The following is a 51,283-nucleotide window of genomic DNA, read 5'->3' as shown; positions in this document are numbered from 1 at the left end:
ACCGGTGATCATGTTTTTCACGTAGTCGGCGTGCCCTGGGCAGTCAACGTGCGCGTAGTGACGAGTCGGGGTGTCATACTCAACGTGAGAGGTGTTGATGGTGATACCACGAGCTTTTTCTTCTGGCGCGTTATCGATCTGATCGAAAGCACGTGCAGAACCGCCGTAGGTTTTAGCCAGAACGGTGGTGATCGCTGCAGTCAGGGTAGTTTTACCGTGGTCAACGTGGCCGATAGTACCAACGTTAACGTGCGGTTTTGTACGTTCAAATTTTTCTTTAGACACGGCTATATTCCTTACTATAGCGCTCTCCCCTTCTGGAGAGAGCACGGGACTTTGGTTTTAACCCTGCGGCTTATTTGCCACGGGCTTCGATTACGGCCTGAGCGACGTTGTTCGGTGCATCATCATACTTCAGGAATTCCATGGTGTATGATGCGCGACCTTTAGTCAGAGAACGCAGCTGAGTTGCGTAGCCGAACATTTCGGACAACGGTACTTCAGCGTGGATCTTAACGCCAGTCACTTCAGATTCCTGACCGCGCAGCATGCCGCGACGACGGCTCAAGTCACCGATAACGTCACCGGTGTTCTCTTCTGGAGTCTCAACTTCAACCTTCATGATAGGCTCAAGCAGAACTGGTTTCGCTTTCTTAAAGCCTTCTTTAAAGGCGATAGACGCGGCCAGTTTAAACGCCAGTTCAGAGGAGTCAACGTCGTGGTAAGAACCGAAGTGCAGACGAATACCCATGTCTACTACCGGGTAACCAGCCAACGGACCAGACTTCAGCTGCTCCTGGATGCCTTTATCAACGGCAGGGATGTATTCGCCAGGAATTACACCACCTTTGATGTCGTTGATGAACTCGTAACCTTTCGGGTTAGAGCCCGGCTCCAGTGGGTACATGTCGATCACAACGTGACCGTACTGACCGCGACCACCAGACTGCTTGGCGTGCTTACCTTCAACATCGGTAATCTTCGCGCGAATCGCTTCGCGGTAAGCTACCTGAGGTTTGCCCACGTTAGCTTCAACGTTGAATTCACGCTTCATGCGGTCAACGATGATGTCGAGGTGCAGTTCACCCATACCGGCGATGATGGTCTGGTTAGACTCTTCGTCAGTCCATACGCGGAATGACGGGTCTTCTTTAGCCAGACGGCCCAGAGCCAGACCCATTTTTTCCTGGTCAGCTTTGGTTTTCGGTTCAACGGCGATAGAGATTACCGGCTCAGGGAATTCCATACGCTCCAGGATGATTGGAGAGTCTGGGTCACACAGGGTGTCCCCGGTGGTCACGTCTTTCAGACCGATCGCAGCGGCGATGTCGCCTGCGCGAACTTCTTTGATCTCTTCACGCTTGTTAGCGTGCATCTGAACGATACGGCCGAAACGCTCGCGCGCAGACTTAACGGAGTTCAGCACGGTGTCGCCGGAGTTAACAACGCCGGAGTACACGCGGAAGAAGGTCAAGTTACCTACGAACGGGTCGGTAGCGATTTTGAACGCCAGAGCAGAGAACGGCTCGTCATCACTTGCGTGACGCTCAGCCGGAGTGTCTTTACCGTCGTCCAGGATACCGTTGATCGCAGGAACGTCAGTTGGTGCCGGCAGGTATTCGATTACCGCATCCAGCATCGCCTGCACGCCCTTGTTCTTGAACGCAGAACCACAGGTAACCAGGATGATTTCGTTGTTCAGTACGCGCTGACGCAGAGCGGATTTGATTTCTTCCTCGGTCAGCTCTTCGCCGCCCAGGTATTTTTCCATCAGCTCTTCGGAAGCTTCCGCAGCGGACTCGATCAGGTTCTGGCGCCATTCTTCAGCCAGATCCATCATGTCAGCCGGCACGTCTTCGTATTCGAAGGTTACGCCTGCGTCTTCTTCGTTCCAGTTGATCGCCTTCATCTTCACCAGGTCGATAACGCCGGTGAATTTGTCTTCTGCGCCGATAGCCAGCTGCAGAGGAACAGGGTTAGCGCCCAGACGAGATTTGATCTGGCCAACAACTTTCAGGAAGTTAGCACCCATACGGTCCATTTTGTTAACGAACGCGATACGTGGCACTTTGTACTTGTTAGCCTGACGCCATACGGTTTCAGACTGTGGCTGAACACCACCAACAGCACAGTAAACCATTACCGCGCCATCCAGCACACGCATGGAACGTTCTACTTCGATGGTGAAGTCAACGTGCCCTGGGGTGTCGATGATGTTTACGCGATGCGGTTCGAACTGCTTGGCCATACCAGACCAGAAAGCAGTAGTCGCTGCAGAAGTGATGGTAATACCACGCTCCTGCTCCTGTTCCATCCAGTCCATGGTGGCAGCGCCGTCATGAACTTCACCGATTTTGTGGTTTACACCGGTGTAGAACAGAATACGTTCGGTAGTGGTGGTTTTACCGGCGTCGATGTGAGCACTGATACCGATGTTGCGGTAGCGTGCAATGGGTGTTGTACGAGCCATTTGATTCCTCTATTCCTAGGGCGTTCAAGTTCAGTTAACCCAAGCGGGCCGATTTGACGCGCCCGCTTGGTTAGCATGACTACAGCCGGGTGATTACCAGCGGTAGTGGGCGAACGCCTTGTTGGCTTCGGCCATACGGTGAACGTCTTCACGCTTCTTAACAGCAGAACCTTTGTTCTCTGCTGCGTCAGACAGCTCGTTCGCCAGGCGCAGAGCCATGGATTTATCACCGCGTTTACGTGCAGCATCAACGATCCAACGCATTGCCAGAGCATTACGACGAACCGGGCGGACTTCAACTGGTACCTGATAAGTAGAACCGCCAACGCGACGCGACTTAACTTCTACAGTCGGGCGAACGTTGTCGAGAGCGACTTCGAAAGCTTCCAGGTGATCTTTACCAGAACGCTGAGCCAGGGTCTCCAGCGCGGTATAGACGATTGCTTCTGCAGTAGATTTTTTACCGTCTACCATCAGGATATTTACAAATTTGGCCAGCAGCTCAGATCCGAACTTAGGATCTGGCAGGATTTTACGTTGGCCGATTACGCGACGACGTGGCATGGAAATACTCCGTTGTTAATTCAGGATTGTCCAAAACTCTACGAGTTTATTTTGACATTAAAGTTAAAACGTTTGGCCTTACTTAACGGAGAACCATTAAGCCTTTGGCTTCTTCACGCCGTACTTGGAACGAGCTTGCTTACGGTCTTTAACACCGGAGCAGTCAAGTGCACCACGGACGGTGTGGTAACGCACACCTGGCAGGTCTTTTACACGACCGCCACGGATCAGGATTACGGAGTGTTCCTGCAGGTTGTGGCCTTCGCCACCGATGTAGGAAGTTACTTCGAAACCGTTGGTCAAACGCACACGGCAAACTTTACGCAGTGCGGAGTTTGGTTTTTTCGGGGTAGTGGTATATACGCGGGTGCATACGCCACGTTTCTGCGGGCAGGCTTCCAGCGCTGGAACGTTGCTTTTAGCAGCCTTCACAGAGCGTGGTTTGCGAACCAGCTGGTTAATTGTTGCCATTAAAAAAGCTCCTGGTTTTTGCTTCGTACTAGCTTCGTAAACATGTGATAAATCCCCTCGTATGCACTATTGGCAAAGTACGAGGACGCAGAATTTTAGGGCTGACCAGTATGGGTGTCAAGAAATATACAACATCACTCTCATCACCAGGCCATTTGGCTGCGGTGTTGTTCGGTTAATTCAACGAAGTGATTATAGCCGACGACAGTGATTTTGTGCGAAAAATGACCAACCAATCCCCGGGCTTCCAGGTCGTCCTGCAGCGCGTAAAGGGATATGGGGGCGGCGAGCAGCAATTCAAGATGGGCGCTGCCGGCAAGGCCGGCAAGCACGCCGTCCTGCAGCAGCAGCAGCGCGTCACCCTCGGCCGTCAGGCGCAGCAGCGCAGGTAAGTCACATTGGTTTGGCGAATGGCTCAGGGTATACAGCATCAAAGGATCCTAAAACGTCATCACGGCGTCGTAGCCGGCCAGTTCGCGGCGCAGTTCGTCCGGCGCCAGCACTTCGGCGTTCAGCACCCAATCGGTCACCTGGCTCAGCCCACGCTCCTGCAGCGAAACCTGGCACAGATAGCAGCGCTCCACGTCATACAGCGGCAGCACGCCGAAGGTGGCGATGTAATTGCGCGCCAAAATCTTTTCCGGTTGCTGGCCCGGCAACAGCTGCAATACGCCGTCGCCGACAAAAAACACCCCCAAATCTTCACTGAGCGCCGACGTGGCGAGCAGCGCATCCAGCCCTTCCCTGCCGCCGGCGCCGCCGTGCGGCCCGTGGGTGAAAACAAAAGCGACTCGTTTCATCATATCCTCAGAACTGCACCAGACGGTCGCAACTCAGCGACGCTTCGGCCAGGGAACCCAGCCCGCTCAGGGTAAAGCCAGGCTGCAGGTTGGCGCTTGCCAGCCCCTGTTGCGCCGCCTCCTGCTCGTCGGTGACCCCACGGCGCAACGCGGCGGCTACGCAGACGTTGAGCGCTACGCCGTGTTGCTGCGCCAGTTGCGTCCAACCGCGCACCAGGTCGAACTCGTCGCTGGCGGGCGCGGTCAGTTGGTTGGCGTTCAGCACGCCCTCACGGTAGAAAAAGACGCTGGAAAGCCGGTGCCCTTTCGCCAACAAAGCCTGAGCGAACTGATAGGCGCTGCTGGCCTGCTGCGTGCCGTAAGCCGGGCCGGTGACCAACAGGCAATAATCGAGCATCAACGGTCGCTTCCCAACAGATCGCCGCTCTTGAACTGGCGGATGTACAGATACACGGTGTGTTTGGAGATGTTCAGGCGATCCGCCACCTGGTTGATCGCATCCTTGATGTCGAAGATGCCTTTCTCATAGAGGTTGAGCACCACCTGGCGGTTCTTGGCGTTATTGGACACCGAGCGGTCGGCGTTCACCTCTTCGATGGTGAACTCCAGCGTCTGCGCCACCAGATCGTCGACGGAAGACGCAAAATTCACCGACGACGGCACGTCCTGCGTGGCTGGCGGCATAAAGGTCTGCATGATCTGCGAAAACGGTACGTCGAGGTTCATGTTGATGCACAGCAAGCCGATCACCCGCTGCTCGCGATTGCGAATGGCGATGGTCACCGACTTCATCAACACGCCGCTCTTGGCGCGGGTAAAGTAGGCTTTCGACACGCTGCTGTCGTCGCCGGCCATGTCGTGCAGCATGCGCAGCGCCAGATCGGTGATCGGCGAGCCGATTTTACGCCCGGTATGTTCACCGTTGGCGATGCGTACCGCTGAGCTGTTCAGGTCTTCCAGCGCGTGCAGTACGATCTCGCAGTGGCCGCCGATCAACATCGCCAGCCCGTCGACCACCGCTTCATAGGATTTCAGGATTTCATGATCCGTTTGAGTAAACGGACGTTCATTCAGCAAATCAAGTTCGCTGGCTTCGCTGGATAAAAGCGAATTCGACATCGAAGATACCACCCTCATAGATCGCCTGTGCCAGGGGGCGCAGCTAAAACCGCTCGAACCGGATCGCTGCCGTCATCGGCACGCCGCAGCGCGGCCGGCTGAGAGCGCCATCAAACGGCACGATGACATCCGCGGGCGAGGCGGCCGGGAACAATTTTAGATACACGCCCTAAGGGGCAGACGCATGACTGATAAATCAGAATTATTAGTCTAGCAAAGCGGCCGGAGCAAAGTCCTTGCGTTTGCGCGTGGTATTGACGTTAAGCCCGATGCCCGGCAGGCGTCAAGCGTTCAATGGAGAGAGAAGCGGCGGCTGCCGAAATGAAAACCGCCGCGGAGGGCATCCGCGGCGGTGGCAAACAAAGCGGCGATGTTATTTCGCTTTGGCGTCTGCTTTCGCGTCCGCCGGTTTTTCGGCTTTAGCGTCGGCTTTCGGCGCCGCTTTCACGTCCAGCAGCTCAACGTCGAAGACCAGCGTGGAGTTAGCCGGGATGCCCGGAACGCCGGTTTTGCCGTAGGCCAGCGCCGGTGGGATCACCAGCTTGATTTTGCCGCCTTTCTTGATGTGCTTCAGGCCTTCGGTCCAGCCTGGGATCACGCCGTCCAGACGGAACGACAGCGGCTCGCCGCGGGTGTAGGAGTTATCGAACTCGGTACCGTCGGTCAGGGTGCCTTTGTAGTTCACCACCACGGTGTCGCTGTCTTTCGGCGCTTCACCCGCGCCCGGCTTCTCTACCTGGTACAGCAGGCCGGATTCGGTTTTCTTCACGCCTTTTTCTTTAGCGAAGCTATCGCGGTACTTGGCGCCTTTGGTTTCGTTGTCCTTGGCGTCCTGCTCCATCTTCGCCTGAGCGGAAGCCTTCACGCGCGCTTCGAAGCCCTGCAGGGTCTTCTCGATGTCGGCGTCGTTCAGTTTGCTCTTGTTGGCGAACGCGTCCTGAACGCCGGCAATCAGCTGATCTTTGTCCAGCTTGATGCCCAGCTTCTCTTGCTCTTTCAGAGAGTTGTCCATGTAACGGCCGAGAGAGGCGCCCAATGCGTAGGCCGCTTGCTCGTCGTCGTTTTTGAACTTGCCGGTGCTCGGTGCTGCTGCCGCGTCCGCTGGTTTAGCGGCTTCTGCCGGCTTGGCGGCATCGGCTGCCATGACCTGGGTCGCATTCAGAGCAAAAGCCATGGTGGTTGCCAGAAGCGTGACTTTAAACAAAGATTTCATCCATTTCTCCAGTGTCTGAAGCAATGCCCCAAACAATCATTAGGTAAGATAACCGGGCTACTATAGCTGCCTGAAACAAAACAAAACAGTCGCACAGGTAACCAATCGAGTCAAAGTGTGACTCCCGCTTTGCCAAGAAGTTTCCCCCTGCGTGCTACTCCCATGATAAATCAGATTTTTCTTGCGGAATATTCGGCCAGGCTCGCAAAAAACGGCAGATCGAGCGTGCAACTTTTCAGCACTTTACACTGCCGATCGCAACGTTGCGCGCCGTCTGGAGAAATAGCGCGAGCAAACCCGGCGCCAGCTGTTACCATAGCGCCGAATCAGGATTTTATCGCGTCAGAGGTAGCCTCATGCACAACGCCGACATTCAACGCCTGCTACAGCGGCTTGAAGAACTGGAGAGCCGTCAGGCCTTCCAAGAGCTCACCATCGAAGAGCTCAACCAGACCGTCATCCAGCATCAAATGGAAATGCTGAAGATGCGCGAACACCTGCGCATGTTGACCGACAAGCTGCGCTCGACCCAAACCTCAATGATCGCCTCGCAGTCGGAAGAAACGCCTCCGCCGCACTATTGAGGGCCCGCCATGCGGTTATTTCAGGCGTGCCAGCCCTGCGACGGCACGCTCGAGATACCGGCGCGGGCACCCCAGGTTGATGCGGATAAAACCGCGCCCCTGCGGGCCGAAACCGCTGCCCATCGACGGCGCCAGCTTCGCCACCGCCACCAGCGCCTGCTGCAAGTCAGCATCGTTCAAACCCAGCGAGCGGCAATCCAGCCAGGCGAGATAGGTCCCTTCAGCCTGGGTCATCGCGCACCAGGGCGCGGCGGCCGCCAGCGCCTGCTTAAACCAACGCCGGTTCTCCGCCAGGTAGTCGAGCAGCTCATCAAGCCAGGCAGCGCCCCGTTGATAGGCCGCGGTCGCCGCCGTCATCGACAGCGCGTTGAATACATCCAGCCCGTGGGCGTTCAGCCGATCGACAAACGCCTGCCGAAGCCGGGCGTTGGGGATCAGGAAATTCGAAATGCGCAGCGAGGAGAGGCCGAACGTTTTGCTGGCGGACGTCGCCGCAATCACCCGATCGCGATATTCCTCGCCCAGATGCAACACCGACGTAAACGTCTCGCCGGGCAGCAGCAGATCGGCCCAAATTTCATCGGAGATCACCGTGACGTCGTGGGCGTGGCAGAGCGCCATGAGCCGCTCCAGTTCATCGCGGCGCCAGCAACGGCCGGTTGGATTGTGCGGGTTGCACAGCAACAACAGCGGCGGTTTACGCTGCGCCAGACAGGCGGCCAGCTGGTCGAAATCGATCCGGTATCCCTGCGGGGTTTCCCGCAGCGGGTTTTCAATCACCTCTCTGCCGTTCATGGTGACTATCTTGGCGAACGAGCCATAATACGGCCCCTGCACCACCACCCCGTCCCCCGGCTTGCTGAGCAGTTGGATCAGCATCGCCAGCCCCGGCACCACCCCTTCAATCGACGTGAACCACTCGCGCCGCAGCGGCAAGCCGTGCCGCTTGGCAAACCAGTCGATCGCCGCCTCATAGTAAGCGTCGTCGCGTTCGCTGTAGCCAAAGACGCCGTGGTCCACCCGCTGATGCAGCGCCTGCTGTACCTCTGGCGGGCACGGAAAGTCGAAATCGGACACCCACATCGGCAACAGTTCGCTGCCGTCCAGTTGCAGATAGCGGTCGATGAAGTCCCACTTCACGGAGCCGGTGTTGTGGCGATCGATGATGACGTTGAAATGACTCGTCATGTCAGGCTTCCTTACGCTGCAAGTCGTTCTGAGGTTGGAGTTTGGCGATACCGAAGCCGGTGAACCCATAAATCAGGGCGAACACCACGGCGGCATAACATTGGATCGCCCACGGCAGCAGATCGAGGGTGCTGACCCCCAGCGTGGTGGCCATGTAAATGCCGGCGGCCGTCCACGGGATCAGCGGTTCGATGACGGTGCCCGCATCTTCGACGGTGCGCGACAGATTTTTGTTGTCCAGCCCCATGCGTCGATAGGCCCCTTTGAATAGCTCCGCCGGGATCAGCAGCGCCAGCTTGCCGTCGCTGGTCGCGCCGGTCACCAGGATAGTGGTGGCAACGGTGGCGGCGATCAGCTGGCCGGTGGTGTGCACCACTTTCAGCAGCCGGCTGATGATCACCGTCAGCGCGCCGGTCAGCGTCAGAGCGCCGGCGAAGGAAAAGGCGCAGAACACCAGCAGGATCGTACTCATCATCGAGAACATGCCACCGCGGTTCAGCAGGCGCGGCACATCGGCGACGATACCCTCGACGTTGTGGCCCTGAGCGGCAAACATCGACAGATTGAAACCGTCCATCAACGCATTCAGCCCCTGCTGCAGGCTAAAGCCCTGCAGCGCGACGCCGATGGCGATCGCCAGCGCGCAGGCGGCCAGCATGACGGGGATCACCGGCCGTTTGGTCACCGCGCCCCACAGCACCAGCACCGGCGGCAGGATCAGCAGCAGATTGAAGTGGTACAGCCCCTCGAGCGCGCCGACGATTTCGGTCACTTTTTCCGGCGTGGCCACGCTGCCCACCGCACCGGTGTGGCCGGCGATCAGGTACACCACGGCGGCCAGGATGAAGCTCGGCAGCGTCGTGTACATCAGATGCTGGATATGGCTGTAGAGATCGGTATCCGCGACGATGGCCGCGAAGTTGGTCGAATCGGACAACGGCGAAATTTTGTCGCCGAAGTAAGCGCCGGACACCACCGCCCCGGCCGCGGCGGCCAGCGGCACGTCCAGACCGGCGGCCACGCCCATCAGCGCCACGCCCACGGTGCCGGCCGCTCCCCAGGAAGTGCCGGTGCACACCGAGATCACGCTGGTGATGAAGAATGCGGCGATCAGAATGTATTGCGGGCTGATCAGCTTCAGCCCCCAGTACACCATGTAAGGGATTGTGCCGCTGATCATCCAGGTGCCGATCAGGCCGCCCACGCAGATCAGGATCAGGATAACCGGCATCGCCTTCGCCAGTTTGGCCACGATGGCCTCGATGATGTCGTCCCAGCGGTAGCCTTGCCACCAGGCCAACGCGGCGGCGATGGCGGCGGAAACCAGCAGTAGCGGTTCAATGCGCAGGCCAAACTGGCCATAGCCGATGATGAGCAGCAACAGCATGGCCACAATCGGCAGCGTCGCCAACCCAAGGTTGAGCGTTTTCTTATTATCCATATACGGCTCCTGTTGAAGATGGGGTACTGCAACAGCGTAATGGCTTCGATAATCGGAGGATGTGAGCGCAGGCAATCGGCCATGTAATCGGTTTCATGAGGTAGCGTTGTGTGAGCCGTCTCTCATTCGCCGCGCTTGCTTTGCGCATGCGCCTCACCGTCGGTTACGGAGTCTCGCAGGATAAGTTCGGCCGAAAAGCGGTTGTTCTGCGGCGCAACGTCGCTGCCGCTGTGGATCTGCAGCGCCAGGCGCGCGGCGCGTCGGGCCATTTTCTCGATCGGGTAATGCACGGTGGTCAACGAAGGATGGAGATATTTCGCCAGGGCAATGTCGTCAAAGCCGACGATCGACAGCGCCTCGGGCAGCTGAACTTGCCGTTGATGGCAGGTGCGCATCATGCCGGCGGCCATCACGTCGTTGAACGTCACTGCAGCGGTGAAGCGTTGGTCGCTGGCCAGAAGGCGCTCGGCCGCCAGTTCGCCCCCTCGCTCGTTGAAGGGCACGCTGATGATCCAGCTGCCGGGCACCTCAATGCCGGCGGCGGCCATGGCCTGGCGGTAACCCGCTAGCCGCTGCGCGCGATCGTCGATCGGCAGATCCGCCGTCACGCAGGCAATTCTTCGATGCCCCTGGCGTATGAGCAGCTCGGTCGCCGTCTGCGCCGCATTGGCGTTGTCGAGCCAGATGCAACGGTTGGCGATGGCGGGCAGATAACGATTGATCAGCACCAGCGCGGGCGTATGGGCGGCGTAGCGCAGCAGCGCCTCCTCCCCCATGCGCGTGACGTGCGCCACGATGGCTTCACATCCCTGATTGATGAGAAAATCGAGGCCGCTTTTTTCCAGCTCGGCCTGATGCCCGCCGCTGCACAACATCAACCGCACGCCGGCCTGCCGCGTGATGTCTTCCACGCCCCGCGCCAGACGCGAGAAAAACGGATCGTCGAGATTGCCGGTCAGCAATCCCAGCATATTGCCGCTTCTTTTCGCCAGCGCCAGCGCTGCGGCGTTGCGGTGGTAGTTAAACTCGCGCATCGCTTTCTCGACGCGTTCGCGGGTCACCGGTTCAACGTAGGCGGTATTATTGATCACCCGGCTGACGGTGGCCGTGGAAACGCCGGCGCGCCGCGCCACGTCTTTCATGGTGGCCATGGCATGTCCTGTTGTGCCGTTCGGCGCCCGGTGCGCCGCGCATAAAAAAGGGCAGCCGATGGCCGCCCTCTTGTCTCGTCACTGCGATCTGCTTAGTGGCAGCCGCAGCCGCCGTTACCGCAACCGCCTTTACCGTGGTCGTGGCCATGGTCGTGATCGTGGCTGTGGCCGTGACCGCCGCAGCAGCCGTCACCGTGTTCGTGGTGATGGTCGTGCTCGCCGTGTACGTGACCGTGCGCCAGTTCTTCTGCGGTCGCTTCGCGGATCGCGACAACTTCCACGTTGAAGTTCAGGTTTTGGCCGGCCAGCATGTGGTTGCCGTCAACCACCACGTGGTCGCCGTCAACTTCGGTGATTTCAACCGGTACCGGGCCCTGATCGGTGTCAGCCAGGAAACGCATGCCGACCTGCAGTTCGTCAACGCCCATGAAGACGTCTTTCGGTACGCGCTGCACCAGGTTTTCGTCGTAGTTGCCGTACGCGTCGTTCGCGCCGACGTGAACGTCAAAACGATCGCCAACGTCGTGGCCTTCGAGTGCTTTTTCCAGACCTGAGATCAGAGAACCATGCCCGTGCAGATAGTCCAGCGGTGCGCTCACCGGAGACTCATCAACCAAAACACCGTCTTCTGTACGTACTTGGTAAGCCAGGCTGACCACCAAGTCTTTTGCTACTTTCATGATATCTCCTACCGTTGGCTACTAGGACGCGCACCGTTATCGGGATGCGCGCCTTTTCCGGACAGATTGTAACGGAAATCTGCCTCGCTGTACCCTCCGGGATAAAAAAACGCTACTTCGGCTGGAAAATGCCGATCACCTGCTCTTGCGGGCGAACGTGTTTTTCCACCTGTTGTTCGGTCTGGCGCTGATGGTGGCCGCACTTGACGCACTCCACCACCTCCACCTGATCCTCCCGCCATACCGCCAGCGTATCCATGGCGCTGCAGCTCGGGCACACCGCCCCGGCGATAAATCTCTTACGTGTTACAGACATCGTTATGCTCCCGCTTATTCGTATTCGTCCCAGCCGTCGAACTGGCGACTTTCTTTTTGCATTTCGCGATGGAACAGCTCTTCCAGCTCGCGCCGCGCCTCTTTCACGCGGGAAATTTGCGCCACATCGCCCTGATGCGGCGGCATCAGTTCACGCAGCATGCGCATATCCAGGCGGCGGAAATGCTGCTGGGCGCGGAAGGCCTGATGCGGGTGCATGCCCAACTCCATCAGCGCCTTGCGCCCCAGTTCCAGCGCGCTGGAGAAGGTCTCGCGGCTGAACTGCTTCACGCCCGCCTGCAGCAACTCATGCGCCTCCACGCGGCCGCGCGCCCGCGCCAGAATGCTCAGGTTCGGGAAGTGCTGCTGGCACAGCCGCACGATCTCCATGGTGTCTTCCGGCTCATTGCAGGTGATCACGATCGACTTGGCCTTCTCGGCGCCCGCCGCGCGCAGCAGCTCCAGCTCGGTGGCGTCGCCGTAATAAACCTGGTAACCGTAACGCCGCAGCACGCCGACGGCGCTGACATCGCGCTCCAGTACGGTAATGCGCATTTTGTTGGCCATCAACAGGCGGCCGATCACCTGGCCGAAACGCCCGAAGCCGACGATGATCACCTGCGGATCGTCGTCCTCTACGTACGGCGTTTCCTCTTCTTCGCCCTTGGCGTTATAGCGACGCGCCAAAATGCGGTCGATGGCCTGCATCAGCAGCGGCGTGGTCATCATCGACAGCGTCACCACCACCAGCAGCAAGGAGAGTTGATCCGGCTGCAGCACCTTTTGCGCGCCCGCCGCAGAAAACAGCACGAAGGCGAACTCGCCGCCCTGGCTGAGCACCCCGGCGAACTGCAGGCGCACCGAACTGCGCAGGCCGAACAGACGCGACACCCCGTAGAGCACGCCGGATTTGATCGCCACCAGCGCCAGCACACCGATCAACACCTCGGCCAGATGGGTGTAGAGCACGCCGATATTCAACACCATGCCTACCGAGATAAAGAACAGCCCCAGCAGCAGCCCTTTAAACGGCTCGATGGAAATCTCCAGTTCGTGGCGGTATTCGCTCTCCGCCAGCAGCACCCCGGCGATGAAGGTGCCGAGCGCCATCGACAGGCCAAGCGTCTCCATAAACAGCGCCGAGCCGAGCACCAGCAACAGCGCCGCGGCGGTGAAGATCTCGCGCACGCCGGAAGCGGCGATATAGCGGAACAGCGGCCGCAGCAGGAAGCGGCCGCCGATCAGCATGCCGCCGAACGCCGCCACCTTGAGCGCGATCTTCGCCCAGTCGTCGCTGGTTCCGCCGGCGCCGGCCAGAATGGGGATCAACGCCAACGCCGGGATCACCGCCATATCCTGGAACAGCAGCACCGAGAAGCCGAGCTGCCCCCCTTCGTTGCGGTTCATGCCCTTCTCGCGCATCAGCTGCAGCGCCATGGCGGTGGAAGACATCGCCAGGCCGATACCGCCGATCACCGCCGCCTGCCAGGCGAAGTGCGTCAGATACAGCAACGCGCCCAGCACCGCAGCGGTGATCAACACCTGGCCGGCGCCGGCGCCGAAGATCGAGCGCCGCAGCTCCCACAGCTTGCTGGGGTTCAGCTCCAGGCCGATGATGAACATCAGGAACACCACGCCCAGCTCGGAGAAATGCAGGATCTCGTCGACGTCGCGAATGAAGCCCAATCCCCAGGGGCCGATGGCGATGCCGGCGATCAGATAGCCCAGCACCGCGCCGATCCCCAGGCGACGGGCGATCGGCACCGTCACCACCGCGGCGAACAGGAACAGCAAAATGGCGGTCAGTAAGGTCGATCCTTCCATCGTCACCGCCCTCCGTGCGGCAGCGGGTGGCTCAGCCACTCGCCGTAGGCGTCCGCATGGCTGCGCAGCACCTCCGGCTTCTGCCGCCGCGCCCAATAGACCACGAACGGCGTCAGCCAATGCATATGGCACATCCCGGCGGTCAACTCGAACGGCCGCAGGATATCTTCCATCGGATAGTGGTTATAACCGCCGGTGCGGTAGGCGCCTTCCGGCTCACCGGTGGTGATCACCGAGCGCCAGTATTTGCCCGCCAGCGCATTGCCGCCCACCCCGCTGGCGAAGCCGCGTGACAGCACGCGATCCAGCCACTCCTTCAGCAGCGCCGGGCAGCTGTAAGTATACAGCGGGTGCTGAAACACGATGACCTGATGCTCACGCAGCAGCTGTTGTTCGTGATGGATATCGATAAAAAAATCGGGATAGTGCGCGTAGAGATCGTGCACGGTGACATGTTCCAACTGCTGCGCCGGTCGAAGCAAAACCCGGTTCGCCACCGAGTCATGAGATTCCGGATGGGCATACAGCAGCAAGACCTTGGGCGGCTGCGACATCATTCCCCTCCAAAGCGTCGTCAGGGTAGCGGTTTTCCGTTACCATGCATCGCAAAGACAAAAACAGCGCGCGGTGCGCGTTCTGTTACCTTAATGATAATTTAACATACTCTGAACATACGGCGCTTTATGATTGTATTCTCCTCGCTACAAATCCGACGCGGCATCCGCGTCCTGCTGGACAACGCCACGGCGACGGTTAATCCAGGTCAGAAGGTCGGCCTGGTGGGCAAAAACGGCTGCGGCAAATCCACGCTGCTGTCGCTGCTGAAGGGCGAGATCGCGGCGGATGGCGGCAGCTTTACCTTCCCCGGCAACTGGGCGCTGGCCTGGGTCAACCAGGAGACGCCGGCGCTGGACGTGCCGGCGATCGAGTATGTTATCGACGGCGACCGCGAGTTTCGCCAGCTCGAAGCCGAATTGCAGGCGGCCAACGACCGCAACGACGGCCACGCCATCGCCACCCTGCACGGCAAGCTGGACGCCATCGACGCCTGGACCATCCGTTCCCGCGCCGCCAGCCTGCTGCACGGCCTCGGCTTCTCCAACGAACAGCTGCAAAGCCCGGTGCGCGACTTTTCCGGCGGCTGGCGCATGCGCCTCAACCTGGCGCAGGCGCTGGTGTGCCGTTCCGATCTGCTGCTGCTCGACGAACCGACCAACCACCTGGATCTCGATGCGGTGATCTGGCTGGAACGCTGGCTGAAAAGCTATCCCGGCACGCTGGTGCTGATCTCGCACGACCGCGACTTCCTCGATCCGATCGTCGACAAGATCCTGCATATCGAACAGCAGACGATCAATGAGTACACCGGCAACTATTCGTCGTTCGAACGCCAGCGCGCCACCAAGCTGGCGCAGCAACAGTCGCTGTATCAGCATCAGCAAGAGAAAGTGGCGCACCTGCAAAGCTATATCGACCGTTTCCGCGCGCAGGCCACCAAGGCCAAGCAGGCGCAGAGCCGCATCAAGATGCTGGAGCGCATGGAGCTGATCGCCCCGGCGCACGTCGACAACCCGTTCACCTTCAGCTTCCGTCCGCCGGAAAGCCTGCCGAACCCGCTGCTGCGCATGGACAAAGTCAGCGCCGGGTATGGCGATAAAGTGATCCTGAAGTCAATCAAGCTGAACCTGGTGCCCGGTTCGCGCATTGGCCTGCTCGGCCGCAACGGCGCCGGTAAATCCACGCTGATCAAACTGCTGGCCGGCACCCTGGAGCCGCTGAGCGGCGAGATTGGCCTGGCGAAAGGCATCAAGCTGGGTTACTTCGCCCAGCACCAGCTGGAATTCCTGCGCGCCGACGAATCGCCGCTGCAGCACCTGAGCCGCATCGCACCACGGGTGCTGGAACAGCAGCTGCGCGACTATCTGGGCGGCTTCGGTTTCCAGGGCGACAAGGTCAGCGAAGTGACCGAACGCTTCTCCGGCGGCGAGAAGGCGCGGCTGGTGCTGGCGCTGATCGTCTGGCAGCGCCCTAACCTGCTGCTGCTCGATGAACCGACCAACCACCTGGATCTCGACATGCGTCAGGCGCTGACCGAGGCGCTGATCGATTTCGAAGGCGCGTTGGTGGTGGTCTCGCACGACCGTCACCTGCTGCGCTCCACCACCGACGATCTGTACCTGGTGCACGACGGCCAGGTCGAGCCTTTCGAGGGCGATCTCGACGACTACCAGCAGTGGCTTGTCGACCTGCAGCGCCAGGAAAGCCAGCAGGACGCGCCGGAAAAAGAGAGCGGCGGCAACAGCGCGCAGGCGCGCAAGGATCAAAAACGCCGCGAGGCGGAGTTCCGTACGCAGACCCAACCGCTGCGCAAGCAGATCGCCAAGCTGGAACAGCAGATGGAAAAACTGGGCGCCGAACTGGCGTCGGTGGAGGAACAGCTGGCGGATCCCGCGCTGTACGACATCAGCCGCAAGGCCGAGTTGACCGACTGCCTGCAAAAGCAAAGCCAGGCCAAATCCGCGCTGGAAGAGACGGAAATGACCTGGCTGGATGCGCAGGAACAGCTGGAACAGTTAACGCAGGCGTTCGAAGCCTAAGCCTCAGGCCTTGTAAAAAGGCCTATCCCCCAGAATGGTCGCGCGGTGCATGATGCGCCGCTGCGGCAGATAATCCGCGTTGGCGTAGTGCTGCGTCACGCGGTTATCCCAGATCGCCACGTCATTTTCCTGCCAACGCCAGCGCACCTGAAATTCCGGTTTGGTGATGTGAGCAAACAGGAAGTTCAGCAAAGCGTCGCTCTCTTTCGGCGCCAGATCGACGATCCGCGTGGTAAACCCTTCATTGACGAACAGCGCCTGCCGGCCGCTGACCGGGTGGGTGCGCACCACCGGATGCAGCAGCGGCGGGTTTTTCTGCACCGCCTGTTGCCAGCGCTGATGCTCCTCTACACTGCCGCGATGTTTGTGTTCCGGGAACGACTTGGTGAAGTCATGCTCCGCACGCAGCCCCGCCAACAGCGTTCTGAACGGCGCCGACAGCGCCTCGTAGGCCGCGATGCCGCTGGCCCACAGCGTATCGCCGCCGGTGGAAGGCAAGGTCTTGGCCGCCAGGATCGCCCCCAGCGGCGGGTTGTCGATAAAGGTCACGTCGGTGTGCCAGTTATCGTTGTCCGGCGGGTTGTCGTCGTGGGTATCGAGCACGATGATCTCTTCCACGTCGGTGGCGTGCGGATAGACCGGATGGATATGCAGATCGCCGAAGCGGCCGGCCAGATCGCGCTGCTGCAGCGGGGTGATCGGCTGATTGCGGAAGAACAGCACCTGATGCTTCAGCAAGGCGTGATAAAGCTGCTCAAACTGGCCGTCGCCCAGCGGCCGGGCCAACTCGACGTTTTCCACCAGCGCCCCGATGTAAGGCCCCAGCGGGGTGATATTCAGACGTTCGTTCATTGCTGTACTCCATGCCACGGGGTCAATCGGCGCTGCAGGGCACGCAGCCCCAGCTCCAGCCCAAATGCAATCACCGCAATCACGCCGATGCCGGCCAACACCACGTCGGTCGCCAGAAACTCACCGGCGGATTGCACCATAAATCCCAGGCCGCGCGTGGCGGCGATCAGTTCGGCGGCCACCAGCGTCGACCAGCCGACGCCCAGCCCGATGCGAATACCGGTCAGGATCTCCGGCAGCGCGCTCGGCAGCACCACGAAACGCAGCACCTGCCAACGCGTGGCGCCCAACGCCCGGGCGGCACGCACCCTCACCTGCGCCACGCTGCGCACGCCGGCCACGGCAGACAGCGTCACCGGCGCGAAGATCGCCAGATAAATCAGTAAGATCTTTGAGGTTTCGCCGATGCCGAACCAAATCACCATCAGCGGCAGATAGGCCAGCGGCGGCACCGGGCGATAGATTTCAATCAGCGGATCGAGAATGCCGCGCACCGTGTCGTTCAGCCCCATGGCGATGCCCACCGGGATGCCGACGATCACCGCCGCCAACAGCGCTACCAGAATGCGCCCCAGGCTGGCCGCCAGGTGTTGCCACAGCGTGGCGTCCATAAAGCCTTGCGGGCTGGCGATGGTGATCAGCTGGTGCAGCACCTGCTGCGGCGCCGGCAAAAACAGCGGGCTGATCAGCTGCAGCGCCGTCACGCCCCACCAGACGATCAACACCGTCAACAGCGTGGCGCCGCTCAGCCAAACGTTGCGCGGCACGCTGAAACGGCGCGCCGCTTTACCTTGCGGCTGCGCCGCGGCCTTCAGAGTGGAATGCAGGCTCATAGCATGGCCTCGCGCTGTTGGAAAACTTTGCCCAGCACGTATTCGCGCTGCGCGATAAATTCAGGATCGGACTTGATGGCGCGGCAGGCTTCGCCGTCGGCATAGCGTTGGCCGAAGTTCAGCGACAGCCGCTCCACCACCTGCCCCGGCCCCGGCGACAGCAGCAACAGCTCGCTGGCGAGGAACACCGCCTCTTCGATATCGTGGGTGATCAGCAGCACCTGTTTGCCGGTATCGCGCCAAATGGTCAGCAACAGCTCCTGCATCTGCTCGCGGGTGAACGCGTCCAGGGCGCCGAACGGTTCGTCCAGCAACAACAGCCGCGGATCGGCGGCCAGGGCGCGGGCGATGCCGACGCGTTGGCGCATGCCGCCGGAAAGCTGCCAGATAAAGTGCTGTTCATAGCCCGCCAGCCCCACGCGCTGCAGCATCTGCTCCGCCACCTGGCGGCGCTGCGCCTTGCCGACGCCGGCCAGCTGCAGGCCGAACTCGACGTTGTCCACCACGTTGCGCCACGGCAGTAAGCCCTCATGCTGGAACACCACGCCCCGTTCGGCGCTCGGACCGTGAACAGGCGTTCCATCCAGCGTGATGCTGCCAGCTGAAGGCTCGATAAACCCGGCGATCAAATTCAGCAGCGTGGTCTTGCCGCAGCCCGACGGGCCGAGCACCACCACCAGTTGCCCGGCGGCAATCTGGAACGACACGTCACGCAGCGCGGGCCGCCCCTGATACTCTGCTGAAAGATGATTGACGTTTAGCATCCTGCTTCCTTACGACTGCGGCGCAGCCTGCACCTGTTTCACAAAGCGGTCGGTCACGTAAGCGCTGTAGTCGCTGTCGACCTGCGGGATCTTGCCCTGCTGCTTGAGGAATTCGGCGGTATCGCGGATCGCCTTGTCCACCGGCTGGCCGAGCTGGGCAACCTGATCCGCCACCGGCAGATAACGGTTTCCCTTCACCAGCTCCGGCACCTGCGCTTCCGGCACGCCGCTCAGGCGCGCCAGCGTGCTGAGGTGGCTCGGATCTTTCAGCCACTGCTCCGGCGCCGCCAGGTAGGCCTTTTGCGCCTGTAGGGCGCTGGCAGCAAAGGCGGTCACCACGTCGGGATGTTTCTCGGCAAAGTCTTTGCGCACCACCCACACGTCCAGCGTCGGCGAGCCCCATTCGCCCACCTGCGCGGAGTCGGTCAACACCTTGCCCTGTTTGGCCAGTTCGTTGACCACCGGCGCCCAGACGTAAGCGCCGTCGATGTCGCCGCGCTGCCAGGCGGCGGCGATGGCCGGCGGCTGCAGATTGAGGATCTTCACCTGCTCAGGCTTGATGCCCCAATGCTTGAGCGAGGCCAGCAGGCTGTAATGGGTGGTGGAGATAAACGGCACCGCAATGCGCTTGCCGATCAGATCCTGCGGGCTTTTGATGTCATTTTTCACCACCAGCGCTTCGGAGCTGCCGAGCTGCGAGGCGATGAGGAACACTTCGATGGGGAGTTTCTGGCTGGCGGCCACCGCCAGCGGGCTGGAGCCGATATTGCCGATCTGCACGTCGCCGGAGGCCAGCGCACGCAGCACGCTGGAGCCGCTGTCGAACTTACGCCAGTCGACGGTCGCGCCGGACCGTTTGGCGAAGCTGTTTTCCGCCTGCGCCACCTTGGCCGGCTCCGCCGACGTCTGGTACGCCACGGTCACGTCCACCGCGTAGGCGCTGGCTGCGCTGAGCGCCAGCGCCAACAGCGCCGCGTTGCGTAAGGAAAAGAGTTTGCCCGCCATGTTCCGCTCCGTTGATAAAAATCTGTTCAGTTGCTGACAGTTTTATCTGAGCGGTGACGGGCGATAAAAGAATAAAAAAGTCTTCTTTATTACCCTGCGTAATATAAACGCGGATTACAGCGCGATCGTCCCGTGCAGGAACACGTGAGCATAGCCGCCGAGCAGCGTACGATCCCCTTGCAGTTCGCAGAACAGTTCGCCGCCGCGTGCCGAGACCTGCTGCGCCTGCAGCCGATGGCGGCCGAGACGCGCCGTCCAGTAAGGCATCAGCGTGCAGTGCGCGGAGCCGGTAACCGGATCTTCACCGCCGTCGAGCGTGAAATAGCGCGAAACGAAGTCCACGGTGTCACCCGGCGCAGTGACGATCACCGCACGCCCGGCCAGCGCGATCAGCGCCGGGATGTCCGGCCGCAGCGCACGCACCTGCGCCTCGTTTTCCAGCACCACCATCAGCGCTTTCGCCTGCCACACCTCCTGCGGCTGCACGCCCAGCAGCGCCGCGAGGCCCGCCGGTTCAGCCACCTTCTGCGGCGGCCGAGCGGGGAAGTCGAGCACCAGCCGTTCCCCGTCCTGCGCATCGCGCTTGACGAACAGTTCGCCGCCGGCCGAGCGGAAGCGAATATCCTGCAGCGCCGGGTTAACCACGCTGAACATCACATGCGCCGCCGCCAGGGTGCCGTGGCCGCAGAGATCGACCTCGCGCTGCGGGGTAAACCAGCGGATGGCGGTCATGTCGCCGTCATCCCAGACAAAGCTGGTTTCCGGCAGGCCGATCTCGTTGGCGATCGCCTGCAGCCGCGCCGCCGGCAGCGGCTGTGTCAGCAGGCAAACCCCGGCCGGGTTGCCGCGCAGCCCTTCGCCGGTAAAGGCAACCACGTGATAATAATTTTCCGCCATCGTTCGCTCCTTAATGCCAGATCAGTAACACACAGGCTGCGGTCAACAACCCCATGGAAACGTTGAAGATAACCCAGGCCTTTTTGCTGCGCAGCAGGCGGCCGATCAGGGTGCCGAACGCCAGCCAGATAATGCCGGCGACGATGTTGACCACCAAAATGCCCAACGCGATCGCCGCAATGGACCCGTTGTACTTATCGCCCGCCAGGCTGAAGCTGGCCACCGCCCCCAGCGCCATCAGCCAGGCTTTCGGGTTGAGGAACTGCAGCAGCCAGCCCTGATACAGCCGCACCGGCTGCGGCGGCGCCACGTCGGTTTCCAGTTTTTCATAGGCGGCGGTGGCGACTTTCCACGCCAGCCACAGCAGGTACAGGCTGCCGAGGATTTTCAGGATCAGGTGCAGCGACGGATAAACCAGGATCAGGCTGCCGACGCCGAAGGCCACCAGCAGCAAAATGCTTTGCATGCCGAGCATGATGCCGATCATCAGCCACAGCGAACGCATAAAGCCGAAGTTGGCGCCGGAAGTGGTCAGCAGCAGGTTATTGGGGCCGGGCGTGATGGCGGCGACCCACAGGAAGCCCAGCATCGAAAGGAATAAACTCGGTTCCATGGCACGGGTGCTCCTCACCCAAGGCGCTTTTTTGCAGTATCATTGTTAATTCTTGGTATTGAAGCTAACAGTGCGCTAGGGATCTCACAATAGCCGCCCACAACATTTTACTCAGCCTATGCCTAACACCTTTCGCCCTCTGACCGGGGCCAGTAACCCGCACCTGCAAACGCTGTTGCCGCGGTTGGTGCGCCGCCGCGTATTATTGAAACCGCATTGGCAGCGGCTGGAATTGCCCGACGGCGATTTCGTCGATCTCGCCTGGAGCGAGGATCCGGCGCAGGCGCGCGACAAACCGCGTGCGGTGCTGTTCCACGGCCTGGAGGGCAGCTTCTACAGCCCCTACGCGCATGGCCTGCTCAACGCCTGGCGCGAGCGCGGCTGGCTCGGCGTGGTGATGCACTTTCGCGGCTGCAGCGGCGTGCCCAATCGCAAGCAGCGCATCTACCACTCCGGTGAAACCGAAGACGCGCGCTTCTTCCTGCGCTGGCTGCGCGACCGCTACGGCGAGGTGCCGACCGCGGCGGTCGGCGTTTCACTCGGCGGCAACATGCTGGCCTGCTATCTGGCGCAGCACGGCGCCGACAGCCTGCTGCAGGCGGCGGTGGTGGTCTCGGCGCCGCTGATGCTGGAGCCCTGCGCCTACCGCATGGAGCAAGGCTTTTCCCGCGTTTATCAGCGCTACCTGCTGGGGCAGCTGAAACAAAACGCCACCCGCAAGCTGTTGCACTACCCGGACACCCTGCCGCTCAAGCTGTCCCAACTCAACGGTCTGCGGCGCATCCGCGAATTCGACGACGCCATCACCTCGCGCATTCACGGCTTCAGTGACGCCACCGACTATTATCGCCGCTGCAGCGCCCTGCCGCTGTTGCCGGCTGTCCAAACGCCGCTGCTGATCATCCATGCGAAGGACGATCCCTTCATGACCCCTGAGGTGATCCCCGACGTCGCCGGCCTGCCGCGCAATATCGAATATCAGCTGACCGAGTTCGGCGGCCACGTCGGCTTCGTCGGCGGCACGCTGAAAAAACCATACATGTGGCTGGAGCATCGCATTCCGGCCTGGCTTTCCCCTTATCTGGACATCCCGACGTGATCATTCCCTGGCAAGAACTGGCAACCGACACCCTCAACAGCCTGATCGAATCTTTTGTACTGCGCGAAGGCACCGATTACGGCGAGCACGAACGCTCGCTGGAACAGAAGGTGGAGGACGTGCGCCGCCAGCTGAAAAACGGCGAAGTGGTGCTGGTGTGGTCGGAACTGCACGAGAGCGTCAACATCATGCCGCGCGGCCAGTTCCGCGCCGGGCAGGAAGAAATTTAGTGGCGCTCGGTTCTATGACTGACGGAAAAAATCAGGTAACAATGGGGCATTGCAAACCAGCGCGCGCCATTTTTTCCCGAGATAGAGAGCGTCAACAAGAGCCACAATAATCCCCTGACGCCGGCGCATTCAACACGGAGTGACAACCACCATGTCTGCCAAACATCCCGTTATCGCGGTGACCGGTTCCAGCGGCGCCGGCACCACCACCACCAGCGTGGCGTTCCGCAAAATATTCCAACAGCTCAACATCCGCGCCGCCGAGCTGGAGGGCGACAGCTTCCACCGCTACACCCGGCCGGAAATGGACGCGGCGATCCGCAAGGCGCGCGATCTGGGCAGACACATCAGCTATTTCGGCCCCGAGGCCAACGACTTCGGCCTGCTGCAGCAGAGCTTCATCGACTACGGCAAGAACGGCACCGGGCGCTCGCGCAAGTATCTGCACACCTACGACGAAGCGGTGCCCTACAATCAGGTGCCGGGCACCTTCACCCCGTGGGAACCGCTGCCGGCGCCGACCGACGTGCTGTTTTACGAGGGGCTGCACGGCGGCGTGGTCACCGAGCACCATGACGTGGCCAAGCACGTCGACCTGCTGGTCGGCGTGGTGCCGATCGTCAACCTGGAGTGGATCCAGAAACTGATCCGCGATACCGGCGAGCGCGGCCACTCCCGCGAAGCGGTAATGGATTCGGTAGTGCGTTCGATGGAAGACTACATCAACTACATCACGCCGCAGTTCTCGCGCACCCACATCAACTTCCAGCGCGTGCCGACGGTGGACACCTCCAACCCGTTCGCCGCCAAGGCGATTCCCTCACTGGACGAAAGCTTCGTGGTGATCCACTTCCGCGGGCTGGATCAAATTGACTTCCCCTATTTGCTGGCGATGCTGCAGGGCTCGTTTATCTCGCACATCAATACGTTAGTGGTGCCGGGCGGCAAGATGGGGCTGGCGATGGAACTGATCATGGCGCCGCTGGTGCAGCGGTTGCTGGAAGGCAAGAAGATCGAATAAACGCGTTGAGCGCGGCGCCGGGCCGCGCTCCGCCTCGATTACGCCGGTTGGCGGATCTCGAAGCTGTGGGTCACCGTGGCGGCCTTGTTGAGCATCAGCGCCACCGAGCAATATTTCTCCGCCGACAGGTTCACCGCACGCTCGACGATCTTGTCGGTCAGGTCCTGGCCGGTAACGATGAAATGCAGGTTGATATGGGTGAACAACCGCGGAGCTTCTTCGCGGCGCTCGGAGGTCAGCTTCACCTCGCAGTCGCGCACGTCGTTGCGCCCTTTTTGCAGGATGGACACCACGTCGATCGCGCTGCAGCCGCCCACCGACATCAGCACCATCTCCATCGGGCTGGGTGCTTTATCGCCGGCGTTGCCGTCCATCAGCACCTGGTGGCCGGAGGCCGATTCACCCAAAAACGTTAACCCTTCCACCCATTTAACTCTTGCCTGCATTCTGGTCACTCCGGTTGATTTCTTAAAATCAGAGTACGCTTTCGCATAGAAACAGGCAACGTAACCTGATGCTAATCATGCTGAAGCGAGACAACACGAGACACCCGCCTTACTCTGTGCTACAAACAGAGCCGCAATAAATCTTTCCGGGACACTGAATTTCAGGGAAACGCCCAGAGAAAGGCTCCTTTACCGGTATGTTAACAGAATGTAGCTTGCAGCGCTTACGGCAAGTTAATATGCTAGAGCGACAGCGTATTTTTATGACACGCCTCAAAACTTGCCGGTAGCCCTCGCTCATGACTGCGGCTACAGGCGGGTTTTACAGGGAACTCTGACCCCTGTGACACAAGGCAGCGATAACAACAGAGGATAACAGCGAATGGTTCTCGGCAAACCGCAAACAGACCCTACTCTCGAATGGTTCCTGTCTCATTGCCATATCCACAAATATCCATCGAAGAGTACGCTGATTCACCAAGGTGAAAAGGCCGAAACGCTTTACTACATCGTGAAAGGCTCCGTCGCGGTGCTGATCAAGGATGAAGAAGGTAAAGAGATGATCCTGTCCTACCTCAACCAGGGGGATTTCATCGGCGAGCTCGGATTGTTCGAAGAAGGCCAGGAGCGCAGCGCCTGGGTTCGCGCGAAAACCGCCTGTGAAGTGGCCGAAATTTCCTACAAGAAATTCCGCCAGCTGATCCAGGTGAACCCAGACATCCTGATGCGTCTGTCCGCCCAAATGGCGAGCCGCCTGCAGGTCACCTCCGAAAAAGTGGGCAACCTCGCCTTCCTGGACGTTACCGGCCGCATCGCGCAAACCCTGCTGAATCTGGCGAAGCAACCCGACGCCATGACTCACCCGGACGGCATGCAGATCAAGATCACCCGCCAGGAGATCGGCCAGATCGTCGGCTGCTCGCGCGAAACCGTTGGCCGTATTCTGAAAATGCTGGAAGATCAAAACCTGATTTCCGCCCACGGCAAAACCATTGTCGTCTACGGCACCCGTTAATCCCAGAAGAAACGGCGCAATCTGCGCCGTTTTTTTATCTGCTCTCTGCCATGTGGCGCCGCCTGATCTACCACCCGGAAATCAACTACGCACTGCGACAAACGCTGGTGTTGTGCCTGCCGGTGCTGTTCGGCCTGCTGATAGGCCAGCTGCAGCTCGGCCTGATGTTCTCTCTGGTGCCCGCCTGCTGCAATATCGCCGGTCTGGACACGCCGCATAAGCGCTTCTTTAAACGGCTGGTGGTTGGCGGCTCGCTGTTCGCCTTCAGCAGCGTGCTGCTGCAACAGGCACTGCTGTGGCACGTGCCGCTGCCGGCGCTGATGCTGGGCCTGGCGCTGCTGCTCGGCGTCACCGGTGAAATCAGCCCGCTGCACGCCCGGCTGTTGCCGGCGGCGCTGGTGGCCGCCATCTTCGCCCTCAGCACGGCCGGCACGGTGCCTCTCTGGCAGGCGCCGCTGCTATACGCCATCGGCACCGTCTGGTACGGCTTATTCACCTGGTTCTGGTTTAAGCTGTGGAAAGAGCAGCCGATGCGCGAGACCCTGAGCCAGCTCTACCTGGAACTGGCGGACTATTTCGAAGCCAAATACTCGCTGCTGACCCAGCACACCGATCCGCAAACCGCGCTGCCGCCGCTGCTGGTGCGCCAGCAAAAGGTGATGGACCTGATCAGCCGGTTGTACCAACAGCTTAATTTCCTGCCGCACGCCAACAACCTCGAGCAAAAGCGCCTGCAGCGCGCCTTTCAGGTGGCGATGGACCTGCAGGAGCACATCACCGTCAGCCTGCATCTGCCGGAGGAGGTGCAAAAACTGGTGGAGCAGAGCCAGGCCGAAGCGATCATTCGCCGCAACGCTCAGGTGATCGCCGGCCGGCTGCGCGTAGTGGCGCACGATATTCTCTATCATCAACATTCGAAGCGCTTCTCCATGGCCCACGAGCTGGCGGCGCTGGAAAAAATGGCGGCGCAGCATCCCGATAACCCGGTCAGCCAGTTTTGTTATTACCACTTCAGCCGCATCGCCCGCCTGCTGCGCACCCAGCATCCGCTATACCGCCGCGACCTGATGCCCGGCCAGCACCGCCTGCCGTTTTGGCCGGCGCTGGCCAGCTATCTGTCGTTCAAGTCCACCGCCCTGCGCAACGCCGCGCGGCTGGGCGTGACGCTGGCGGTCGGCAGCAGCCTGGGTGCGGTGTTCAATCTGCCGAAGCCTTACTGGATCCTGCTCACCATCATGCTGGTGAGCCAAAACGGGTATAACGCCACCCGGGTGCGTATTCAGCACCGTGCGCTGGGCACGATTGCCGGGCTATTGCTGGCGGCCGGCCTGCTGCTGCTGCAGCTGCCGGAAGGCGAAACGCTGAGCATCATGCTGGTGATCACGCTGCTGGCCTACCTGGTTTCGCGCAAGAACTACGGGCTGTCGGTGATTGGCTTTACGGTCACGGCGGTTTACACCCTGCAGCTGCTGGCGCTGAACGGCTCGCATTTCCTGGTGCCGCGCCTGATCGATACGCTGATCGGCTGCGTGCTGGCGTTCGGCGGCACCATTTGGCTGTGGCCGCAGTGGCAAAGCGGGCTGCTGCGCAAGAATGCCCATCAGGCGCTGGAGCACGATCAAACCGCGCTGCGGTTGATGCTGGAACAGCCGGAACCGGACGCCACCGCGTTGGCCTATACCCGCATGCAGGTCAACCAGGCGCACAACGCGCTGTTCACCTCGCTCAATCAGGCGATGCAGGAGCCGGGGTTCGCGTCGGACTATCTGGCGGACATGCGGCTGTGGGTCACTCACAGCCAGTTCATCGTCGAGCACCTGAACGCCATGACCATTCTGGCACGCGAGCACTACATGCTGACGCCGAAACTGGCGGAAGCGTATCTGCAGGCCTGTGAAATCGCGCTGCAAAGCTGCCAGCAGCGGTTGGAATACGACGGCCCGAGCAGCGGCAACAGCGGCATCATGCAGCCGCCGGATCTGCATCCGGAGATGCCCGTTACCGAGATGGAGCGCCATCTGCGGCGCATTTTGTCGCACCTGAGCGTGATGCACACCATTTCGTCGCTGGCCTGGCGCCAGCGCCCGCACCACGGTATCTGGCTCAAGCGCAAACTGCGCGATCAATAAGGGCGCGGCATGCCGCGCCCCGTTATATGCCGCGCGGGCGTCAGGCGTTGATCACATCCTGCACCGCCAGCTCGAACAGCGCCATGCCGGCCTCGATATCCTGCAGCTCCACCACCAGTGACGGCGCGAAACGGATCACGTTCGGCCCGGCGTTGAGGATCATCAAGCCGCGCGCGGCGGCGGCGGTGAGGAAGTCGCGCGCTCTGCCGTGATAATGCGGCGTCAGCTCGGCGCCAATCAGCAACCCCATGCCGCGAATCGCGGTGAAAATACCGTATTTATCGCCGATATGCTGCAAAGCCTGCACATACAGCGCATGACGCTGCTCGATGCCGCTCAGCACCTCCGGCGTATTGATCACGTCCAGCGCCGCCTCCACCACCGCGCAGGCCAGCGGGTTGCCGCCGTAGGTGGTGCCGTGGGTGCCCACCTGCATCACCGACGCGATCTCTTCGGTAGTCAGCATGGCGCTGACCGGGAAACCGCCGCCCAGCGCCTTGGCGGTGGTGAGAATGTCCGGCGTCACGCCATAATGCATATAGGCGAACAGTTTGCCGCTGCGCCCCATGCCGCTTTGCACTTCGTCGAACACCAGCAGCGCCTGATGTTGGTCGCACAGCTCGCGCACGCCTTTGAGGAAACCGGCGTCGACCGGCGTAATGCCGCCCTCGCCCTGAATCGGCTCCATCACCACCGCGCAGGTGTGGTCGTCCATCACCGCCTTCACCGCCGCCAAATCGTTGAACGGCACGTGCACGATGTCGGCCGGCTTCGGCCCGAACCCGTCGGAATATTTGGCCTGCCCGCCCACCGACACGGTGAACAGCGTGCGGCCGTGGAACGCGTTATAGAAGGCGATGATTTTGGTTTTGTAGGGGCTGTGGCGGGTGATGGCGTAATGACGCGCCAGTTTAAACGCCGCCTCGTTGGCCTCTGCGCCGGAGTTGGCGAAGAACACCCGATCGGCGAAGGTGGCGTCGATCAGCTTGCTCGCCAGGCGCAGCGCCGGTTCATTGGTGAAGACGTTGCTGGTATGCCACAGGGTTTCGCCCTGGCGTTTGAGCGCCTCGACCAGCGCCGGATGGCAGTGCCCCAGCGCCGTCACCGCGATGCCGCCGGAAAAATCGATGTACTCTTTTCCCTGTTGATCCCAGACCCGGCTGCCTTGGCCGCGCACCGGCACAAACTGGGCAGGTGCATAAACAGGCAGGATCACCTGGTCAAAGGTGCTGCGGCTCACTGCGGATTTTTCAGTCATTTTCGGCTCCACCCTGAAGGTTTTTCAGCGCTATCGTAATGTTAGATTGAAAACATAATCACGAAATATGCATAAAAAACCAATCGAGCGCAAACGCAAAACGCCTGGCGGGCGAAAAAAACGCATCGGGATTAACGCTGGAGGAAATTATCCAGCAGCTGATGGCCCTGCTCGCTGAGCACGCTTTCCGGATGGAACTGCACGCCTTCCAGCGCCAAAGTGCGGTGGCGGATGCCCATGATCTCGTCGCGCACGCCGTCGCGTTCGCTCCAGGCGGTCACTTCAAAACAGTCCGGCAGCGTATCGGCTTTCAGCACCAGCGAGTGGTAGCGAGTCACGGTCAGCGGATCGCTCAGGCCGCGAAACACGCCGACGCCCAGATGACGAATCGCCGAGGTTTTGCCGTGCATCACCGCGCGGGCGCGCACCACCTCGGCGCCGAACGCCTGCCCCAGCGCCTGGTGCCCCAGGCACACGCCGAGGATCGGCAGCTTGCCGGCGAAATGACGAATGGCGGCCAGCGAGATACCCGCTTCGTTCGGGGTGCAGGGGCCAGGGGAAATCACCAGATGCTGCGGCGCCAGCCGCTCGATATCGGCCAGCTGCAGCTCATCGTTGCGCTTCACCAGCACCTCCGCGCCCAATTCGCAGAAGTACTGGTAAAGGTTATAGGTAAAGGAGTCGTAGTTATCGATCAGCAGCAGCATGTTAGGTCCGGCAGAGAAAAATGCCGCCACAGTGTACTGATTTAACCCGCCGCTGCCGACGATAATTTCCGCTTACTTTTTACGGCCGCCGGTGATCGAGCCCAGCACGCCGCGCAGGATCTGGCGGCCGAGATCGCGCGCCATGCTCTTGGCGGCGGTCTGGACAATGCCGTCGCGCTTGCCGCCGCGCGGGCCGGTGGAACCGAACAGCAGCTCGTTCAAGCCGTCCATCAGGCCGCCACCCGCCTGCTGTTGTTGCTGTTGCGCCTGCGGTTGCTGCCCCTGCTGCGGGGTGCCGACGGTGGCAAAACCGCCCGACGACAGTTTCTCGTAGGCGGACTCGCGGTCAATCATATCCTCATAGCGGCCATACAGCGGCGACTTGTTGATCGCACTGTTCAGCCCTTCCGCGCCGAGCATGCCCATTTTGGATTCCGGCGCGATCACCATCGCCCGCTCCACCACGTTCGGCCGGCCCTTCTCGTCGAGGAATGACACCAGCGCTTCACCCACGCCCAGCTCGGTGATCGCCGTTTCGGCATCGAAGGCCGGATTGGCGCGCAGGGTTTGCGCCGCCGTCTTCACCGCCTTCTGATCGCGCGGCGTGAAGGCGCGCAGCGCATGCTGCACGCGGTTACCCAGCTGGCCCAGCACGCTGTCCGGGATGTCCAGCGGATTCTGGGTGACAAAGTAAATGCCGACGCCTTTGGAGCGGATCAGGCGCACCACCTGTTCGATCTTGGTCAGCAGCGCCGCTGGCGCGTCGTTGAACAGCAGGTGCGCCTCATCGAAGAAGAACACCAGCTTCGGCTGTTCAGGGTCGCCCACTTCCGGCAGGTGCTCGAACAGCTCGGCCAGCAGCCACAGCAGGAACACCGAATACAGCTTCGGCTGATTGATCAGCTTGTCCGCCGCCAGCAGGTTGATCACGCCGTGGCCGTTGGCGTCGGTTTTCATCAGATCGTTGATGTCGAGCATCGGCTCGCCGAAGAACTGGTCGGCGCCCTGCTCTTCCAGCGTCAGCAACCCGCGCTGAATGGCGCCGATCGACGCGGCAGAGATATTGCCGTACTGGGTCTGGAATTGTTTGGCGTTGTCGCCGACGAACTGCATCATGGTGCGCAGATCCTTCATGTCCAGCAACAGCAGCGCGTTGTCATCGGCGATCTTGAACACCAGCTGCAGCACGCCGCTTTGCACCTCGTTCAGATCCAACAGGCGCCCCAGCAGCAGCGGCCCGAGATCGGAAATCGTGGCGCGGATCGGGTGCCCCTTTTCACCGTAAATATCCCACGGGATAATGGTGCAGGCCTGCGGCTGCCAGTCGCTGACGCCGATCGCCGCCAGGCGCGCCTGCAGTTTCTCGGAAGGCACGCCCTCGGCGCCGATGCCGGACAGATCGCCCTTCACGTCCGCCAGGAACACCGGCACGCCGATGCGCGAGAACTGTTCGGCCATTTTTTGCAGCGTCACCGTCTTGCCGGTGCCGGTTGCCCCGGTGATCAGCCCGTGGCGGTTGGCCAACGCCGGCAAAATCACCAGATCCTGCTCCGGTTTTCCGTCTTTCATCGCTTTGGCGATAATCCGTGGTTCACTCATTTTCTGTTCCTTTGACGCTGACGCGGCGCGAAACGCGCCTGTGGATGCAATAAAGCTATAAGCGCCGCGTAACCCCGTCAAGGACAAACAAAATGGGTGCCGTCGGGGCCTGATGAATTCAGATTGCGCTTAGCGTCAAAGCGCCTTTGTTTGAACAATAAAGCACCAGTGCTATAGTGAGCATTACGCTGTATATACGAGGTAAATACCATGTCTGAATCTACCGTGGTAATCCGCGTGGATGAAGAGTTAAAAACCGCTTTCGCCAGCGCGGCAAAGGCCGCCGATCGCACGGCTTCGCAACTGCTGCGTGATTTCATGAGCGAGTTTGTCAGCCGCCAGGCGCAACAGGAAGAGTACAACCAGTGGTTAAAGGAAAAGGTCGAGGTAAGCCGCAAGGCGTTGCGTGAAGGCAAATTCGCCGACGATGAAGAGGTGGCCGCTTATTTCGCCGAACGCAGAGCCAAATCAACGCAATAAAACACAAAAGGACTTTTGTGAAACTGACATGGACGGAACCCGCCATCGCCGATCGTCTGGCGATTTATGAATGGTTGGAACTTAAAAATCCGGCCGCCGCCGCAGAAAATGATGCAAAAATCGCTGACGCGGCGGCACGCCTCGTGCATCATCCCGCCAGCGGGAAAACGGGGCGGATAGCCGGTACGCGCGAGCTGGTCATCTCCCCGTCCTATTTGCTGGCCTATGAATGGGCGGCTCAACGCGTCATCGTATTGGTCATCGTGCATACTCGCCGTCGGTGGCCGCCGGCATAGTCACCCCCGCAGCCCCAGTTGCTCCTTCAGCGCTTTCAAATAGCGCCGGCTGACCGGCACCGGATCGCCGGCCGACATGATCATCTCCGCTGCGCCTCCCTCTTCGAAGCGGATCTCGCGCACCTGCTCCAGATTGACCAGATACTGCCGATGGCAGCGCACCAGCGGCGTGCGGCTTTCCAGCGTGCGCAGCGTCAGCTCGGTGAAACATTCCATGCCGTCGCTGCGCACCACGAAGACCCCGCTCAGCTTGGAACGGATCGCCAGCACTTCGTCGAAGCGCAGCAGATAGATGCGGCTGTGGCCGGTGCAGGGAATGTATTTCAGGTAACCGGCGCTTTCTTCCAGCGCCGTCACGTCCTGCGGCGCAGTGCGCTGCCGCAGGCGTTGCAGCGTCTTGCTCAGCCGCTTCGGCTCCGCCGGCTTCAGCAGATAGTCGAAGGCGTGCTCCTCGAATGCCTGCACCGCATATTCGTCGTAGGCGGTCAGAAACACGATGTGCGGCATGCGGTTGGGATCCAGCATGCCGACCATTTCCAGCCCGCTGATGCGCGGCATCTGGATATCGAGAAACACCACGTCCGGCTGCAGCCGGTGGATCTGGCTGATGGCTTCGATGGCGTTGGCGCATTCGCCGATAATCGCGATCCCCGCTTCGGCCTCCAGCAGATGGCGCAGGTTGTCGCGGGCGGAAGGTTCATCGTCAACAATCAGTGCGTTTAACATCAGGCGGCCCTCTCCATGGGAACATTGAGCGTAATGCGGGTGTAGGCGTCCGGTCGGCAATCCACCTGCACGCCATAGCCTTCGCCGTAGCGCACGCGAATGCGTTTATCCACCAGGTTCATCCCCAGCCCGCTGCAGTTCGGCTTCGGCTGGAACAGCCCGGCGTTGTCCGTCACCTGCAGCAGCAGATGCTCCCCTTCGCAGCAGGCGCCGATTTCGATGCGGCCCACGCCCAGCAGATGCGAGGTGCCATGCTTGATGGCGTTCTCGACGATCGGCTGCAGCGAGAACGCCGGCAGCCGCACCGCCAACAGCGCCTCCGGCAGCGATACCGCGATCTCCAGCCGATCGGCGAAGCGCGCTTTCTCGATCTGCAGGTAGGCATTCACGTGTTCAATCTCGTCCGCCAGGCTGACTTCGTCATCGGAACGTTTGAGGTTTTTACGAAAGAAGGTCGAGAGAGACTGCACCAGATCGCAGGCGCGTTCGCCATCGCGGCGGATCACCGCCACCAGAGTATTCAAGGCATTGAACAGGAAATGCGGATTGACCTGCGCATGCAGCAGCTTGATCTCCGACTGCGCCAGCAGCTGCTTGTGGCGCTCGTACTGTCCGGCCATGATCTGCGCCGACAGCAGGCTGGCGATGCCTTCGCCCAGCGTACGGTTGATGGTGCTGAACAGCTGGCTTTTCGGCTCATACAGCTTGATGGTGCCGATCACCCGCTGATTTTCGCCGCGCAGCGGGATCACCAGCGTCGATCCCAGCTTGCAGGCAGGATTGATCGAGCAGCAGTAAGAGAGCTGATTACCGTCGGCGTACACCACCTCGTTGTTGTCGATGGCGCGATGCGAATGCACCGAGGCGATCGGCGTGCCCGGCAGGTGGTGGTCGTCGCCGATGCCGATAAACGCCAGCAGCTTGTCGCGATCGGTGATCGCCACCGCGCCGATGCCCAGCTCCTGATAGATCACCCGGGCGACCTTCATGCTGTTCTCCTGATCGAAGCCCTGCCGCAGGATGCCCTCGGTGCGCTCGGCGATCTTCAGCGCCTTGGAAGAGAAGGCGCTGGTGTATTTTTCGAACATCGCGCGCCGATCCAGCAGGATTTGCATGAACATCGCCGCGCCGACGGTATTGGCGATCATCATCGGCAGCGCGATGTGCTCCACCAGCTGCAACGCTTCGTCGTAGGGGCGCGCCACCGCCAGGATGATCGCCATCTGCAGCACTTCCGCCACCAGCGCCACGCCGCCGACAAACAGCGGATTGAACAGCAGCTCGATGCGCCCGCGGCGCATGGCGATGCTGTGTACGATGCCGCCGACCAGGCCTTCCGACACCGTGGAAATCGCGCAGGCCACGTCGGTCATGCCGCCGAGCGTATACCGGTGCAGGCCGCCGGTCAGCCCGACCAGAAAGCCCACCGACGGCCCGCCCAGCAGACCGCCCAGGACCGCGCCTATCGCGCGGGTGTTGGCGATCGAATCCTGAATGTGCAGCCCGAAATAGGTGCCCATGATGCAGAACACCGAGAAGATCACGTAGCACAGCAGCTTGTGCGGCAGGCGGATGGTCACCTGCATCAGCGGGATGAACAGCGGGGTTTTGCTCAACAGATAGGCGATAACGAGATAGACGCACATCTGCTGCAACAGCAACAGCACCTGGTTAAATTCATACATGGCAGCAACTCATCCAGAGACAACAAAGGGCGAACGCCGGATTTCCGGTCTGATTATTGTCTGCCGATTAGAGCATGAGGCGCGGGAGAAAACAGTGATGAAGGCAAGGCTTCGGGAGGAAGGAGCGGCCGACCCCAACGGGATCGGCCAAAAAACTTACGGCAGCACCTTGGCCGACAGAATCACCACCGGTTTGGTCGGCACATTCTGGTAAGGGCCGACGTTGCCGGTTGGCACCTGGGCAATTTTGTCCACCACGTCCATGCCTTTCACCACTTTGCCGAACACCGCGTAGCCGAAGTCACGCTGGCCGTGATCCAGGAAGGCGTTATCCGCCACGTTCAGGAAGAACTGGCTGGTGGCGCTGTCCTTGTCGGCGGTGCGCGCCATCGAGATGGTGCCGCGCAGGTTGCGCAAGCCGTTGTCGGCTTCGTTCTTGATCGGCGCCTTGGTGGATTTTTGCTGCATGTCAGCGGTGAAACCGCCGCCCTGGATCATAAAGCCAGGGATCACGCGATGGAAAATGGTGTTGTTGTAGTACCCGCTGTTCACGTAATCGACGAAGTTCTGGGTGGAAACCGGTGCCTTCTGGCTGTCGAGCGCCAACTCGATATTCCCCGCCGAGGTCGTCAGCATGACGTGGGTCTCACCGGCGGCGAGTGCGGCTGGCGCCATCGCTGTGAGGGAACACAGCGCGACGAAGGTCACTAAAGTACGTTTGAACATTAACGGGTCCTTTCTCTGAGAGACAAACAACGGAAAAGCGCTTTGATTCTAAAGAGCTGTATCGGCAAGTACCAGCCATTTACCTATATTTACCCAATTACGGGACATATCCTAGGCGGCCCTGAATTTTGCTGCGGAAAGTATGGGCGCAGAAGGCTTTTTTGCCAACCGCATCACGCATTTTTTGCCCCGCGCCGCCCTAGGTTGGTTTTTGCGATCTGCCTCCCAGTTTGCACACGCATTGTCGTTACTCTATATAAATGAGAGCGCTCTCATTATAAAAAGAGCGGATACTGAAGCATCCCACGGCGGCGTCGCCGCGCAACCCCTGGAGAAATGACGTGAGTGAACTGATGACTGAAGTCAGCCCCGAGTTTGAAAGCACCATCATGGAACTGCTGGTGTTCTCCGGCAGCGCGCGCAGCAATGCGTTGACGGCGCTGCGGCAAGCGCGCGCCGGTGACTTCGCCGCCGCGGCCAAGCACATGGCTGAGTCCAAAGAGTGGGTGAAGAAAGCACACCTGATCCAGACCGAGCTGATCGGCCTGGACGAAGGCTGCGGCAAACTGGCGATCAACCTGATCACCGTGCATGCGCAGGATCATCTGATGAACGCCATGGTGATCCAGGATCTGGCCGACGACATGATCGAGCTCTATCGCCGTCAGTCGCAGACGGAGGGCCGCCCATGAGCATGCTTAAAATCGCCGTGATCGGCGGCGGCAGCAGCTACACCCCCGAACTGGTCGATGGGCTGATCCAGCGCATCGAGGAGCTGCCGGTCACCGAGCTGGCGCTGGTGGACGTCGAACCGGGCCGGCAAAAAGTGGAAACCATCGCCGCCCTGACCCGCCGCATGCTGGCGCGCCACGGGCTGGAGCAGGTGAAGGTCAGCGTGCACTTCGCGCTGGACGACGCCATTCGCGGCGCCGCCTTCGTGCTGACCCAGTTCCGCGTCGGGCAACTGCCGGCGCGCGCCGCCGACGAACGGCTGGGCCTGAAATACCAGCTGCTCGGCCAGGAGACCACCGGCGTCGGCGGCTTCGCCAAGGCGCTGCGCACCATCCCGGTGATGCTGGACATCGCTCGCCGGGTGGAAACGCTGGCGCCGGACGCCTGGATCATCAACTTCACCAACCCGGCCGGCATCGTCACCGAGGCGGTGTCCCGCTTTACCAAAGCGAAGATCATCGGCCTGTGCAACGTGCCGATCAGCATGCATCACATGATCGCCAACATGCTGCAGGCGCCTTACGCCGACGTGCAGCTGCGCTTCGCCGGCCTGAACCACATGGTCTGGGTGCATCAGGTCACGCAGCAGGGGCGCGACGTCACCGCCAAGGTGATCGACATGCTGTGCGACGGCGCGGCGCTGACCATGAACAACATCAAGGAAGAGCCCTGGCAGCCGGACTTCCTGCGCGCGCTCGGCGCCATCCCCTGCCCCTACCACCGCTATTTTTACCAGACCCGCGAGATGCTGGCGGAAGAGATGGCCACCGCCGGCGAGCGCGGCACCCGCGCCGAGCAGGTGATGCAGGTGGAGAAAGAGCTGTTCGAGCTGTATGCCGATCCGCAGCTGAACACGAAACCGGAGCAGCTCAGCTTCCGCGGCGGTTCTTTCTATTCCGAAGTTGCGCTGGAGCTGATTCGTGCTATCCATAATAATCTCGGCACGCAATTAGTGGTCAACACCGCAAACCGCGGCGCAATCCATGGCCTGCCGGACGATGCTGTGATAGAAATCAACTGTATCGTTGATGCTCAGGGCGCGCACCCGCTGACCTTCGGCCCGCTGCCGGAGCCGATGCAGGCCCTGACGCAGCAGGTGAAAGCCTACGAACGCCTGACCATCGAGGCGGCGGTGCACGGCGATCGCCGCAGCGGGTTGCTGGCGTTGATCGCCAACCCGTTGGTGGGCAACGCCAACCTGGCGCAGCCGCTGCTGGAAGAGGTGTTGACGATAAACGCGCCGTATTTGCCGCAGTTCAGGTAAGCGGCTATACGCAGCCAGACAGGGGTTCGGCGCGCCGAACCCATTTTTTTAGCCGTAATTCAGGAGTGGGACGATGGTGACACTGGAAGATGTCGCAGCGCTGGCGGGCGTTTCGCGCGCCACCGTATCGCGCGTGGTGAACGGCGACAGCAACGTCAAGGCGCCGACCCGCGAGAAGGTTGAACGCGCCGTTGCCCAGCTCGGTTACACCCCCAACCCGGCGGCCCGCGCGCTCGCCTCCAGCCACAGCAATACCCTTGGGCTGGTCACCACCTCGTACCGCGGCGGCTTTTTCGGCGCGCTGATGGACTTCGTGCAGACCGAGGCCGAATCCCACGGCAAACAGCTGCTGGTGACCCAGGGCCGCAACAGCGCCGAAAACGAATGGCAGGCGGTGCAGCGGCTATTTAGCCTGCGCTGCGACGGCGTGATCCTGCACGTGCGTTTTCTCAGCGACGATCGGCTGCGCCAATTGGCGGCGGAGCAACGTGATTTTGTGTTGCTCGATCGTCTGGTGCCGGGGCTGGAAGACCGCTGCGTCACCTTCGATCACCCGCTCGCCAGCCGCATGGCGACGCAGCAGCTGCTCGATGCCGGGCACCGGCGCATCGCCTGTATCAGCGGCCCGCGTGAACGCCCGTCGAGCCGCCTGCGGCTGCAGGGGTTTGAAGAGGCGATGCAGGCGGCGAATATCGAGCCGGTGGCCTGCCTGGAGGGCGTCTACGATCTGGAAAGCGGTTACCGCTGCGCCGATCGGCTGCTGCGGCAAGCCGCGCGGCCCAGCGCCATCTACTGCTGCAACGAAGAGATGGCGATCGGCGCGCTGCTGGCGATCAACGAACACCGCCTGCGGGTGCCGCAGGATATCTCCTTGATCTGCTACGACAGCGGCGAACGCGCGCCTTTCGTGCGCCCGGCGTTGAGCAGCGTACATTTTCCCATCAGCGAGATGGCCCAATACGCGGCGCGCAGGTTGATCGACCCCGCCACCCCGGCGCACCGGTTTGAGCCGACGATCGTCAACCGTGATTCCGTTGTGACGGTACGCAAATAGATCACAATAATGCACACCAGCCCTTCATGGGTTACATCAAAAAATCGACAGCCATCACAAAAAATCCCGTTGTCTGTGCTAGGATCCGCCCCCTGGTGGCCTGATCGGGACTTTTTCTGCGTTTGCCAGGAAAAGCCAGCGGCCTTATGCCAGCGTTAAAACCTCTAACAGACATATTCAGGCCTATACAATGAATGACAGTAACCGCATACGGCTTACCTGGATCAGCTTCTTTTCGTACGCGCTGACCGGTGCTTTAGTGATCGTCACAGGGATGGTGATGGGAAACATTGCAGAGTACTTTAACCTGCCGGTTTCCAGCATGAGCAACACCTTTACTTTCCTCAACGCCGGTATTTTGATTTCGATCTTCCTCAATGCCTGGCTGATGGAAATCATCCCGCTGAAGCGTCAGCTGATCTTCGGCTTTGTCCTGATGGTGCTGGCGGTCGCCGGGCTGATGCTCGGCAAGAGCCTGACCATGTTCTCGCTGTGCATGTTTATCCTCGGCGTGGTTAGCGGTATCACCATGTCGATCGGCACCTTCCTGATCACCCACATGTATGCCGGCCGCCAGCGCGGTTCGCGCCTGTTGTTCACCGACTCCTTCTTCAGCATGGCCGGAATGATCTTCCCGATCGTCGCCGCGATGCTGCTGGCCCGCCATATCGGCTGGTACTGGGTTTATGCCTGCATCGGCCTGCTGTACGTGGGGATCTTCGTGCTGACCCTGTGCTCCGAATTCCCGGTGCTGGGCAAGAAAGGGGCCGACGCCGGCCAGCCGGTCGAGAAAGAAAAATGGGGCATCGGCGTGCTGTTCCTGTCGATCGCCGCGCTGTGCTACATCCTCGGCCAGCTGGGCTTCATTCAGTGGGTGCCTGAGTACGCCACCAAGTCGTTCAACATGGACATCGGCCAGGCCGGTAAGCTGGTGAGCGACTTCTGGACCTCTTACATGGTCGGCATGTGGGTGTTCAGCTTCATCCTGCGCTTCTTCGATCTGCAGCGCATCGTGACCGTGCTGGCCGCACTGGCTACCGGCGCGATGTACCTGTTCGTCAGCACCGACAACCCGGAGCACCTGGGCTACTACATCATGGCCCTGGGCTTCGTTTCCAGCGCCATCTACACCACGCTGATCACCCTCGGCTCGCTGCAGACCAAGGTCTCCTCGCCGAAGCTGGTCAACTTTATCCTGACCTGCGGCACCATCGGCACCATGTTGACCTTCGTGGTTACCGGCCCGATCGTGGCGAAAGGCGGCGCGCACGCGGCGCTGACCACCGCCAACGGCCTGTATTTGGCGGTGTTCGTGATGTGCCTGCTGCTGGGCTTCGTGACCAAGCACCGCAGCCACGGCCACGTGACGCACTGATCCGCACACAGGGCTGAATTCATCGTCGTTGACTGATAATGCCCCTCTCCTTAGATAAATGCCGGCCGCTTCTACCTGGCCGGCATTTTTTATTCTCTCCTCTTTTCCATAAGCTGGGCCAACGCGCCCTGGGCCGGTGGCATAACCGAGTTTCATTTCCAATCCGCGCTGTGACGGAACATAATTAAATGGGCATTGTATAAAATGCCAACACTCCTTATATTTGAAAACTCCGATTAATGAGAAACAGCGCAGCCCTACCGGCGGCTGTTCACTTATCATTTTCACTCACTCAGCGCTCAAGCATCACCATCAAATATATATAAAGGAATATCATAAATGAAAAAGATAGTTTATGCCTTATTCTTAATGTTGATAAGCAACGCCCCCGTCTATGGTAAAAATACGTCATTCACAACAGCGTCGGCCATTAATGCGCGTAACACAACACATCAATTCCTCTTAAGTGCGAAAAACGCCTATGAGATTTATAACCTGGAAAAACTGGAAAATGCATTATCCTCGGCTCACCAGAGTGCGCCACAACGCTTGGATGTCCTATTTAGCCTGGGAAATACCTACATACTGCAAGGAGATATTCATAAGGCACTAGACGTCTATGCCAGAATAAATACCCAAACCGGTGGTGATATTGATGCGCTGACCTATCTGGTGATGTACAAACACTATCTGGGGCAACCATTTACCAATGAAATGTCAGCCCTAAAGAAAATCAGTGAGCAACGAGCAAAAGATGTGGCGACAATAATCGGTAATATCAACGAGCAATTAGCCATGCCAATAGCGGAAAAACTTCCCGCCGGCTATAACAAAAACAACCCAGCACTAATTATCACCTTGGGTTATGCATTAAAAGAAGATGGTACCATGGATAGCATCTTGATCGACCGGCTGGAAAAAACCTTAGCCATGGCTAAAATGCTGCCTGAGGCTAAAATTGTCGTAACAGGCGGCGTGCCGAAACATGATAAAAGCGAAGGCATCGAAATGAAGCAATGGCTGATTCACCAAGGCATAGATGAAAACCGGATAATTGCCGAAAACTACGCGACAGATACCGTAGAAAATTTTATTTATTCGCGTTACATCATCAAACAAGAAAAACGAAATAACATTGTCATCGTCAGTTCCGCAACCCATGTGCGCAGATGCCATGTCATTTTACAATCCCTCGCTCTGGCCAAAGGGGAACATTATGATATCACTACCGTCGCAGCCCCTGACGCCTCCGAAGAAGAAATGAAATTCGAAGGGAAACGCAAACTGGGTATCTATCGTGATGCGCTGCGCGCCTATGGATTGTATATGATTTCTGCCGCACCTGAATTCTCGCTAAACTGATAGCGTGCTCCCGGATGGGCGGCGCCATCCGGGATTCGATTCACTGCTCAGGGCTGGCTCAGCTCAATTCCCAACCAGGAAGGTACAGGGCGGGCATTGCCGTCAGGTTGTTTTATCGGCGAACACCAGGCGCCAGAGTTAGAACAACTGCTCTTGGGTAACTCGCCGCCCCCCCATTTCGCCGCGCCGTCCTTAATCACTAAGGCGGCGGAGCCGCCGCCGTCCAGTTCTATCGCTACCTTGGCCTCCAATGCCCGGAACAACGCGGTCAGATCCCCACGGTCAATGCCGTCACGGTAAGCACCGCCGTGAAAAATATAAAGACGATCCTGCTTGTTATGGTAACCCAGGGCAATCCGGGTCGTTTGGGCTGGCCCATTATCCGGCTGCCCTTCCGGACCATCATCACGCCGTGGAATCAACGAGGTACCGGAAAAGGCCACAAATTGGCCTCTCATATTAGTTAGCTTATTAGCGTAATTCGTAGCCTCTGTGCTGAAACGATCGGTATTTATTACAATATGCAACGGAACTCCAGGTTGATTCATTTCCCAAAAAAATGTGTCAACCGGCGCGGCTTTATTATGCTCATCAACAAAATGGCGCAGCCCAGGGAAATAATCACTGGTTTCTTGCTCAGGCTGTGTTGAACCACCGCTAATATTGTCATAATACATACCAAGCGGCGTTGCACAGGCATTACTCAGCCAGGTAGTACCGTTTCTTTGCGCCCTGATATCAAAATAATTAACGTTTAGCACAATGTCAGGGAAAGCTAACCGCCCCCATGCGCCAACCGGATAATAAATTTCAGATGATTGCCGCCTCCCGTCATCCGTTACCGCATTGTTATTCATCTCACAACGCAACGACGTCCTTTTTTTCATATCCAGAAGCAATGACGGCACTCGTTTTCTCACATCAGGAATCACCAACAACACACCATTTTGATTATTGGCATAATATCTATCAACGTTTGAGCGCATGGGAATTTGATGGTCTTTATCAAAAATATAAGCAAACGGTTCATCTTTATGCTTCTCTATTTCATCATTTAGCTTCATTAAGGTTTCAGCACCATCAGGGTCGATGTTTACTTCCTTACTTAAACGAACATAGATATCATTAGCGCTGCCTATTTTATCAGCATGTACGGTCGCGTTGAGCGTAAACGTATATCTCCCAGACCTTGGTGTTGGTATCACCTTGACGAAGCGCTTATCTCTGCCAAATCCATATAACTGAAAGAGCTGCTGACTTTCTCTCCCTGTTTCATCATGTTTTATCCCGACCAGCATGCTCAGTTTATAAGGATCTTCCCAGTCATACCAAAAGCCCGAACTATAATTCTGATACTTGTTCACCCATAAAATTAAAACCATCTTCCCATCGACATACTTTTCGCACATCGTGAACATGGCATACCTATCTCTGTTAGCCGAATACTTCTCCGTGGCACGTTCATCGCAATTGGGATCCTGAATATTTATATCATCAAATTCATTGGTCGGATCCGTAACGCTACCTTCACCGGTCAACGCCGCATAGCATGCCCCGCCATAAACCAGAAAACCAAACAATGCTATTCGGCGGAAAGATAACATTAAACCTTGCATATCAGACACCAATAAAGTTAACAATCAATCACAAACAACTAGATTAAAACCTTATAAATATCCACAAATTAAAGTAAAACAATAAAAATCATTGATTAAGATCAATATCAACACTCTATTATCCAACAAGGTGGGGATATAGATTATAAATAGCCGAAGCGTGGCATTTCGTGATAAAGAACAATGCGTATTGAATTATTTCAATGAATGATTGTTAGATATTCAAATTATAAAGAGAGTTCTTAATCGACCGATCAATAATGTACACCGCGTTGCCGGAATTATCGTGAGAGAACGGCCCACAACATACAATGTTCACCATTATTGTCGCGGGCAAAAGAACTGGCTAACGCCGAAAATCCACCGTTTCATCCTGCTGCAGATGCAGCGTGGTTTCCGCCGGCCGCGTTTCGGCGATCACCGCCCCCTGGCGAATCGAGTAGCGCACCGGCGTCTGGCGGCGCACCGCGTCGAAGCCGCTTTCCGCCGGCAGGATCACCAGGTTGGCGCTGTTGCCGGCCGCCAGGCCGTAGTCGCTCAGGTTAAGGGTGCGCGCGCTGTGGCTGGTGATCAGCTTCAGCCCGTCGTCGATCTGGCCATAGCCCATCAGCTGGCACACGTGCAGCCCCATATGCAGCACCTGCAGCATGTTGGCGGTGCCGAGCGGATACCAGGGATCGAACACGTCGTCGTGGCCGAAGCAGACGTTGATCTGCGCCTCCAGCATCTCCTTCACCCGCGTCACGCCGCGCCGTTTCGGGTAGCTGTCGAAACGGCCCTGCAGGTGAATGTTCACCAGCGGATTGGCGACGAAGTTGATGCCGGACATTTTCAGCAGGCGGAACAGCCGCGAGGCGTAAGCGCCGTTGTAAGAGTGCATCGCCGTGGTGTGGCTGGCGGTGACTTTCGCCCCCATCTCCAGCTTCAGCGCCAGCGCCGCCACGGTCTCGACGAAGCGCGATTGTTCGTCGTCGATCTCATCGCAGTGCACATCCACCAGCCGATCGTATTTTTGCGCCAGCGCAAACGCCTTATGCAGCGATTCCACGCCGTACTCGCGGGTAAATTCGAAATGCGGAATGGCGCCCACCACGTCGGCCCCCAGCCGCAGCGCCTCTTCAAGCAGCGCTTCGCCGTTGGGGTAGGAAAGGATCCCCTCCTGCGGGAAGGCGACGATCTGCAGCGTCACCCAGGGCGCCACCTCCTGTTTCACCTCCAGCATGGCGCGCAGCGCGGTCAGCGTGGGATCGGAAACGTCGACGTGGGTGCGCACATACTGCACGCCGTTGGCGATCTGCCACTTGAGCGTTTGCCAGGCGCGCTGTTTGACGTCTTCATGGGTCAGCAACGCTTTGCGTTCGGCCCAGCGCTCAATGCCCTCGAACAGCGTGCCGGACTGGTTCCAGGCCGGCTGACCGGCGGTTTGCGTGGTATCCAGGTGAATATGCGGTTCGACGAACGCCGGCAGCGCCAGCCCGCCCTGCGCATCCAACACGTCGCTGCGCCACTCCTGCCCTTCCGGCTGCGGCACCAGATGCGCGATGCGCCCCTGCTCAATCGCCAATTGCCACAATCCTTCATGCCCGCTTAAACGCAGGTTATCGATAAACTTCAATGGACGTTTCGCCACCCTTCACCTCTGCCGTTGCGCTGGTTTTCTTCATCATACTGGCAGCGGATCGCGCTGACAAAGTCACCGTTGCCTGCCTACCCCCTGTGTTTACTCCCTGCGGGGTAGTTTGCATGCAAACTGACTCGCTTCAGCTAAAGGTGAATAAAATCCGCAACTTATCAAAAAACGTGAAAAATCATCCATATACCACGTTAGAGGTATATGAGGGTGTGATTGATTTGCATCAATAAATTGCCCATCGGGAGAGATAAGGTAAGCCTAGGAAACCAGAATTTTGAGGCAATAATGAGCAGAGTCAAACTTGCCGTCGTCGGCAATGGCATGGTCGGCCACCGGTTCATCGAAGATCTGTTGGATAAAGCAGACAAAGACCAGTTCGAAATCACCGTATTTTGCGAAGAGCCGCGCATCGCTTACGATCGCGTGCACCTCTCTTCCTACTTCTCGCACCACACCGCCGAAGAGCTGTCGCTGGTGCGCGAAGGCTTTTACGAAAAACACGGCGTGAAGGTGCTGGTCGGCGAGCGCGCCATCACCATCAATCGCGACGAGAAGGTCATCCACTCCAACACCGGCCGCACCGTCTATTACGACAAGCTGATCATGGCCACCGGTTCCTATCCGTGGATCCCGCCGATTAAAGGTTCGGATAGCCAAGACTGCTTCGTTTACCGCACCATCGAAGACCTGAACGCCATCGAAGCCTGCGCGCGCCGCAGCAAACGCGGTGCGGTGGTCGGCGGCGGGCTGTTGGGGCTGGAAGCCGCCGGCGCGCTGAAAAGCCTGGGGGTGGAAACGCACGTGATCGAGTTCGCCCCGATGCTGATGGCCGAACAGCTCGACCCGATGGGCGGTGACCAGCTGCGCCGCAAGATCGAGCGCATGGGCGTCAAGGTACACACCGGCAAAAATACCCAGGAGATCGTCAACGGCGGCGGCACCGCGCGCAAAACCATGCATTTCGCCGACGGCAGCCTGCTGGAAGTGGATTTCATCGTGTTCTCCACCGGCATCCGCGCCCAGGACAAGCTGGCGCGCCAGTGCGGGCTGGAGATTGGCCGCCGCGGCGGCATCGCCATCAACGACAGCTGCCAGACGTCGGATCCGGACGTCTACGCCATCGGTGAGTGCGCCGCCTGGCGCGATCGCACCTTCGGCCTGGTGGCGCCGGGTTACAAAATGGCGCAGGTGGCCGTCGATCACCTGCTGGGCCGCGAAAACGGCTTCCAGGGCGCCGACATGAGCGCCAAGCTGAAGCTGCTGGGCGTGGACGTCGGCGGCATCGGCGATGCTCACGGCCGCACCGAGGGCGCCCGCAGCTACGTTTATCTGGATGAAAGCAAAGAAGTCTACAAACGCATCGTGGTCAGCGCCGACAACAAAACCCTGCTCGGCGCGGTGCTGGTGGGCGACACCAGCGACTACGGCAACCTGCTGCAGCTGGCGTTGAACGGCATCGAGCTGCCGGAAAACCCGGACGGCCTGATCCTGCCGGCCCATGCGGGCAGCAAACCGGCCATCGGCGTGGATTCGCTGCCGGAAAGCGCGCAGATCTGCTCCTGCTTCGACGTCAGCAAAGGCGACATCATCCAGGCGGTCAACAAAGGCTGCCACACCGTGGCGGCGCTGAAGGCCGAAACCAAGGCCGGCACCGGCTGCGGCGGCTGCATCCCGCTGCTCACCCAGGTGTTGAACGCCGAGCTGAGCAAGCAAGGCATCGAGGTCAACCATCACCTGTGCGAACACTTCGCCTACTCGCGCCAGGAGCTGTTCCACCTGATCCGCGTCGAAGGCATCAAGTCGTTCGAGGCGCTGCTGGCCAAATACGGCAAAGGCTACGGCTGCGAAGTCTGTAAGCCGACCGTCGGCTCGCTGCTGGCTTCTTGCTGGAACGAATACATCCTCAAGCCGCAGCATACGCCGCTGCAGGATACCAACGACAACTTCCTCGGCAATATCCAGAAAGACGGCACCTACTCGGTGATCCCGCGCTCCGCCGGCGGCGAAATCACCCCGGACGGCCTGCTGGCCATCGGCCAGATCGCCAAGGAGTATAACCTCTACACCAAAATGACCGGTTCGCAGCGCATCGGCATGTTCGGCGCGCAGAAAGACGATCTGCCGGCCATCTGGCGCAAGCTGCTCGCCGCCGGCTTTGAAACCGGCCACGCGTATGCCAAGGCGCTGCGCATGGCGAAAACCTGCGTCGGCAGCACCTGGTGCCGCTACGGCGTCGGCGACAGCGTCGGCTTCGGCGTCACGCTGGAGCATCGCTACAAAGGCATCCGCACCCCGCACAAAATGAAGTTCGGCGTCTCGGGCTGCACCCGTGAATGCGCCGAAGCGCAGGGCAAGGACGTCGGCATCATCGCCACCGAGAACGGCTGGAACCTGTACGTCTGCGGCAACGGCGGCATGAAACCGCGCCACGCCGATCTGCTGGCCGCCGACCTCGATCGCGAGACCCTGGTGCGCTACCTCGACCGCTTCATGATGTTCTATATCCGCACCGCCGATAAGCTGCAGCGCACCTCGGTGTGGCTGGAGAGCCTGGAAGGCGGCATCGATTACCTGCGCAAGGTGATCATCGACGACAAGCTCGGCATCAACGACCAGCTGGAAGCGGAGATCGCCCGCCTGCGCGATGCGGTGATCTGCGAGTGGAAAGAGACCGTCGAGCACCCGGAAACGCAGCTGCGCTTCGCCCACTTCGTCAACAGCCCGCTGCGCGATCCGAACGTGCAGGTGGTGGCCGAACGCGACCAGCACCGCCCGGCGCGCCCTGACGAGCGCATTCCCGTCACCCTGATCGATACCGAGGAGAGCCACGCATGAGCCAGTGGATTACCGTTTGTCCCGTCGCCGACATTCTGCCCGGCACCGGCGTGTGCGCCCTGATCGGCGATCGGCAGGTGGCGGTGTTCCGCCCCTATGCCGACGAGCAGGTGTTCGCCATCAGCAATATCGACCCGTTCGCCCAGGCCAGCGTGCTGTCGCGCGGCCTGATCGCCGAGCATCAGGGCGAGCTGTGGGTCGCCAGCCCGCTGAAGAAACAGCATTTCCGCCTGTACGACGGCCACTGTCTGGAAGACGACAGCCGTTCCGTCGCCAGCTTCGCCAGCCGGGTGGTCGACGGCATCGTGCAAGTCGCGGCATAACCTTTCGGGAGGCAACATGTTTACCGACACGATCAACAAATGCGCCGCCAACGCGGCGCGCATCGTCCGCCTGGCGAAGGAGAGCCCGCTCGGCTTTTGGATCAGCTCGGCGATGGCGGGCGCCTACGTCGGCCTCGGCATCATCCTGATCTTCACCCTCGGCAACCTGGTCGACCCAAGCGTGCGGCCGCTGGTGATGGGCGCCACCTTCGGCATCGCGCTGACGCTGGTGATCATCGCCGGTTCCGAGCTGTTCACCGGCCATACGATGTTCCTGACGCTCGGCGTCAAGGCCGGCACCATCCGCCAGAGCCAGATGTGGGCGGTGCTGCCGCAAACCTGGCTCGGCAACCTGCTCGGCTCGGTGCTGGTGGCGCTGATGTATTACTACGGCGGCGGCAGCCTGCTGCCGGTGGATACCAGTCTGGTGCACAGCGCCGCGCTGGCGAAAACCACCGCGCCGGCCGAAGTGCTGTTCTTCAAGGGCGTATTGTGCAACTGGCTGGTCTGCCTGGCGATTTGGATGGCGATCCGCGTCGAAGGCGCCGCCAAATTCATCGCCATCTGGTGGTGCCTGCTGGCCTTTATCGCCTCGGGTTACGAACACTCCGTCGCCAACATGACGCTGTTCGCCCTCTCCTGGTTCGGCAACCACAGCGAGGCCTACACCCTCGCCGGCATTGGCCACAACCTGCTGTGGGTGACGCTGGGCAACATCCTGTCCGGCTCGGTGCTGATGGGCCTGGGGTATTGGTACGCTACGCCGCGCGCCGAACGCCCGCAGGCGGCGAAAGCCGCCGCACGTCAGACCGCCTGAGTTTTCGGGGGCGCATTTCGCCCCCACACTGATTACCCCGAGGAGTGCCGATGGACTACCTGCCGATTTTCTGCCAACTGCAACATAAAGCCTGCCTGCTGGTGGGCGGCGGCGAGATCGCCGAACGCAAGGCGCGCCTGCTGCTGGACGCCGGCGCGGCGCTGACCGTCAACGCCCTGGCATTCAGCCCCCAGTTCCACCACTGGGCTGAGGAAGGCCTGCTGACGCTGGCCGAGGGCGAATTCAGCCCGGCCCTGCTGGCGGAAAAATGGCTGGTGATCGCCGCTACCGACCGGCTGGAAGTCAACGCACTGGTGTACCAGTGCGCCAACCAGCAGCGGGTGTTCTGCAACGTGGTGGACGATCCAAAACGCGCCAGCTTTATCATGCCGTCGATCATCGACCGTTCGCCGATCATGGTGGCGGTGTCCTCCGGCGGCAAAGCGCCGGTGCTGGCGCGGCTGCTGCGCGAGAAGCTGGAAGCAATGCTGCCGCAGCACCTCGGCAAGCTGGCCCAGCTGGGCGGCTCGCTGCGGCAACGGGTAAAACAACGCTTCAGCAGCCTCGGCGCGCGCCGTCGCTTCTGGGAACGGTTATTCGCCCACGATCGGCTGGCGCAGTCGCTGGCCAACGACGACGCCGCGCTGGCCGAACGCCAGCTCGAGCAGCTGTTCAGCGAACGGCCGGAAGATCGCGGTGAAGTGGTGCTGGTGGGCGCCGGGCCGGGCGATGCCGGCTTGCTGACGCTGAAAGGGCTGCAGCAGATCCAGCAGGCCGACGTGGTGGTTTACGACCGGCTGGTCTCCGAAGAGATCATGACGCTGGTGCGCCGCGACGCCGAACGCATCTTCGTCGGCAAACGCGCCGGCCACCACTGCGTGCCGCAAGAGCAAATCAACCAAATCCTGCTGCAGCAGGCGCTGCAAGGCAAACGCGTGGTGCGCCTGAAGGGCGGCGATCCCTTTATCTTCGGCCGCGGCGGCGAAGAGCTGGAGACGCTGGCGGACGCCAACGTGCCGTTCTCGGTGGTGCCCGGCATTACCGCCGCCTCCGGCTGTTCCGCCTACAGCGGCATCCCGCTCACCCACCGCGACCATGCGCAGAGCGTGCGCCTGGTGACCGGCCACGCCAAGGCCGACGGCGGATTGGACTGGGTGACGCTGGCCGCCGGGCAGCAGACGCTGGTGTTCTATATGGGGCTAACGCAGGCAGCGGAGATCCAGCGCCAGCTGATCGCACACGGCTTGCCGGCCGCCACACCGGTAGCGCTGGTGGAAAACGGCACGTCCTGCCGCCAGCGGGTGATCGAAGGCGAGCTCGGCCAACTGGGCGCCTTGTCCCTGCAGGCCGCCAGCCCCAGCCTGATCATCGTCGGCAGCGTGGTCAGCCTGCGCAGCAAGCTCAATTGGTTCGCCAGCGAGGAACCGCCCGCCGGCCTGGCGCAAATGGCGTGATACCGACGTAAAAAAAGCGGCCTTTGGCCGCTTTTTCTATTCGCGCCGGCGTTACGCCTGCGGCGGTACGAAACCGACGGCCTGATAGACCTTCGCCAGGGTTTCCTGCGCGCGCGCGCGGGCCTTGGCGGCGCCGTCGCGCATCACCTGCTGCAGATAGGCTTCGTCGTTGCGGAAGCGGTGGTAGCGCTCCTGCAGCTCACCCAGCATGCCGGAGACGGCTTCCGCCACCGCGCCTTTCAGGTGGCCGTACATCTGGCCCTCGAACTCGGCTTCCAGCTGCGCGATGCTCTTGCCGGTCACGCCGGCGAGGATATCCAGCAGGTTGGAGACACCCGCCTTGTTGACCACGTCGTAACGCACGACAGGCGGCTCTTCCGAGTCGGTCATTGCGCGTTTGATCTTCTTGGTCACCGCTTTCGGATCTTCCAGCAGGCCGATCACGTTGTTACGGTTGTCGTCCGACTTGGACATCTTCTTGGTCGGCTCCTGCAGCGACATGACGCGCGCGCCGGATTTAGGAATGAACGGCTCCGGCACTTTGAACACGTCGCCGTACAGCGCGTTAAAACGCTGGCCTACGTCGCGGCTCAGTTCCAGGTGCTGTTTCTGGTCTTCGCCCACCGGCACCTGATTGGTTTGATACAGCAGGATATCGGCCGCCATCAGCACCGGATAGCTGAACAGCCCGGCGTTGATGTTCTCCGCGTAGCGCGCGGATTTGTCCTTGAACTGCGTCATGCGGCTCAGTTCGCCGAAATAGGTGTAACAGTTCAGCACCCAGCTCAGCTGCGTGTGCTCAGGCACGTGCGACTGCACGAAGATGGTGCTTTTTTCCGGATCGATACCGCAGGCCAGGTACAGCGCCAGCGTATCCAGCGTGGCCTTGCGCAGCTTCTCGGCGTCCTGGCGCACGGTGATGGCATGCAGATCGACGATGCAGTAGATGCAGTCGTAGTCGTCCTGCATCTGCACCCACTGACGCAGCGCACCCATGTAGTTGCCGATGGTCAGTTCGCCGGACGGCTGCGCGCCGCTAAATACGATGGGCTTACTCATGTTTAAATTTCCTGATTCTCTAAAGATGACAGCCCAAGAGCGGGCAACAAATCGGCGAAGCGCTCCAACACCCGATCGGGGTGGCTCAGGGCGATCGATTCGCCGTAGTTATAACCGTAGGTAAAGCCGACGCTCGGGCAACCGGCACCCTGCGCGGCTTGAATATCGTTGCGGGAGTCGCCGACGAACAGCAGTTCATGCGCCCGCAGCCCAAGCTTGCCGAGCACCAGGTACAGCGGCGCCGGATGCGGTTTCTTTTCCGTCACGTCGTCGCCGCCGATCACCAGCGAGAAATAGTCGCCAATGCCCAGCGCCGCCAGCAGCGGTGCCACGAACGGCGTCGGCTTGTTGGTCACCAATGCCATCGGGTAACCGTGCGCGGCCAGCCGGGCCAGCGTCTCTTGCACCTGCGGGAACAGGCGGCTGCCGCTGTCGACGGTCTGCGCGTAGAAATGGTCGAAGCGTTCACGCAGCCGGCTGCACTGCTCCGGCGTGCCTTCCGCTTCCGCCCAGCGCAGCGCGCGCTGCACCAGCACGTCGGCGCCGTTGCCGATCCAGGTGCCGACCCGTTCTTCACCCGCTTGCGGCAGGCCCGTCTCTTCCAGCGCCATATCGATGGCGGCTGCCAGACCCGGCGCGCTGTCGACCAGCGTGCCGTCCAGATCGAAGGCCAATGCGCGGATCGCGCCGAAATCAGCCATGGGTAACCTTCGCCAGCTCGCTGCGCATCTCGTCGATCACCTTGCGGTAGTCCGGCTGGCCAAAGATGGCGGAACCGGCGACGAACATATCGGCGCCCGCGGCGGCGATTTCGGCGATGTTGTCCACCTTCACCCCGCCGTCGACTTCCAGGCGGATATCGCGGCCGCTGTCGTCAATCAGCTTGCGCACCTGGCGCAGCTTGTCCAGAGTGCCGTGAATGAACGACTGGCCGCCGAAGCCCGGGTTAACCGACATCAGC

At 60.1% G+C, this 51,283-nt stretch carries 52 protein-coding genes (1 of these 52 only partly in view); 18 read left to right on the top strand and 34 right to left on the bottom strand.

The features are described from left to right. The 9 genes from REA38_RS20660 to fkpA form a co-directional block, all read right to left on the bottom strand. A partial coding sequence (locus REA38_RS20660; RefSeq protein ID WP_047024907.1) for a GTP-binding protein occupies positions 1 to 285 on the bottom strand: 285 nt, incomplete at its 3' end. A 70-nt stretch (positions 286 to 355) separates the two neighbouring features. Continuing rightward, complete coding sequence (fusA, locus tag REA38_RS20655) at positions 356 to 2,470, bottom strand: elongation factor G (protein WP_060428649.1); 2,115 nt, start codon at positions 2,468 to 2,470, stop codon at positions 356 to 358. A gap of 93 nt (positions 2,471 to 2,563) precedes the next feature. Beyond that, complete coding sequence (gene rpsG, locus REA38_RS20650) at positions 2,564 to 3,034, bottom strand: 30S ribosomal protein S7 (RefSeq protein WP_004956203.1); 471 nt, start codon at positions 3,032 to 3,034, stop codon at positions 2,564 to 2,566. Between the two features lie 96 nt (positions 3,035 to 3,130). After that, a complete protein-coding gene (gene rpsL / locus REA38_RS20645; RefSeq protein ID WP_004930426.1) occupies positions 3,131 to 3,505 on the bottom strand; it encodes a 30S ribosomal protein S12 in 375 nt (124 codons plus the stop codon). Between the two features lie 143 nt (positions 3,506 to 3,648). Next, positions 3,649 to 3,936 carry a sulfurtransferase complex subunit TusB gene (gene tusB / locus REA38_RS20640; RefSeq protein ID WP_019456119.1) on the bottom strand — a complete coding sequence of 96 codons (288 nt, stop codon included), beginning with the start codon at positions 3,934 to 3,936 and terminating at the stop codon, positions 3,649 to 3,651. A gap of 9 nt (positions 3,937 to 3,945) precedes the next feature. After that, entirely contained in the window at positions 3,946 to 4,305 is a 360-nt protein-coding gene (gene tusC / locus REA38_RS20635) for a sulfurtransferase complex subunit TusC (RefSeq protein ID WP_308886547.1), read from the bottom strand. Positions 4,306 to 4,312: 7 nt separating this feature from the next. Beyond that, positions 4,313 to 4,702 (bottom strand): sulfurtransferase complex subunit TusD, encoded by a 390-nt coding sequence (gene tusD, locus REA38_RS20630; protein WP_033636259.1) that lies wholly within the window; start codon positions 4,700 to 4,702, stop codon positions 4,313 to 4,315. Next, a complete protein-coding gene (locus REA38_RS20625; RefSeq protein ID WP_004930418.1) occupies positions 4,702 to 5,424 on the bottom strand; it encodes a transcriptional regulator in 723 nt (240 codons plus the stop codon). The genes tusD and REA38_RS20625 overlap by 1 nt, the downstream gene beginning before the upstream one ends. 373 nt (positions 5,425 to 5,797) lie before the next feature. Beyond that, positions 5,798 to 6,637 carry an FKBP-type peptidyl-prolyl cis-trans isomerase gene (gene fkpA, locus REA38_RS20620; RefSeq protein ID WP_016930330.1) on the bottom strand — a complete coding sequence of 280 codons (840 nt, stop codon included), beginning with the start codon at positions 6,635 to 6,637 and terminating at the stop codon, positions 5,798 to 5,800. A 356-nt stretch (positions 6,638 to 6,993) separates the two neighbouring features. Here fkpA and REA38_RS20615 point away from each other — a divergent pair, with 356 nt between their 5' ends. Further along, positions 6,994 to 7,221, top strand: a complete 228-nt coding sequence (locus REA38_RS20615; RefSeq protein WP_004930414.1) for a SlyX family protein — start codon at positions 6,994 to 6,996, stop codon at positions 7,219 to 7,221. Between the two features lie 15 nt (positions 7,222 to 7,236). Here the strand turns inward: REA38_RS20615 and REA38_RS20610 are convergent, their stop codons facing one another. From REA38_RS20610 to kefG, 7 genes are all read right to left on the bottom strand, one after another. Beyond that, a complete protein-coding gene (locus REA38_RS20610) occupies positions 7,237 to 8,409 on the bottom strand; it encodes a MalY/PatB family protein (RefSeq protein ID WP_308886546.1) in 1,173 nt (390 codons plus the stop codon). Position 8,410: 1 nt separating this feature from the next. Further along, on the bottom strand, positions 8,411 to 9,850 hold the full coding sequence (gene nhaC / locus REA38_RS20605; protein WP_033636262.1) for a Na+/H+ antiporter NhaC: 1,440 nt from the start codon (positions 9,848 to 9,850) through the stop codon (positions 8,411 to 8,413). A 122-nt stretch (positions 9,851 to 9,972) separates the two neighbouring features. Then, the gene (locus REA38_RS20600; protein ID WP_308886545.1) at positions 9,973 to 11,001 is read right to left on the bottom strand and encodes a LacI family DNA-binding transcriptional regulator; all 1,029 of its coding nucleotides are present in this window, start codon (positions 10,999 to 11,001) and stop codon (positions 9,973 to 9,975) included. 92 nt (positions 11,002 to 11,093) lie between these two features. Beyond that, entirely contained in the window at positions 11,094 to 11,681 is a 588-nt protein-coding gene (slyD, locus tag REA38_RS20595) for a peptidylprolyl isomerase (protein ID WP_308886544.1), read from the bottom strand. Between the two features lie 112 nt (positions 11,682 to 11,793). Next, positions 11,794 to 11,997, bottom strand: coding sequence for a YheV family putative zinc ribbon protein (locus REA38_RS20590; protein WP_041036966.1), 204 nt, complete (start codon positions 11,995 to 11,997; stop codon positions 11,794 to 11,796). 14 nt (positions 11,998 to 12,011) lie between these two features. Next, complete coding sequence (kefB, locus tag REA38_RS20585) at positions 12,012 to 13,820, bottom strand: glutathione-regulated potassium-efflux system protein KefB (protein ID WP_033636264.1); 1,809 nt, start codon at positions 13,818 to 13,820, stop codon at positions 12,012 to 12,014. 2 nt (positions 13,821 to 13,822) lie between these two features. Beyond that, the gene (gene kefG, locus REA38_RS20580; protein ID WP_025159909.1) at positions 13,823 to 14,374 is read right to left on the bottom strand and encodes a glutathione-regulated potassium-efflux system ancillary protein KefG; all 552 of its coding nucleotides are present in this window, start codon (positions 14,372 to 14,374) and stop codon (positions 13,823 to 13,825) included. A gap of 129 nt (positions 14,375 to 14,503) precedes the next feature. On the opposite strand from kefG, the gene REA38_RS20575 reads away from it, so the two are divergent. Then, positions 14,504 to 16,417 (top strand): ABC transporter ATP-binding protein, encoded by a 1,914-nt coding sequence (locus REA38_RS20575; RefSeq protein ID WP_308886543.1) that lies wholly within the window; start codon positions 14,504 to 14,506, stop codon positions 16,415 to 16,417. Positions 16,418 to 16,420: 3 nt separating this feature from the next. Here REA38_RS20575 and tauD read toward each other — a convergent pair whose 3' ends face one another. From tauD to REA38_RS20545, 6 genes are all read right to left on the bottom strand, one after another. Further along, positions 16,421 to 17,269 (bottom strand): taurine dioxygenase, encoded by an 849-nt coding sequence (gene tauD / locus REA38_RS20570; RefSeq protein WP_033654872.1) that lies wholly within the window; start codon positions 17,267 to 17,269, stop codon positions 16,421 to 16,423. Continuing rightward, positions 17,266 to 18,102, bottom strand: coding sequence for a taurine ABC transporter permease TauC (gene tauC / locus REA38_RS20565; protein ID WP_033631937.1), 837 nt, complete (start codon positions 18,100 to 18,102; stop codon positions 17,266 to 17,268). The genes tauD and tauC overlap by 4 nt, the downstream gene beginning before the upstream one ends. Continuing rightward, positions 18,099 to 18,866, bottom strand: coding sequence for a taurine ABC transporter ATP-binding subunit (gene tauB / locus REA38_RS20560; RefSeq protein WP_033649303.1), 768 nt, complete (start codon positions 18,864 to 18,866; stop codon positions 18,099 to 18,101). The genes tauC and tauB overlap by 4 nt, the downstream gene beginning before the upstream one ends. A 9-nt stretch (positions 18,867 to 18,875) precedes the next feature. Further along, positions 18,876 to 19,871 carry a taurine ABC transporter substrate-binding protein gene (gene tauA / locus REA38_RS20555; protein ID WP_033649304.1) on the bottom strand — a complete coding sequence of 332 codons (996 nt, stop codon included), beginning with the start codon at positions 19,869 to 19,871 and terminating at the stop codon, positions 18,876 to 18,878. A gap of 114 nt (positions 19,872 to 19,985) precedes the next feature. Next, on the bottom strand, positions 19,986 to 20,768 hold the full coding sequence (locus REA38_RS20550; RefSeq protein ID WP_033654869.1) for a PhzF family phenazine biosynthesis protein: 783 nt from the start codon (positions 20,766 to 20,768) through the stop codon (positions 19,986 to 19,988). 10 nt (positions 20,769 to 20,778) lie between these two features. Continuing rightward, positions 20,779 to 21,381 carry a LysE family translocator gene (locus REA38_RS20545; RefSeq protein ID WP_033649306.1) on the bottom strand — a complete coding sequence of 201 codons (603 nt, stop codon included), beginning with the start codon at positions 21,379 to 21,381 and terminating at the stop codon, positions 20,779 to 20,781. Between the two features lie 118 nt (positions 21,382 to 21,499). Here REA38_RS20545 and REA38_RS20540 point away from each other — a divergent pair, with 118 nt between their 5' ends. The 3 genes from REA38_RS20540 (at position 21,500) to REA38_RS20530 (ending at position 23,731) form a co-directional block, all read left to right on the top strand. Continuing rightward, positions 21,500 to 22,480 (top strand): hydrolase, encoded by a 981-nt coding sequence (locus REA38_RS20540; RefSeq protein ID WP_161765172.1) that lies wholly within the window; start codon positions 21,500 to 21,502, stop codon positions 22,478 to 22,480. After that, the gene (locus REA38_RS20535) at positions 22,477 to 22,710 is read left to right on the top strand and encodes a YheU family protein (protein WP_004930376.1); all 234 of its coding nucleotides are present in this window, start codon (positions 22,477 to 22,479) and stop codon (positions 22,708 to 22,710) included. Before REA38_RS20540 ends, REA38_RS20535 begins: the two co-directional genes overlap by 4 nt. A 151-nt stretch (positions 22,711 to 22,861) precedes the next feature. After that, positions 22,862 to 23,731: a phosphoribulokinase gene (locus REA38_RS20530; protein ID WP_004930374.1), complete on the top strand. Its 870-nt coding sequence runs from the start codon at positions 22,862 to 22,864 to the stop codon at positions 23,729 to 23,731. Positions 23,732 to 23,769: 38 nt separating this feature from the next. Here the strand turns inward: REA38_RS20530 and REA38_RS20525 are convergent, their stop codons facing one another. Continuing rightward, on the bottom strand, positions 23,770 to 24,177 hold the full coding sequence (locus tag REA38_RS20525) for an OsmC family protein (RefSeq protein WP_004930372.1): 408 nt from the start codon (positions 24,175 to 24,177) through the stop codon (positions 23,770 to 23,772). Between the two features lie 382 nt (positions 24,178 to 24,559). Here REA38_RS20525 and crp point away from each other — a divergent pair, with 382 nt between their 5' ends. Further along, complete coding sequence (crp, locus tag REA38_RS20520) at positions 24,560 to 25,192, top strand: cAMP-activated global transcriptional regulator CRP (protein ID WP_004090925.1); 633 nt, start codon at positions 24,560 to 24,562, stop codon at positions 25,190 to 25,192. Between the two features lie 50 nt (positions 25,193 to 25,242). After that, a complete protein-coding gene (locus tag REA38_RS20515) occupies positions 25,243 to 27,321 on the top strand; it encodes a YccS/YhfK family putative transporter (RefSeq protein ID WP_308886542.1) in 2,079 nt (692 codons plus the stop codon). A 40-nt stretch (positions 27,322 to 27,361) separates the two neighbouring features. Here REA38_RS20515 and REA38_RS20510 read toward each other — a convergent pair whose 3' ends face one another. The 3 genes from REA38_RS20510 to REA38_RS20500 form a co-directional block, all read right to left on the bottom strand. Beyond that, on the bottom strand, positions 27,362 to 28,579 hold the full coding sequence (locus tag REA38_RS20510; protein WP_308886541.1) for an aspartate aminotransferase family protein: 1,218 nt from the start codon (positions 28,577 to 28,579) through the stop codon (positions 27,362 to 27,364). Positions 28,580 to 28,710: 131 nt separating this feature from the next. Beyond that, positions 28,711 to 29,286, bottom strand: a complete 576-nt coding sequence (locus tag REA38_RS20505; protein ID WP_033654864.1) for an aminodeoxychorismate synthase component II — start codon at positions 29,284 to 29,286, stop codon at positions 28,711 to 28,713. A 72-nt stretch (positions 29,287 to 29,358) separates the two neighbouring features. Then, positions 29,359 to 30,885: a helicase HerA-like domain-containing protein gene (locus tag REA38_RS20500; protein ID WP_033654863.1), complete on the bottom strand. Its 1,527-nt coding sequence runs from the start codon at positions 30,883 to 30,885 to the stop codon at positions 29,359 to 29,361. 210 nt (positions 30,886 to 31,095) lie between these two features. On the opposite strand from REA38_RS20500, the gene REA38_RS20495 reads away from it, so the two are divergent. Both REA38_RS20495 and REA38_RS20490 read left to right on the top strand, forming a co-directional pair. Continuing rightward, complete coding sequence (locus REA38_RS20495) at positions 31,096 to 31,365, top strand: hypothetical protein (protein ID WP_308886539.1); 270 nt, start codon at positions 31,096 to 31,098, stop codon at positions 31,363 to 31,365. 17 nt (positions 31,366 to 31,382) lie between these two features. Further along, positions 31,383 to 31,661: a type II toxin-antitoxin system RelE/ParE family toxin gene (locus REA38_RS20490; RefSeq protein ID WP_060427174.1), complete on the top strand. Its 279-nt coding sequence runs from the start codon at positions 31,383 to 31,385 to the stop codon at positions 31,659 to 31,661. Here the strand turns inward: REA38_RS20490 and btsR are convergent, their stop codons facing one another. The 3 genes from btsR to ppiA all read right to left on the bottom strand — a co-directional run bounded on the left by btsR (position 31,662) and on the right by ppiA (position 34,798). After that, positions 31,662 to 32,387 (bottom strand): two-component system response regulator BtsR, encoded by a 726-nt coding sequence (btsR, locus tag REA38_RS20485; RefSeq protein WP_060446125.1) that lies wholly within the window; start codon positions 32,385 to 32,387, stop codon positions 31,662 to 31,664. Beyond that, a complete protein-coding gene (locus REA38_RS20480; protein ID WP_033636285.1) occupies positions 32,387 to 34,072 on the bottom strand; it encodes a sensor histidine kinase in 1,686 nt (561 codons plus the stop codon). The genes btsR and REA38_RS20480 overlap by 1 nt, the downstream gene beginning before the upstream one ends. A 156-nt stretch (positions 34,073 to 34,228) precedes the next feature. Further along, entirely contained in the window at positions 34,229 to 34,798 is a 570-nt protein-coding gene (gene ppiA / locus REA38_RS20475) for a peptidylprolyl isomerase A (RefSeq protein ID WP_033636286.1), read from the bottom strand. 353 nt (positions 34,799 to 35,151) lie between these two features. Here ppiA and REA38_RS20470 point away from each other — a divergent pair, with 353 nt between their 5' ends. From REA38_RS20470 to REA38_RS20450, 5 genes are all read left to right on the top strand, one after another. Next, positions 35,152 to 35,490, top strand: coding sequence for a PTS lactose/cellobiose transporter subunit IIA (locus tag REA38_RS20470; RefSeq protein ID WP_033638609.1), 339 nt, complete (start codon positions 35,152 to 35,154; stop codon positions 35,488 to 35,490). Next, positions 35,487 to 36,794, top strand: coding sequence for a 6-phospho-beta-glucosidase (locus REA38_RS20465; RefSeq protein ID WP_308886537.1), 1,308 nt, complete (start codon positions 35,487 to 35,489; stop codon positions 36,792 to 36,794). The genes REA38_RS20470 and REA38_RS20465 overlap by 4 nt, the downstream gene beginning before the upstream one ends. 73 nt (positions 36,795 to 36,867) lie before the next feature. Then, on the top strand, positions 36,868 to 37,848 hold the full coding sequence (locus REA38_RS20460) for a LacI family DNA-binding transcriptional regulator (RefSeq protein ID WP_039569200.1): 981 nt from the start codon (positions 36,868 to 36,870) through the stop codon (positions 37,846 to 37,848). Positions 37,849 to 38,038: 190 nt separating this feature from the next. After that, on the top strand, positions 38,039 to 39,223 hold the full coding sequence (tsgA, locus tag REA38_RS20455) for an MFS transporter TsgA (RefSeq protein ID WP_033636290.1): 1,185 nt from the start codon (positions 38,039 to 38,041) through the stop codon (positions 39,221 to 39,223). Between the two features lie 339 nt (positions 39,224 to 39,562). Continuing rightward, positions 39,563 to 40,585 carry a YdcF family protein gene (locus tag REA38_RS20450; protein WP_051917647.1) on the top strand — a complete coding sequence of 341 codons (1,023 nt, stop codon included), beginning with the start codon at positions 39,563 to 39,565 and terminating at the stop codon, positions 40,583 to 40,585. A gap of 47 nt (positions 40,586 to 40,632) precedes the next feature. Here the strand turns inward: REA38_RS20450 and REA38_RS20445 are convergent, their stop codons facing one another. Continuing rightward, on the bottom strand, positions 40,633 to 42,201 hold the full coding sequence (locus tag REA38_RS20445; RefSeq protein WP_308886535.1) for a phosphodiester glycosidase family protein: 1,569 nt from the start codon (positions 42,199 to 42,201) through the stop codon (positions 40,633 to 40,635). Between the two features lie 346 nt (positions 42,202 to 42,547). Continuing rightward, on the bottom strand, positions 42,548 to 43,816 hold the full coding sequence (locus tag REA38_RS20440; protein ID WP_033649318.1) for a cytosine deaminase: 1,269 nt from the start codon (positions 43,814 to 43,816) through the stop codon (positions 42,548 to 42,550). A gap of 303 nt (positions 43,817 to 44,119) precedes the next feature. Here REA38_RS20440 and nirB point away from each other — a divergent pair, with 303 nt between their 5' ends. The 4 genes from nirB to cysG are packed head-to-tail and all read left to right on the top strand — an operon-like array spanning position 44,120 to position 49,263. Next, the gene (gene nirB / locus REA38_RS20435) at positions 44,120 to 46,669 is read left to right on the top strand and encodes a nitrite reductase large subunit NirB (protein WP_033636292.1); all 2,550 of its coding nucleotides are present in this window, start codon (positions 44,120 to 44,122) and stop codon (positions 46,667 to 46,669) included. Beyond that, positions 46,666 to 46,992, top strand: a complete 327-nt coding sequence (gene nirD / locus REA38_RS20430; protein ID WP_019456155.1) for a nitrite reductase small subunit NirD — start codon at positions 46,666 to 46,668, stop codon at positions 46,990 to 46,992. Before nirB ends, nirD begins: the two co-directional genes overlap by 4 nt. A 16-nt stretch (positions 46,993 to 47,008) precedes the next feature. Further along, positions 47,009 to 47,809, top strand: a complete 801-nt coding sequence (nirC, locus tag REA38_RS20425; protein WP_033636294.1) for a nitrite transporter NirC — start codon at positions 47,009 to 47,011, stop codon at positions 47,807 to 47,809. A gap of 50 nt (positions 47,810 to 47,859) precedes the next feature. Further along, a complete protein-coding gene (gene cysG, locus REA38_RS20420; protein WP_103774522.1) occupies positions 47,860 to 49,263 on the top strand; it encodes a siroheme synthase CysG in 1,404 nt (467 codons plus the stop codon). Positions 49,264 to 49,314: 51 nt separating this feature from the next. Here the strand turns inward: cysG and trpS are convergent, their stop codons facing one another. The 3 genes in view from trpS to rpe are tightly spaced (at most 2 nt apart) and all read right to left on the bottom strand, a layout consistent with a single transcriptional unit that may run on beyond the window. Beyond that, entirely contained in the window at positions 49,315 to 50,322 is a 1,008-nt protein-coding gene (gene trpS / locus REA38_RS20415) for a tryptophan--tRNA ligase (RefSeq protein ID WP_025304534.1), read from the bottom strand. Between the two features lie 2 nt (positions 50,323 to 50,324). Beyond that, a complete protein-coding gene (locus REA38_RS20410; RefSeq protein ID WP_015379295.1) occupies positions 50,325 to 51,023 on the bottom strand; it encodes a phosphoglycolate phosphatase in 699 nt (232 codons plus the stop codon). Further along, on the bottom strand, positions 51,016 to 51,283 hold the 3' end of the coding sequence (gene rpe, locus REA38_RS20405) for a ribulose-phosphate 3-epimerase (RefSeq protein ID WP_308886532.1). The gene runs 410 nt beyond the window's last position; the window shows 268 of its 678 coding nt (coding positions 411–678); the start codon falls outside the window, past its right edge; it ends in the stop codon at positions 51,016 to 51,018. Before rpe ends, REA38_RS20410 begins: the two co-directional genes overlap by 8 nt.

Source organism: Serratia sp. MF1(2023) (assembly GCF_030954545.1).
GTDB lineage: Bacteria > Pseudomonadota > Gammaproteobacteria > Enterobacterales > Enterobacteriaceae > Serratia > Serratia sarumanii.
The sequence above is the reverse complement of the archived record's forward strand: the minus strand, read 5'-3'. Positions and strand labels throughout refer to the sequence as shown.

Coding starts and splice junctions, on each gene's coding strand:
- fusA (WP_060428649.1), bottom strand. CDS start 2,470: ATGGCTCGTACAACACCCATTGCACGCTACCGCAACATCGGTATCAGT.
- rpsG (WP_004956203.1), bottom strand. CDS start 3,034: ATGCCACGTCGTCGCGTAATCGGCCAACGTAAAATCCTGCCAGATCCT.
- rpsL (WP_004930426.1), bottom strand. CDS start 3,505: ATGGCAACAATTAACCAGCTGGTTCGCAAACCACGCTCTGTGAAGGCT.
- tusB (WP_019456119.1), bottom strand. CDS start 3,936: ATGCTGTATACCCTGAGCCATTCGCCAAACCAATGTGACTTACCTGCG.
- tusC (WP_308886547.1), bottom strand. CDS start 4,305: ATGAAACGAGTCGCTTTTGTTTTCACCCACGGGCCGCACGGCGGCGCC.
- tusD (WP_033636259.1), bottom strand. CDS start 4,702: ATGCTCGATTATTGCCTGTTGGTCACCGGCCCGGCTTACGGCACGCAG.
- REA38_RS20625 (WP_004930418.1), bottom strand. CDS start 5,424: ATGTCGAATTCGCTTTTATCCAGCGAAGCCAGCGAACTTGATTTGCTG.
- fkpA (WP_016930330.1), bottom strand. CDS start 6,637: ATGAAATCTTTGTTTAAAGTCACGCTTCTGGCAACCACCATGGCTTTT.
- REA38_RS20615 (WP_004930414.1), top strand. CDS start 6,994: ATGCACAACGCCGACATTCAACGCCTGCTACAGCGGCTTGAAGAACTG.
- REA38_RS20610 (WP_308886546.1), bottom strand. CDS start 8,409: ATGACGAGTCATTTCAACGTCATCATCGATCGCCACAACACCGGCTCC.
- nhaC (WP_033636262.1), bottom strand. CDS start 9,850: ATGGATAATAAGAAAACGCTCAACCTTGGGTTGGCGACGCTGCCGATT.
- REA38_RS20600 (WP_308886545.1), bottom strand. CDS start 11,001: ATGGCCACCATGAAAGACGTGGCGCGGCGCGCCGGCGTTTCCACGGCC.
- slyD (WP_308886544.1), bottom strand. CDS start 11,681: ATGAAAGTAGCAAAAGACTTGGTGGTCAGCCTGGCTTACCAAGTACGT.
- REA38_RS20590 (WP_041036966.1), bottom strand. CDS start 11,997: ATGTCTGTAACACGTAAGAGATTTATCGCCGGGGCGGTGTGCCCGAGC.
- kefB (WP_033636264.1), bottom strand. CDS start 13,820: ATGGAAGGATCGACCTTACTGACCGCCATTTTGCTGTTCCTGTTCGCC.
- kefG (WP_025159909.1), bottom strand. CDS start 14,374: ATGTCGCAGCCGCCCAAGGTCTTGCTGCTGTATGCCCATCCGGAATCT.
- REA38_RS20575 (WP_308886543.1), top strand. CDS start 14,504: ATGATTGTATTCTCCTCGCTACAAATCCGACGCGGCATCCGCGTCCTG.
- tauD (WP_033654872.1), bottom strand. CDS start 17,269: ATGAACGAACGTCTGAATATCACCCCGCTGGGGCCTTACATCGGGGCG.
- tauC (WP_033631937.1), bottom strand. CDS start 18,102: ATGAGCCTGCATTCCACTCTGAAGGCCGCGGCGCAGCCGCAAGGTAAA.
- tauB (WP_033649303.1), bottom strand. CDS start 18,866: ATGCTAAACGTCAATCATCTTTCAGCAGAGTATCAGGGGCGGCCCGCG.
- tauA (WP_033649304.1), bottom strand. CDS start 19,871: ATGGCGGGCAAACTCTTTTCCTTACGCAACGCGGCGCTGTTGGCGCTG.
- REA38_RS20550 (WP_033654869.1), bottom strand. CDS start 20,768: ATGGCGGAAAATTATTATCACGTGGTTGCCTTTACCGGCGAAGGGCTG.
- REA38_RS20545 (WP_033649306.1), bottom strand. CDS start 21,381: ATGGAACCGAGTTTATTCCTTTCGATGCTGGGCTTCCTGTGGGTCGCC.
- REA38_RS20540 (WP_161765172.1), top strand. CDS start 21,500: ATGCCTAACACCTTTCGCCCTCTGACCGGGGCCAGTAACCCGCACCTG.
- REA38_RS20530 (WP_004930374.1), top strand. CDS start 22,862: ATGTCTGCCAAACATCCCGTTATCGCGGTGACCGGTTCCAGCGGCGCC.
- REA38_RS20525 (WP_004930372.1), bottom strand. CDS start 24,177: ATGCAGGCAAGAGTTAAATGGGTGGAAGGGTTAACGTTTTTGGGTGAA.
- crp (WP_004090925.1), top strand. CDS start 24,560: ATGGTTCTCGGCAAACCGCAAACAGACCCTACTCTCGAATGGTTCCTG.
- REA38_RS20515 (WP_308886542.1), top strand. CDS start 25,243: ATGTGGCGCCGCCTGATCTACCACCCGGAAATCAACTACGCACTGCGA.
- REA38_RS20510 (WP_308886541.1), bottom strand. CDS start 28,579: ATGACTGAAAAATCCGCAGTGAGCCGCAGCACCTTTGACCAGGTGATC.
- REA38_RS20505 (WP_033654864.1), bottom strand. CDS start 29,286: ATGCTGCTGCTGATCGATAACTACGACTCCTTTACCTATAACCTTTAC.
- REA38_RS20500 (WP_033654863.1), bottom strand. CDS start 30,885: ATGAGTGAACCACGGATTATCGCCAAAGCGATGAAAGACGGAAAACCG.
- REA38_RS20495 (WP_308886539.1), top strand. CDS start 31,096: ATGTCTGAATCTACCGTGGTAATCCGCGTGGATGAAGAGTTAAAAACC.
- btsR (WP_060446125.1), bottom strand. CDS start 32,387: ATGTTAAACGCACTGATTGTTGACGATGAACCTTCCGCCCGCGACAAC.
- REA38_RS20480 (WP_033636285.1), bottom strand. CDS start 34,072: ATGTATGAATTTAACCAGGTGCTGTTGCTGTTGCAGCAGATGTGCGTC.
- ppiA (WP_033636286.1), bottom strand. CDS start 34,798: ATGTTCAAACGTACTTTAGTGACCTTCGTCGCGCTGTGTTCCCTCACA.
- REA38_RS20470 (WP_033638609.1), top strand. CDS start 35,152: ATGACTGAAGTCAGCCCCGAGTTTGAAAGCACCATCATGGAACTGCTG.
- REA38_RS20465 (WP_308886537.1), top strand. CDS start 35,487: ATGAGCATGCTTAAAATCGCCGTGATCGGCGGCGGCAGCAGCTACACC.
- REA38_RS20460 (WP_039569200.1), top strand. CDS start 36,868: ATGGTGACACTGGAAGATGTCGCAGCGCTGGCGGGCGTTTCGCGCGCC.
- tsgA (WP_033636290.1), top strand. CDS start 38,039: ATGAATGACAGTAACCGCATACGGCTTACCTGGATCAGCTTCTTTTCG.
- REA38_RS20450 (WP_051917647.1), top strand. CDS start 39,563: ATGAAAAAGATAGTTTATGCCTTATTCTTAATGTTGATAAGCAACGCC.
- REA38_RS20445 (WP_308886535.1), bottom strand. CDS start 42,201: ATGCAAGGTTTAATGTTATCTTTCCGCCGAATAGCATTGTTTGGTTTT.
- nirB (WP_033636292.1), top strand. CDS start 44,120: ATGAGCAGAGTCAAACTTGCCGTCGTCGGCAATGGCATGGTCGGCCAC.
- nirD (WP_019456155.1), top strand. CDS start 46,666: ATGAGCCAGTGGATTACCGTTTGTCCCGTCGCCGACATTCTGCCCGGC.
- nirC (WP_033636294.1), top strand. CDS start 47,009: ATGTTTACCGACACGATCAACAAATGCGCCGCCAACGCGGCGCGCATC.
- cysG (WP_103774522.1), top strand. CDS start 47,860: ATGGACTACCTGCCGATTTTCTGCCAACTGCAACATAAAGCCTGCCTG.
- trpS (WP_025304534.1), bottom strand. CDS start 50,322: ATGAGTAAGCCCATCGTATTTAGCGGCGCGCAGCCGTCCGGCGAACTG.
- REA38_RS20410 (WP_015379295.1), bottom strand. CDS start 51,023: ATGGCTGATTTCGGCGCGATCCGCGCATTGGCCTTCGATCTGGACGGC.